At 34.6% G+C, this 57,671-nt stretch carries 56 protein-coding genes and 1 pseudogene (2 of these 57 cut by a window edge); 23 read left to right on the forward strand and 34 right to left on the reverse strand.

Annotation, left to right across the window (positions count from 1 at the left end; translation table 11 throughout):
• From hldE to ribH, 10 genes and pseudogenes are all read right to left on the reverse strand, one after another.
• Positions 1–499: the 5' portion of a bifunctional D-glycero-beta-D-manno-heptose-7-phosphate kinase/D-glycero-beta-D-manno-heptose 1-phosphate adenylyltransferase HldE gene (hldE, locus tag A9G07_RS07405; protein WP_065563591.1), read on the reverse strand. 926 nt of this gene lie to the left of the window's left edge; 499 of the gene's 1,425 nt are visible here — the first part of the coding sequence; its start codon is at positions 497–499; its stop codon lies beyond the left edge, outside the window.
• Positions 500–543: 44 nt separating this feature from the next.
• Positions 544–1,305 (reverse strand): twin-arginine translocase subunit TatC, encoded by a 762-nt coding sequence (gene tatC / locus A9G07_RS07410; protein WP_065563592.1) that lies wholly within the window; start codon positions 1,303–1,305, stop codon positions 544–546.
• 14 nt (positions 1,306–1,319) lie between these two features.
• Positions 1,320–1,643, reverse strand: a pseudogene (gene tatB, locus A9G07_RS07415) (Sec-independent protein translocase protein TatB); the annotation flags it as partial.
• Positions 1,644–1,646: 3 nt separating this feature from the next.
• Positions 1,647–1,859, reverse strand: a complete 213-nt coding sequence (gene tatA / locus A9G07_RS07420) for a twin-arginine translocase TatA/TatE family subunit (protein WP_065563594.1) — start codon at positions 1,857–1,859, stop codon at positions 1,647–1,649.
• 72 nt (positions 1,860–1,931) lie between these two features.
• A complete protein-coding gene (gene ubiB, locus A9G07_RS07425; protein ID WP_218060033.1) occupies positions 1,932–3,473 on the reverse strand; it encodes a ubiquinone biosynthesis regulatory protein kinase UbiB in 1,542 nt (513 codons plus the stop codon).
• A gap of 15 nt (positions 3,474–3,488) precedes the next feature.
• Positions 3,489–4,259: a bifunctional demethylmenaquinone methyltransferase/2-methoxy-6-polyprenyl-1,4-benzoquinol methylase UbiE gene (ubiE, locus tag A9G07_RS07430; protein WP_065563595.1), complete on the reverse strand. Its 771-nt coding sequence runs from the start codon at positions 4,257–4,259 to the stop codon at positions 3,489–3,491.
• Between the two features lie 62 nt (positions 4,260–4,321).
• Positions 4,322–5,257, reverse strand: coding sequence for a multifunctional transcriptional regulator/nicotinamide-nucleotide adenylyltransferase/ribosylnicotinamide kinase NadR (nadR, locus tag A9G07_RS07435; RefSeq protein ID WP_065734660.1), 936 nt, complete (start codon positions 5,255–5,257; stop codon positions 4,322–4,324).
• A gap of 144 nt (positions 5,258–5,401) precedes the next feature.
• Entirely contained in the window at positions 5,402–6,439 is a 1,038-nt protein-coding gene (locus A9G07_RS07440) for a TrmH family RNA methyltransferase (protein WP_065734661.1), read from the reverse strand.
• 21 nt (positions 6,440–6,460) lie between these two features.
• Positions 6,461–6,880, reverse strand: a complete 420-nt coding sequence (nusB, locus tag A9G07_RS07445; RefSeq protein WP_218060034.1) for a transcription antitermination factor NusB — start codon at positions 6,878–6,880, stop codon at positions 6,461–6,463.
• Positions 6,881–6,884: 4 nt separating this feature from the next.
• On the reverse strand, positions 6,885–7,355 hold the full coding sequence (gene ribH / locus A9G07_RS07450) for a 6,7-dimethyl-8-ribityllumazine synthase (protein WP_065734663.1): 471 nt from the start codon (positions 7,353–7,355) through the stop codon (positions 6,885–6,887).
• A 360-nt stretch (positions 7,356–7,715) separates the two neighbouring features.
• Between ribH and lpcA the strand changes: the two genes are divergently transcribed.
• A complete protein-coding gene (gene lpcA / locus A9G07_RS07455; RefSeq protein ID WP_065734664.1) occupies positions 7,716–8,291 on the forward strand; it encodes a D-sedoheptulose 7-phosphate isomerase in 576 nt (191 codons plus the stop codon).
• 1 nt (position 8,292) lies between these two features.
• A complete protein-coding gene (locus tag A9G07_RS07460) occupies positions 8,293–9,072 on the forward strand; it encodes a class II glutamine amidotransferase (RefSeq protein ID WP_065563601.1) in 780 nt (259 codons plus the stop codon).
• Here the strand turns inward: A9G07_RS07460 and mdtH are convergent.
• The 6 genes from mdtH to pncB form a co-directional block, all read right to left on the reverse strand.
• A complete protein-coding gene (gene mdtH, locus A9G07_RS07465; protein WP_065734665.1) occupies positions 9,050–10,261 on the reverse strand; it encodes a multidrug efflux MFS transporter MdtH in 1,212 nt (403 codons plus the stop codon). The genes A9G07_RS07460 and mdtH overlap by 23 nt on opposite strands.
• Entirely contained in the window at positions 10,262–10,720 is a 459-nt protein-coding gene (locus tag A9G07_RS07470) for a methylglyoxal synthase (protein WP_065734666.1), read from the reverse strand.
• 132 nt (positions 10,721–10,852) lie between these two features.
• On the reverse strand, positions 10,853–11,998 hold the full coding sequence (locus A9G07_RS07475; protein WP_065734667.1) for a porin: 1,146 nt from the start codon (positions 11,996–11,998) through the stop codon (positions 10,853–10,855).
• 309 nt (positions 11,999–12,307) lie between these two features.
• Positions 12,308–13,459: a porin gene (locus tag A9G07_RS07480; protein WP_065563605.1), complete on the reverse strand. Its 1,152-nt coding sequence runs from the start codon at positions 13,457–13,459 to the stop codon at positions 12,308–12,310.
• A gap of 306 nt (positions 13,460–13,765) precedes the next feature.
• On the reverse strand, positions 13,766–15,169 hold the full coding sequence (gene asnS / locus A9G07_RS07485) for an asparagine--tRNA ligase (RefSeq protein ID WP_065734668.1): 1,404 nt from the start codon (positions 15,167–15,169) through the stop codon (positions 13,766–13,768).
• A 160-nt stretch (positions 15,170–15,329) separates the two neighbouring features.
• A complete protein-coding gene (gene pncB / locus A9G07_RS07490) occupies positions 15,330–16,517 on the reverse strand; it encodes a nicotinate phosphoribosyltransferase (RefSeq protein WP_065734669.1) in 1,188 nt (395 codons plus the stop codon).
• 272 nt (positions 16,518–16,789) lie between these two features.
• Between pncB and pepN the strand changes: the two genes are divergently transcribed.
• Positions 16,790–19,417: an aminopeptidase N gene (pepN, locus tag A9G07_RS07495; protein WP_065734670.1), complete on the forward strand. Its 2,628-nt coding sequence runs from the start codon at positions 16,790–16,792 to the stop codon at positions 19,415–19,417.
• 60 nt (positions 19,418–19,477) lie between these two features.
• Here the strand turns inward: pepN and A9G07_RS07500 are convergent, their stop codons facing one another.
• From A9G07_RS07500 to A9G07_RS07530, 7 genes are all read right to left on the reverse strand, one after another.
• Positions 19,478–20,299 (reverse strand): 3-keto-5-aminohexanoate cleavage protein, encoded by an 822-nt coding sequence (locus tag A9G07_RS07500; protein ID WP_065734671.1) that lies wholly within the window; start codon positions 20,297–20,299, stop codon positions 19,478–19,480.
• 13 nt (positions 20,300–20,312) lie between these two features.
• A complete protein-coding gene (locus tag A9G07_RS07505; RefSeq protein ID WP_065734672.1) occupies positions 20,313–21,518 on the reverse strand; it encodes an MFS transporter in 1,206 nt (401 codons plus the stop codon).
• A 15-nt stretch (positions 21,519–21,533) separates the two neighbouring features.
• Complete coding sequence (locus tag A9G07_RS07510) at positions 21,534–22,301, reverse strand: cyclase family protein (protein WP_065734673.1); 768 nt, start codon at positions 22,299–22,301, stop codon at positions 21,534–21,536.
• A gap of 146 nt (positions 22,302–22,447) precedes the next feature.
• A complete protein-coding gene (locus A9G07_RS07515; protein ID WP_065734674.1) occupies positions 22,448–23,143 on the reverse strand; it encodes a TetR/AcrR family transcriptional regulator in 696 nt (231 codons plus the stop codon).
• A gap of 154 nt (positions 23,144–23,297) precedes the next feature.
• On the reverse strand, positions 23,298–23,936 hold the full coding sequence (locus A9G07_RS07520) for a 3-oxoacid CoA-transferase subunit B (RefSeq protein ID WP_065734736.1): 639 nt from the start codon (positions 23,934–23,936) through the stop codon (positions 23,298–23,300).
• A 2-nt stretch (positions 23,937–23,938) separates the two neighbouring features.
• Entirely contained in the window at positions 23,939–24,598 is a 660-nt protein-coding gene (locus tag A9G07_RS07525) for a CoA transferase subunit A (RefSeq protein ID WP_065734675.1), read from the reverse strand.
• 9 nt (positions 24,599–24,607) lie between these two features.
• On the reverse strand, positions 24,608–25,786 hold the full coding sequence (locus A9G07_RS07530; RefSeq protein ID WP_065734676.1) for an acetyl-CoA C-acetyltransferase: 1,179 nt from the start codon (positions 25,784–25,786) through the stop codon (positions 24,608–24,610).
• 139 nt (positions 25,787–25,925) lie between these two features.
• On the opposite strand from A9G07_RS07530, the gene A9G07_RS07535 reads away from it, so the two are divergent.
• Both A9G07_RS07535 and A9G07_RS07540 read left to right on the forward strand, forming a co-directional pair.
• Entirely contained in the window at positions 25,926–26,831 is a 906-nt protein-coding gene (locus tag A9G07_RS07535; protein ID WP_065734677.1) for a LysR family transcriptional regulator, read from the forward strand.
• A 153-nt stretch (positions 26,832–26,984) separates the two neighbouring features.
• Positions 26,985–27,314: a rhodanese-like domain-containing protein gene (locus tag A9G07_RS07540; RefSeq protein WP_065734678.1), complete on the forward strand. Its 330-nt coding sequence runs from the start codon at positions 26,985–26,987 to the stop codon at positions 27,312–27,314.
• Between the two features lie 31 nt (positions 27,315–27,345).
• Here the strand turns inward: A9G07_RS07540 and A9G07_RS07545 are convergent, their stop codons facing one another.
• Entirely contained in the window at positions 27,346–28,194 is an 849-nt protein-coding gene (locus tag A9G07_RS07545) for a MetQ/NlpA family ABC transporter substrate-binding protein (protein WP_218060035.1), read from the reverse strand.
• Between the two features lie 182 nt (positions 28,195–28,376).
• Between A9G07_RS07545 and A9G07_RS07550 the strand changes: the two genes are divergently transcribed.
• The 15 genes from A9G07_RS07550 to A9G07_RS12205 all read left to right on the forward strand — a co-directional run bounded on the left by A9G07_RS07550 (position 28,377) and on the right by A9G07_RS12205 (position 43,357).
• Positions 28,377–29,513, forward strand: a complete 1,137-nt coding sequence (locus A9G07_RS07550; RefSeq protein WP_065734679.1) for an amidohydrolase — start codon at positions 28,377–28,379, stop codon at positions 29,511–29,513.
• Between the two features lie 13 nt (positions 29,514–29,526).
• On the forward strand, positions 29,527–30,570 hold the full coding sequence (locus A9G07_RS07555; RefSeq protein WP_065563611.1) for a methionine ABC transporter ATP-binding protein: 1,044 nt from the start codon (positions 29,527–29,529) through the stop codon (positions 30,568–30,570).
• Positions 30,571–30,668: 98 nt separating this feature from the next.
• Positions 30,669–31,268, forward strand: coding sequence for a methionine ABC transporter permease (locus A9G07_RS07560; RefSeq protein ID WP_065563747.1), 600 nt, complete (start codon positions 30,669–30,671; stop codon positions 31,266–31,268).
• Between the two features lie 264 nt (positions 31,269–31,532).
• The gene (gene mlaF, locus A9G07_RS07565; RefSeq protein WP_081299570.1) at positions 31,533–32,351 is read left to right on the forward strand and encodes a phospholipid ABC transporter ATP-binding protein MlaF; all 819 of its coding nucleotides are present in this window, start codon (positions 31,533–31,535) and stop codon (positions 32,349–32,351) included.
• Positions 32,351–33,130, forward strand: a complete 780-nt coding sequence (mlaE, locus tag A9G07_RS07570; protein WP_065734680.1) for a lipid asymmetry maintenance ABC transporter permease subunit MlaE — start codon at positions 32,351–32,353, stop codon at positions 33,128–33,130. The genes mlaF and mlaE overlap by 1 nt, the downstream gene beginning before the upstream one ends.
• Positions 33,131–33,141: 11 nt before the next feature.
• A complete protein-coding gene (gene mlaD, locus A9G07_RS07575; protein WP_065563613.1) occupies positions 33,142–33,714 on the forward strand; it encodes an outer membrane lipid asymmetry maintenance protein MlaD in 573 nt (190 codons plus the stop codon).
• 2 nt (positions 33,715–33,716) lie between these two features.
• Positions 33,717–34,358 carry a phospholipid-binding protein MlaC gene (gene mlaC, locus A9G07_RS07580; protein WP_065563614.1) on the forward strand — a complete coding sequence of 214 codons (642 nt, stop codon included), beginning with the start codon at positions 33,717–33,719 and terminating at the stop codon, positions 34,356–34,358.
• A 6-nt stretch (positions 34,359–34,364) separates the two neighbouring features.
• Entirely contained in the window at positions 34,365–34,637 is a 273-nt protein-coding gene (locus A9G07_RS07585) for an STAS domain-containing protein (protein ID WP_065563615.1), read from the forward strand.
• A gap of 77 nt (positions 34,638–34,714) precedes the next feature.
• The gene (locus A9G07_RS07590) at positions 34,715–34,972 is read left to right on the forward strand and encodes a BolA family protein (RefSeq protein ID WP_065734681.1); all 258 of its coding nucleotides are present in this window, start codon (positions 34,715–34,717) and stop codon (positions 34,970–34,972) included.
• 89 nt (positions 34,973–35,061) lie between these two features.
• Positions 35,062–37,089, forward strand: coding sequence for an oligopeptidase A (prlC, locus tag A9G07_RS07595; protein WP_065734682.1), 2,028 nt, complete (start codon positions 35,062–35,064; stop codon positions 37,087–37,089).
• Positions 37,076–37,807, forward strand: a complete 732-nt coding sequence (locus A9G07_RS07600; protein ID WP_065734683.1) for a class I SAM-dependent methyltransferase — start codon at positions 37,076–37,078, stop codon at positions 37,805–37,807. The genes prlC and A9G07_RS07600 overlap by 14 nt, the downstream gene beginning before the upstream one ends.
• 15 nt (positions 37,808–37,822) lie before the next feature.
• On the forward strand, positions 37,823–38,512 hold the full coding sequence (gene rsuA / locus A9G07_RS07605) for a 16S rRNA pseudouridine(516) synthase RsuA (RefSeq protein WP_065734684.1): 690 nt from the start codon (positions 37,823–37,825) through the stop codon (positions 38,510–38,512).
• Between the two features lie 82 nt (positions 38,513–38,594).
• Positions 38,595–39,836, forward strand: coding sequence for a Bcr/CflA family multidrug efflux MFS transporter (locus tag A9G07_RS07610; protein WP_218060036.1), 1,242 nt, complete (start codon positions 38,595–38,597; stop codon positions 39,834–39,836).
• A gap of 2 nt (positions 39,837–39,838) precedes the next feature.
• Positions 39,839–40,360 (forward strand): gamma carbonic anhydrase family protein, encoded by a 522-nt coding sequence (locus A9G07_RS07615; protein ID WP_065734685.1) that lies wholly within the window; start codon positions 39,839–39,841, stop codon positions 40,358–40,360.
• 105 nt (positions 40,361–40,465) lie between these two features.
• Positions 40,466–43,357: a DNA translocase FtsK 4TM domain-containing protein gene (locus A9G07_RS12205; protein WP_065734686.1), complete on the forward strand. Its 2,892-nt coding sequence runs from the start codon at positions 40,466–40,468 to the stop codon at positions 43,355–43,357.
• Positions 43,358–43,425: 68 nt separating this feature from the next.
• On the opposite strand, the gene A9G07_RS07625 is transcribed toward A9G07_RS12205, so the two are convergent.
• Entirely contained in the window at positions 43,426–44,580 is a 1,155-nt protein-coding gene (locus tag A9G07_RS07625; protein ID WP_065734687.1) for an MFS transporter, read from the reverse strand.
• 255 nt (positions 44,581–44,835) lie between these two features.
• Between A9G07_RS07625 and A9G07_RS07630 the strand changes: the two genes are divergently transcribed.
• Together A9G07_RS07630 and A9G07_RS07635 are read left to right on the forward strand one after the other, a co-directional pair.
• Positions 44,836–46,680 carry a beta-glucoside-specific PTS transporter subunit IIABC gene (locus A9G07_RS07630; RefSeq protein WP_065734688.1) on the forward strand — a complete coding sequence of 615 codons (1,845 nt, stop codon included), beginning with the start codon at positions 44,836–44,838 and terminating at the stop codon, positions 46,678–46,680.
• 10 nt (positions 46,681–46,690) lie between these two features.
• Positions 46,691–48,094: a glycoside hydrolase family 1 protein gene (locus A9G07_RS07635; RefSeq protein ID WP_065734689.1), complete on the forward strand. Its 1,404-nt coding sequence runs from the start codon at positions 46,691–46,693 to the stop codon at positions 48,092–48,094.
• Between the two features lie 340 nt (positions 48,095–48,434).
• Here the strand turns inward: A9G07_RS07635 and metB are convergent, their stop codons facing one another.
• Positions 48,435–49,619: a cystathionine gamma-synthase gene (gene metB / locus A9G07_RS07640; RefSeq protein ID WP_065734690.1), complete on the reverse strand. Its 1,185-nt coding sequence runs from the start codon at positions 49,617–49,619 to the stop codon at positions 48,435–48,437.
• Positions 49,620–49,790: 171 nt separating this feature from the next.
• Here metB and metJ point away from each other — a divergent pair, with 171 nt between their 5' ends.
• Positions 49,791–50,108 (forward strand): met regulon transcriptional regulator MetJ, encoded by a 318-nt coding sequence (metJ, locus tag A9G07_RS07645; protein ID WP_065563626.1) that lies wholly within the window; start codon positions 49,791–49,793, stop codon positions 50,106–50,108.
• A 73-nt stretch (positions 50,109–50,181) separates the two neighbouring features.
• Here metJ and rpmE read toward each other — a convergent pair whose 3' ends face one another.
• From rpmE to A9G07_RS07685, 8 genes are all read right to left on the reverse strand, one after another.
• Positions 50,182–50,397, reverse strand: coding sequence for a 50S ribosomal protein L31 (rpmE, locus tag A9G07_RS07650; RefSeq protein ID WP_065563627.1), 216 nt, complete (start codon positions 50,395–50,397; stop codon positions 50,182–50,184).
• Between the two features lie 141 nt (positions 50,398–50,538).
• A complete protein-coding gene (gene degS, locus A9G07_RS07655; protein WP_065563628.1) occupies positions 50,539–51,591 on the reverse strand; it encodes an outer membrane-stress sensor serine endopeptidase DegS in 1,053 nt (350 codons plus the stop codon).
• 113 nt (positions 51,592–51,704) lie between these two features.
• Positions 51,705–53,078 (reverse strand): Do family serine endopeptidase, encoded by a 1,374-nt coding sequence (locus A9G07_RS07660; protein WP_065563750.1) that lies wholly within the window; start codon positions 53,076–53,078, stop codon positions 51,705–51,707.
• Positions 53,079–53,156: 78 nt separating this feature from the next.
• Positions 53,157–53,564, reverse strand: coding sequence for a YhcB family protein (locus tag A9G07_RS07665; RefSeq protein ID WP_065563629.1), 408 nt, complete (start codon positions 53,562–53,564; stop codon positions 53,157–53,159).
• A 48-nt stretch (positions 53,565–53,612) separates the two neighbouring features.
• Positions 53,613–54,074 carry a DUF721 domain-containing protein gene (locus A9G07_RS07670; protein ID WP_065734691.1) on the reverse strand — a complete coding sequence of 154 codons (462 nt, stop codon included), beginning with the start codon at positions 54,072–54,074 and terminating at the stop codon, positions 53,613–53,615.
• 265 nt (positions 54,075–54,339) lie between these two features.
• Positions 54,340–55,605: an MFS transporter gene (locus A9G07_RS07675; protein WP_065563631.1), complete on the reverse strand. Its 1,266-nt coding sequence runs from the start codon at positions 55,603–55,605 to the stop codon at positions 54,340–54,342.
• Between the two features lie 35 nt (positions 55,606–55,640).
• Complete coding sequence (gene uxaC / locus A9G07_RS07680; protein ID WP_065734692.1) at positions 55,641–57,047, reverse strand: glucuronate isomerase; 1,407 nt, start codon at positions 57,045–57,047, stop codon at positions 55,641–55,643.
• A gap of 16 nt (positions 57,048–57,063) precedes the next feature.
• Positions 57,064–57,671: the 3' portion of a mannitol dehydrogenase family protein gene (locus A9G07_RS07685; protein ID WP_065734693.1), read on the reverse strand. It continues 862 nt past the right edge of the window; the window shows 608 of its 1,470 coding nt (coding positions 863–1,470); its start codon lies beyond the right edge, outside the window — the gene reads right to left on this strand; its stop codon occupies positions 57,064–57,066.

Here is a 57,671-nt window from a genome sequence, read left to right on the forward strand (position 1 = left end):
CTTGTTTTATCATTTCTTGTACAGCAGTTAATGCACCTTTGGCATAATCCGATAGAACCATTACTTTAGAAGTTGTAAGTGCGGTATCAATACGCTCTAAAATAGGAGTATGATCCACATTATTAAAACCTTCCTCAAAATCAATCCTTATTAATTGTTGATTTCTTGATAACACTCTTAATTTAGTAATAGTTGGATGTGTTGAGACAGATACAAAATCGCAATGAACATGTCGATTAGTAAGTTGCTCATCAAGCACCTTAGCAGGTTCATCCATTCCTGTAAGACCAATTAAACGCGCTTTACCTCCTAGGGAGGTAATATTGAGTGCAACATTAGCTGCACCGCCAGGACGTTCTTCAAGAGAATCAATTTTAACAATTGGTACAGGCGCTTCTGGTGATATGCGATTGGTACCGCCATACCAATAGCGATCTAACATAATATCGCCAACAACAAGAACATTTGCCAGATTAAACTCAGGAAGAGATGTTTTCATTTAGTTATCCTTTACTCGTATTCATTGGATCAATTATCAATCTATTATTCATCGTCTATATTTTTATCATCATCTTGTATGATTTTTTTTCTTGGTTGATAAAACCGGGCAAAGAATGTCCCAACTTCAAATAATAAACAGATAGGTACAGCTAATAAAATTTGTGAAAATACGTCTGGTGGTGTAACAAACATAGCTACAGCAAATACTGCTACAATAATATAAGGTCTTTTTTTACGTAGATTTTTAGGGGTTGTTACTCCTGTCCAGCACAGCAATATTATTGCAACAGGGACTTCAAATGCAAAACCAAAGACTATAAATAATGTCATGACAAAATCAAGATATTTAGTTATATCGGTATTTATCGCAACATCAACTGGAGCAGTGTGAATAAAGAAGTAAAAAGCGAGAGGAAATACCGCAAAATAAGCAAACGCAATACCAATATAAAAAAGTACCGTACTTGAAATTATCAATGGCATAATTAGACGTTTTTCATGTTGATATAATGCAGGTGCAATAAATCCCCATACTTGATACAAAATATAAGGAATCGAAATAAATATCGAAACAACAGCAGTCAGTTTAATAGGAGTAAAAAATGGTGCCGCAATGTCAGTTGCAATCATGCTACTACCTTTTGGCAATTGACTAATAAGCGGATTAGCAACAATATGGTAAATATCATTCGAGAAATAGAGTAAACACGTTAATACAATTAATATACAGATGATACATCGTAAAAGCCGTGTTCTTAGTTCTACTAGATGACCAATAAGTGGTTGCGTTGCGTCGTCTGTCATAATTTATCTTTATCTGAATGAATTGTTGTATCTATTTGAGAGACAGAATCGATCTCTTTTTGTAGTGTTTCGGTTACGCGTTTTAATTCATCAATGGATTCTTGAATTTCCGGTGTTAGGGTATTTAGCCCACTTTGTTCTGCTTTTTTTAAACTATCTTGTAATTCTTGTAATTTTAGCTCTTTATTTAATTCTAACTGAACAGTTGCAGACATACGGCGGAGTACTTTTATCCAGCTTGCAACAGTTTTAATTGCAATAGGTAGACGCTCTGGTCCTAATACGACCAACCCGATAATTAAGACTAATAGTAGCTGACCAAAGCTAATATCAAACACAAGTTACTCTTTATTGGTGTGGTTATCATCAGATGAGTTAAGACGTTCCACTTTTTGTGAATCATCTGTCTCTTTTTGATCATCGTCGTCATTCATAGCTTTCTTAAAACCTTTAATTGAAGCCCCAAGATCAGAGCCCAATGAACGCAATTTTTTTGTTCCAAATAATAGAACAATAACCGCTACAAATATGAGTAATTTGGGCAAACTTGGCATATGATAAGTCTCCAATAGCTTAAAATAGTAAAATTATACACTTAAATGGTGAGATTCCAAAAAATAACTCGCTTAATGCCCGACAAGTAAAGCAATACATAAAAGACTAAGAATACTAATTGCAAACATTAATCTTTGTTGGTTTCTTTTACTACGTTGAAGTTGTTGATTAATCTGTTTTAACTGAACATGCATCAGCTTAGTCATCCGAGCCTGATCATTCAACTTTTCCGGTAGCTCAACAACAAGGTTTTTCCATTCTGGTAAGGAAGTCCAAACTTGATGTAATAACTTTTTAGCACTGTATTTATCTTCATACCAATTTTCTAAAAATGGTTTAGCCGTTTGCCACAAGTCAAGTTCTGGATAGAGTTGACGCCCTAACCCTTCTATATAAAATAACGTTTTTTCAAGTAAGGTTAATTGAGGTTGAATATCCATCTCAAATTGACGTGCAACTTGAAATAGTGATAATAAAATTTGCGAAAAGGAGAGCTCACCAAGTGGTTTAGCAAATGCAGGTTCGCAAACATTGCGCATAGCCATTTCTAATGCGGCAACATCCGTTGTTTCAGGAACCCAACCAGATTTGATATAAATTTGTGCAATTTTTCGATAATCTTGGTTAAAAAATGCAAGAAAATTTTCAGCCAAATAGCGTTGATCATCTTCAGTCAAAATACCTACAATTGCACAATCTATCCCAATGTAACGAGGATTTTGGGGTTCGCTTATATCCACAAAGATATTGCCCGGGTGCATATCTGCATGAAAAAAATTATCCCTAAATACTTGGGTAAAGAAAGCTTGAACACCACGCTCTGCTAATAACTTCATATTGACATTATTTCTTTTTAATTCATCAACATTAGCTATCGGAGTACCGTAAATTCGCTCTTCAACTAAAACATTTTTTCGGCACAAATCTTGGTACACATAGGGAATATAAAGGATCTCACTATTAATGAAATTGTCACGCAAACGAGCTGTGTTATAGGCTTCTTTCTGAAGATCCAATTCTTTTAGAAGCGTGTTTTCATAATCACTGACAATTTCTACAGCCCGTAACTTTTCACCAAATTTTATCCGTTTAGTAAATTGGTTAGCAATCCAATACATTAAGCGAATGTCAGATTTAATTATAGGTAAAATATTTGGTCGCAAAACTTTGATTACCACTTCAGCTTGGCTACTTTTTAAAGTTGCTGTATGAACTTGTGCGATGGATGCTGATGCTAATGGTTGATCATTAAAATCTGAAAAATAAAAATCTATAGGACACCCTAGAGCAGTTTCAATAATTTGTTTTGCAATTTTTCCATCGAAAGGGGGAACTTGGTCTTGTAATTTGGCTAGAGCATCGACAAGATGTTTTGGCAACACATCGCGTCTTGTTGAAACCATTTGCCCAAATTTTATCCATACCGGACCTAGCTCTTGTAAGGCTTGACGCAACCTTTCACCAATCTCTTGTTGATTTGATTTAGGTCTAACCCAAAACAAACAAAACAATAATACTCGTAACCACCTTGAGACACGGTGTTTTGGTAATAGCTCTTCTAATCGATAAGCTCGAAATATGGTTAATATTTTATAAAGTCGAAAAAATGTCATTATTTGTTTATCACATTAAAATTTAAAACCAGTATGTAAGGCTACAATACCGCCTGTCATATTGTGATATTTAACATCGACAAACCCAGCATCTTCCATCATTTTTTTCAGTGTTTTTTGATCTGGGTGCATTCTGATAGATTCAGCTAAATATCGATAACTATCTGAATCATTCGCTACGATTTTTCCCATTAATGGCAACATAGTAAATGAGTAAAGATCGTAGGCTTTATTTAAAATTTGGTATTGTGGTTTAGAGAATTCTAGAATCAATAAACGCCCTCCTGGCTTTAAAACTCGCCACATAGATTCTAGCGCTTTTTGCTTATCAGTCACATTTCGTAGACCAAATGAGATAGTGATACAATCAAAATAGTTATCTGCAAATGGTAACTCCTCTGCATTTGCTTGTACATATTCAATATTTTTAAATAAGCCTTTATCTCGTAGTTTGTCTCTACCAACCTTAAGCATTGACTCATTGATATCTGCTAATACAACTAAGCCATCATCTCCAACTATTTGTGAGAATTTAGCTGTTAAATCACCTGTACCACCAGCTAGATCAAGGACTTTTTGTCCTTTCCTAACACTACTATACTCAATAGTTATTTTTTTCCAGATTCGGTGAATACCAAATGACATTAGATCGTTCATGATATCGTATTTATCTGCAACAGAATGAAACACCTCTGCTACGCGTTTTACTTTATCTTGTTTTGGAACTTGGGTGTACCCAAAATCAATTTTATCCTGATTTTCATTTGGTTGAGAAGATTGAGACATAAAAATTCACCTATCACAAAAAGTTAGCTTATTTTAACATAAGCTAACCTAAATGTGATGAGCTAAATCAATAACGATTCAACCATTTTAGAAACAATTTCAAAATGCTGTAATGGAGTGGAATTCGCCGGTAATTCGTTTTCATGAATAATTAAATCAAATTGGTAACTACTTTTTAGTCCAATTAAGACTTCATTAGATTTGCCAAAAATTTGCTCGAAGTAGTTAGATAATGTCCCAAAATCGATCGAAGTAAAGAGAAGCTTATTAGCATTTTCTAATGATTTACTCATTCTCTCTACATGTAACATTGCAATTCTTAGATAATCATTTTCACTTAAGTAACGTTTATTTTCTAGAGTGGAAATTTCTCGTTGAATATAATTTATATACCCATTTGAAACATATTGTGTATTATAAATATTAGCTAATTTTACGGGCAATTCATTAAATTTATCATGTCCAATGATGGCGACTTTTTTAACAAAAAAAGGTCTAGCTGCTTGGGCAATGAAAGACCAATTTTGATAAGGATTTTCTCGAATTTTGGTCGCACTGATATTAACGAATTCACGATTAGCATCAATAACAACTACTGGGCAACCAAAATAGCGCTCATGCTCCGTTACATCTTGTGGTTCACTAGTAAATACAACAGATGGTTCAATTTTATTTTCTGATAATATATGTTTAATACTATCACTCCACTCTTTCCAACCATTAGGATAATAGTTAATTCCAGTTTCATCAGAAATATAAATATGAATATTATGTCTATCTTTGAAGGTATCTTTTAACCATGAAAAACGATCACTAACTTGTGGCTGTCTAGGTAAACGACTTTTCTCAAATAGTTGTTTATCGCGAGTTGCTTCACAACCAAGCATTACATGTAATTCATCAACTTGCGTTAACGCTTTTTCAATAAGATAAATGTGGCCACTGTGTAATGGATAGAACTTACCAAAAATTAAACCAACTCGATGTTTAGATGACATAATAATTACCAATACATTAAAAAACTCGATACCAATGTACAGAAAAAACAACCATTTTCTAACCAATTGATGCTATTTAATATAATGAGAAGATAAAAGTGTTAACTTCATCAAAATATTCAAAAATAACTAGAGCAATATCAATTAAGATTGATATTTAATAGTAGATAAAACAATCCCTGCTGCAACAGAAATATTTAATGCCGACATATTATCATTACCACTCAAATGCACAACATTATCAGCACAATTAATTAACTTTGTATTAATTTGTTGAAATATAATTAATACAACTTTCTTTTTAAATTCAAGTTGTGATAATTCGGTTGATTTAATGGATTTTGACTGACATGGTAATAAGGCAATTATTTGATAACCATTCTTTTTTAATATATCTATGGATACAATAAAATCATCACTTTTAATTGGTTCAATCGCTTCAATACCACCTTCAGCGACTCGCATTGCTGATCCACTATCAAGCAAATTAGTTTGACGCAAAATGATACCATTAACGCCAAAAAAAGCAGCGCTACGAACTAATCCACCTAAATTATGAGGGTTATTAACATCATCAATCGCAAGAATACAATCACGAACTCTATCATCATGTTCATATAAATAATCAAGTAAAGAGAGCGGTATCCGTTTTTTAACAATTAAACAGACTCCACCATGATGTAGGTTTTGAGTTATTTTAGTAATTTGTTCTGTTGATACAACGTCATAACCTAGTCGTTGTTTGACTAACCAATCAATTAAATCTTTAAACTGGTAAGTCATTTCTTGAGTAATAAATAATTTCACTATAGCAGAGCGTCGATGCTTAAATACAGCTCTACAACTGTTTTCACTATAAACTAAAGTCTCTTCTTTTTTTTGTCGATACTCATCGTAACCAAATGTTGGAGTTTGATCGTTATCTTTAACTTTTTTTTGCCAGGGAGAATCATGTTCATCTGATAAATTTAAGTTTACTTTAGATGACTTTATAGTTTTATTTAATGATTTTACTTTAAATGTTTCAATTCGATCATGTTTTGCTTTTGAATTAGACTGAAGACTATCATTTTTACGCTTACTTCGATGATCATTGCCTTTGTTTTTTACAGATTTCACACTTGATTGACTATTTTTGGCATAAAAAATTGAAGGCCTGCTTTTTTCGATCGTGTCGTTCATAAGATTCCCAATTTAAGACAGTTATCGTGTACGAATAGTTGGAGCAACTTTATCCAATACACCATTTATAAATTTGTGACTTTCTTCTGCGCCAAAAGTTTTCGCCAGATCAATTGCTTCATTGATAACCACTTTATAAGGGACATCATGTCTCTTCATTAATTCATAAGTTGCAATTCGTAGTACCGCTAATTCAATTTGTCCTAACTCATCAACAGTTCTTTCTGTTAGGTAAGGTGCCATTTTTTCATCTAATTCTGCTGTGTTTTTGGCAACACCATGAAGTAATTCTCTAAAATATTTACCATCAACACCTTTCATATCTTGTTCAGCTATAAAACTGCTCTCAACATCAGCAAGATCATTTTTAGAAATTTGCCAAGAGTAAATGGCTTGAACGGCACACTCTCTTGCTCGACGACGAGGATTAACTAACGCCACTAAATTACCCCTTAATTGTTCTGATAACATTTAACATTTCAAGTGCGGTTAATGCTGCTTCAGCACCTTTATTACCCGCTTTAGTTCCAGCTCGTTCGATCGCCTGCTCAATACTTTCAGTGGTTAAAATTCCAAAACCAACTGGTATTGAATACTCTAAACTAGCATTCAATAAACCTGAACTTGATTCTCCAGCAACGAAATCAAAATGAGCCGTACTGCCACGAATTACCGTACCTAATGCTACAATGGCATCATATTTTTTTGATTGTGCAGCAACTTTTGCTGCTAAAGGAATTTCGTAAGCGCCTGGTACCCAAATAACTGAAATGTTTTTATCTTCAACTTGACCAATACGAGTTAATGCATCTACTGCTCCATTAACTAAACTTTCGTTAATAAATTGGTTAAAACGTGCCACGATAATGGCTACTTTAGCTTTTGGTGCAGCAACTTTACCTTTAACTATTTGCATATTTATTCCTTATCGATAGATTCTAGATGCAATTTTATAATCACTTTTAGTGAAAAATTTATAAGCCAATTATAGCACAGATTAAAGGGTTATCCTATTAGCAAAAATGGGGAATTAACATGTTTATAACAAGCATAAGTAAGTATGATTATTTGAAAGTTATTGTTTGTAAATTTACTGTCTATAAAGTGTAATTTTTACATTTATAAATTATCATTCCTTCAACAAAGATTTATAAATTTTTAATAATTGCATCAAAGTTTTTTCTTACTATAAGAAATTTCATTTTTATTACTTGCAAGCTGTTATTAACGAATTACAATGGTAAGAAAAAAGCTTTCTACAAAAGAGGTAAAATTGATGTACATTAACACTATTCGAGATGAGCTAAATCAAGCAATTGACGTATTAGCTAATTTCATTTCAAATGATGAAAATCTTAAACAAATTCAACAAGCGGCAATTTTAATCGCTAACTCATTTAAACAAGGTGGTAAAGTACTTTCATGTGGTAATGGAGGTTCTCATTGTGACGCTATGCATTTTGCTGAAGAGTTAACTGGCCGTTTTCGAGATAATCGACCATCCTATCCTGCCATTGCAATTTCAGATGTAAGTCATATATCTTGCGTTGGTAATGATTATGGTTTCGATTCAATTTTTTCTCGCTATGTAGAAGGTGTTGGTCAAAAAGGTGATGTACTACTAGGTATTTCAACTTCAGGAAACTCAACTAATGTCATTAAAGCGATTGAAGCAGCAAAACAAAAAGGTATGAAAATTATCACTCTTACAGGTAAAGATGGTGGAAAAATGAATGGTTTGGCTGATGTAGACATTCGTGTGCCTCATTTTGGTTATGCTGATAGAGTTCAAGAAATCCATATAAAAGTGATTCATATTTTGATTTTACTCATTGAAAAAGAGATGGCTTAATATGTGCGAATTATTGGGTATGAGTGCCAATGTGCCGACTGATATCTGTTTTAGTTTTACCAGTTTAATCAAACGTGGTGGTGATAAAGGTCCACATAAAGATGGTTGGGGAATAACATTTTATGAAGGTAAAGGGTGTCGTACATTCAAAGATCCTGAACCTTGTAGTTTTTCACCTATAGCTAAATTAGTTCAACAATACCCAATAAAATCAACGGCAGTTATTGCTCATATTCGTCAAGCTAATCGAGGAGGGGTGGCCCTAGAAAATACCCATCCTTTTACTCGCGAATTATGGGGAAAAAATTGGACTTTTGCCCACAATGGGCAATTAACTGATTACGAAAAGCTGCATATGGGAATTTTTCAACCAGTTGGATTAACCGACAGTGAATATGCTTTTTGTTACTTAATTAATCAGTTACATAAAAAATATCCCAAACAACCTACCGATGATATTGAACTTTTTGATTATATTCGAGAGTGTGCGATTAAATTAACCGAACTTGGTATTTTTAATATGTTACTTTCAGATGGTGAATATGTATTTGCCTATTGCTCAACTAATCTTCATTGGATCACCCGAAAAGCGCCATTTGGTAAAGCAAAATTAATTGATGAAGATGTTGAAATCGATTTTCAAAAGCATACTACACCAAATGATATTGTCACTATTATTTCAACTATGCCGTTAACCTCAAATGAAACTTGGCATAAATTAAACACTGGTGAAGCAATTTTATTTAAATATGGTGAAATTAATCAATTTTTTTCATCTTGACTAAATTAAAAGGTGGTTCATCCTTAAATAAATATTGTAAATAACCTAACGTTAATAAACCAACTAAAGTTAAAATAATCCACGGCAAATGCGGAAAACCCATCTTGATTGCAATTTCATAAAGCCAACCGGCACCGGTATAACCAACAAACCCACCTAAAGCAAGCCCTAATCGACTAAATCCCATATAACTACCTTTGGCTTTTGGATTAGTTAACACGGTTGCTAAAGTTTCTCTAGCCGGCTCTGCAATAATTGCACCAAGGTAAAAAAGCGCAATCAAGGATAGCAAAATAGATAATTGGGATGTAAATCCGATTATTATAAAGGCAAACGACATCAAAAGTAATCCAAATTTAAGGCGTTGATCTAATCTAAAATATTTTTCACTAAACCGAGCAATAGGATAAAGCAGAGTTAGTGAGATAGTTGCTTCAATCACGTACATCCATTTCACATAGCTTGAACTTCCTGAAATATTGGTAATAGTTAGAGGTAGCATCAACATGACTTGTACCCCAAGCACATAATAACCAGTTAAAGTAAGCACATAATGAGTAAACTTTTTATCTTTCAAAACCATTTTCATACCATTAATAATTGAAGCTTTACCAATTGCAATATGATAAGAGGGTAAAAAAAACAGATTAAAAATACCACATAAGAAAAAGATAAAAGCACCACACCAACAAACTAATTGGAAATCATAATCTATTAAGATACCACCAATAAGAGCACCAATAACTGCACCGGCATTATCTTGTATCATTAATAATGATATAAATTTGCCTCGTTCGTGAGGTCTAGTAAATTTTATGGTTAATCCCATTCGAGGTGGATCAAATAACAGTCCACCCAATGCAGACAATAAGCAAGATACAAGTAATAACCAGTGTTCAGTTGCTAAAGCCATTGAAATAAAGCCAATCGACCGCAAAAACATACCTGTTATGATCATAGGTTTTGCACCAAATCGATCAGCTATAGCACCACCAATTAAGCCAAATCCTTGTTGAACAAATTGACGAAATCCTAAAGCAAAACCAACAAATAGTGCACTCCAACCTACTTGGCTAACAAAGTGCGTAGAAACGAGCGGAAATACGACATAAAATCCCAATACAATAAACAGATTATCAAATAATAATATGTATCTACCTGTTTTGCGAACTTGTGAAGGAATTGGCATCTATTTTACTCTTTCATTTAAATAGCCTTGATAATCAGGGATCTCTATCTCCACTTCTTGAGTAAATATTGAGGACTGTATTAATGCGTTAGCTGTTGCTTGATTAGTTGCAACAGGAATGTTCCAAACCGTTGATAAGCGTAACAGTGCTTTTACATCTGGATCATGAGGAACGGCATTTAGAGGATCCCAGAAAAAGATAAGAATATCAATTTTACCTTCTGCGATTAAAGCGCCGATTTGCTGATCGCCCCCCATTGGACCACTAAGCATTGGCGTAATATTTAATCCGGTTTCTTTCTTAATTAATGTACCTGTTGTACCTGTTCCACATAAATTATGATGAGAGAGTTCTTCGCGATTTGTTTTGCACCAATTTAATAATGCTTCTTTCAAATGATCATGTGCAACCAATGCAATGCTTTTCTTTGCAGGTAGCTTTCGAGTAATATAAAGCATCAAATAATCCTAATTCCTTATTATTTTTTGTATTTTTTAACAAACTATCTATTAAAGTGCAAGCAGTATTTGATCCAGAAAGACAAGAAAAAAGGCACCGAAGTGCCTTTATCAAATCAAAAGATAAAATAATTAGAATTGATAAATTAATCCTAATGCAACAGTATCCTTAGCTGTTGCTTTAATTTGAGATTTACTAAATGTACCGTCTTCATATAAAGCACGACGTGCGCCAATATCATTCTTATCTAACAAGTTGATTTTATAATCAACAATGGCTGATAAATTTTTATTGAAATCGTAAGTTAAGCCAACATCAACATATTTAACTAAATCATTACCTTTAAGGCCTGCATCACCACTTCTTGAAAAGCTTGAAGCATCTTGTACTTTATGTTGAATATATGCAACAGAAGGTGTTAAACGGCCAACTTCAAAGTCAATACCATATTGTGCAACTAATTCAAAACCTTTGGTTTTCAAATCATCAGTGTTACTTGTACTTGACGCTTTTTCCCAACCATATTTTTGTTTACCTTGAATATAAAGTGCAGCTAAATAAAGATTGTCGTTATTATATTTAGCACCTGCTGACCATGCTTTAGCATCTTTATGTCCACCAGTTTGCGCATAACCTGCACCAATAGATAAACCACTATCAAGCACATCCCAATCAATTACAGAACCCCATGCTTCTGCACTATCATGGTCAGTACGATCATGCTTATTTAGATATTGAGTTGAACTATTATCTCCGTTATCTGCATACTGTACCGCAAAACGTAAACCATTAACTAATCCAAAAAAGTTTGAATTACGGTAAGTCGCTACAGCTTTTGTTCTAGCCGTTAATGCATAAATATCATTATTTGAAGCATCACCACCAAATTCAGGTAGAACGTCAGTATAAGAAGTTAAAGTTTTTAATACACCGTCGTTACGACCGTAGTCAAATGAACCAAAATCACCGAAATTTAAACCAGCATATGCATAACGAGTTTCGTTATCAGCATCTGATCCAGTTTTTGCTTCATATTCCCAACGACCATAGCCACTCAAACTATCTGAAATTTGTGTTTCACCAGACATACCTAAACGAGCTGTCGTTTTGTCACCTTCACCAGTTTGATTATTTCGATCAGTAAGATAATTTAAAGCATAGACTCGACCATAAAAGTCAACTTTATTGCCATCTTTGTTCCACACTTCAATAGAAGCGCTAGCTGTTCCGGCAATTAATAGTGCAGGAATAGCAATTGCTAATAGATTACGTTTCATTTAATTACCCTCTTAGGTATTTTATTATTTAAAAAAGATACAAAAATATTTGTTCTTGGTTTAATAAATAGTTGCTTTCAAATAGCAACTAAATTATTACTGGGATATCTACTATTGAATACTAGATTTTTATTGAAACACTGTAGATTAACAATGTTTATCACATGTAATTCTGCGAATTAGGACTATTTTATGACTTAAAATTAATTTTTTTTAAGCATAAAATGTTTTTTTGTATGGTTTGACATTTAATAGACGAAAAAAAAGGCACATAAGTGCCTTTTTGAGATATTTAAGGATATTAAGAGATTAGAATTGGTAAATTAAACCAACACCTAACACGTCTTTAGTACCTGGTTTGTTCGCATGTTTACCACGTTGAGTTTTGGTATTTTCAGCAGCCCCAATGTCATCACGATCAAGAAGATTGAATTTATATTCAACAATCGCACTAAAGTTTTTATTTAGATCATAAGTTGCACCTAAAGATACATATTTAGCCATAGGTGAGCTGAACCCGCTACTGTGGTAACGAATATTATCTTCGACAAAATTCACTCCATCAGCTTTAACTTTATGTTGAACATAAGCTAAAGATGGAGTAATACGACCCACGTCTAAATCAATACCATATTGAGCGACTAATTCAAAACCTCTAACTTTAATATCAGCAGATTTATAAGTACCTCTATGCGTCGGTCCATATGATATTACATCTTTAAATTTAGATTGGAAGTAGTTAGCTGCTAAATATAGATTATAATTATCGTATTTAATACCACTAGCCCAAGTGCTTTGACGATTATCACTAGTTGAAGTTTGAGCGTAACCTGCACCAGCAGTTAAACCAGTGTCAAAAATATTCCATTGAACATTTGCACCCCAAGCTTCACGAGATTCACCTCTGATTGCATCTTGTTTGAATTTATTTGAGTTATCGCCATTATCAGCATATTGTAATGCAAAACTTAAATCGTCAGTTAAGCCAAAGAAGTTGTTGTTACGATAAGTTGCAACAGCTTTAGTACGAGCTGAAAGAACGTTCCAATCGTTGTTTGCTGCGTCACCACCAAATTGTGGTAATACGTCAGTATATGCAGTGATTGCTTTTAACACACCGTCATTACGACCATAATCGAATGAACCTAAATCACCGAAATTTAAACCAGCGAATGCATAACGCACTTCATTATCAGAATTTTTTCCTGCTTTAGCTTCATATTCCCAACGACCATAACCAGTGATGCCGTCAGTGATTTGTGTTTGACCAGACATACCTAAACGAGCTGAAGTATCATCACCTTCACCTACTTGTCCACGGTCAGTGATGTTGTTAGCAGCTTTTACTCGACCGTAAAAGTCTACTTTGTTACCATCTTTATTCCATACTTCGATAGAAGCATTTGCACCTGCTGCTACTAAAAGAGCAGGGATAGCGATTGCTAATAGATTACGTTTCATTTCTTACCCTCATGGTTATTTTTCTTAAAAGACACGTCTTTTGGGTTGTGTCAATTTTGTTACAATGATTATTCATCCAAAAATAATGTTTTTAACTAATGTTTATAACTATTATTTTTATCTCAATTTTCACAGTACTGTAAATTATGTATAAAAATTTATTAAAATCAAGTGAACTTTTCCTAAAACTTCGTGTCTAAGCTTAAAATTGCATCCGTTTGATTAATTTTTACACAATTTTTGTATTTTATTTATATTAATTTTTATATCAACTGACAAAAAGTCAGTTGATAATTTGAGCAAATTTTAGAAATTTGCATTACGAGGTGTTCTTGGGAATGGGATCACATCACGAACATTTTGTACACCAGTGACATACACAATCAATCGTTCAAAACCAAGTCCAAAACCTGAATGTGGTACAGTTCCATAACGACGCAAATCACGATACCACCAGTAGTCTTCTTTTTTAAGACCTAACTCATCCATACGTTTATCTAACATATCTAAGCGTTCTTCACGTTGCGAACCACCAATGATCTCGCCGATTCCTGGCGCTAATACATCCATTGCTGCAACAGTTTTACCATCATCATTCATACGCATATAGAATGCTTTGATATCCTTAGGATAATTTTTAACAACAACAGGCGCTTTAAAATGTTGTTCAGCCAAATACCGTTCATGTTCTGAGGCTAAATCAATTCCCCAACTGACAGGATTTTCAAATTTTGCATCACAGTTTTGTAAAATAGAAATGGCATCGGTGTAATCAACTTGAGCAAAATCAGCATAAATAAAGTTTTCTAAACGATTGATTGCTTCTTTATCAATATGCTGAGCAAAAAACTGCATATCATCAGCACGTTTCTCTAGTACCGTCTTGAAAACATATTTCAACATATCTTCGGCGAGTTTTGCATTATCGTTAAGATCGGCAAAAGCAACTTCCGGCTCCATCATCCAAAATTCGGCTAAATGGCGAGTAGTATTTGAATTTTCAGCCCTAAATGTTGGACCAAAAGTATAAACTTTAGAAAGTGCACAAGCATAAGTTTCTGCATTGAGTTGACCCGAAACAGTCAAAAAGGCTTCTTTACCAAAAAAATCTTTATCAAAGTCAATTTTACCATTATCTGTTTTAGGTAGATTTAACATATCAAGAGTTGAAACTCGAAACATTTCCCCTGCACCTTCAGTATCTGATGCAGTAATAATTGGTGTTGATAACCAGAAGAATCCACGTTCATCAAAAAATTGGTGAATAGCTTGGGCTAATGTATGTCGCACACGAGTGATTGCTCCAACAATATTAGTTCTAGCTCGTAAATGGGCAACCTCACGAAGATATTCAATTGAGTGACGTTTAGCGGCCATAGGATAAGTTTCAGGATCATCAACAAAACCATAAACTTCAACATTCGTTGCTTGCAACTCATATTTTTGACCTTGACCAGGCGATTCAACTACTTTTCCTGTTACTTTTACTGAACAGCCAGCAGTTAAACGTAAAATATCCTGTTCATAATTTGGTAGTTCTTTTTCAATAACAGCTTGAATAGGATCAAAGCATGAGCCATCATAAACAGCCAGAAATGAAATACCGGCTTTCGAATCACGGCGCGTTCGTACCCAGCCTTGAACAGAAATAGTGCTACCAACAGCAATTTTGCCTTGTAACACGTCAACAATAGGAGCAACTGAATTCATTTTAATTATCCATCTCTATTTTATTATCTATATAGTTAATATTATTAAAAGCAATATAATTTTAAAATGACTAACCATAAAAATTTTCTTTATGATTAATAATACCGGTTAATGATATATTACTTATTTAATTTTTAGCATTAATAATCTACTTTTATTATTAATGATTGACTTTGAACGTTCTTTTCAATTCGTCAATAAAGGCCAAATCTTTCGAAATCGTTTTACCAGGACTATCTGATAATTTAGCCACAGGTTGATTATTACATTCAGTGAGTTTTAACACAATGTTCAAGGACTTGGTATTAAACTCTGTAGACGGAATGTCACAAGCTAAAAAACCGCCTATGCCAAAAGATAATTTTACTCGGTTATTGAAGTATTGATAGATTTTAAGCGCTTTATCAAAGTTTAGGCTATCAGAAAAAACCAGTAATTTTGTTTTAGGATCAATTCCTAATTGCTGATAATGACGAATCGCTTTTTCGCCCCACTCTATCGGATCGCCTGAATCATGGCGTAATCCTTGATAATGAGAGGCTAAATAATAATCAAAATCCCGTAAAAATGCATCCATCGTAATACAATCAGTTAATGCAACACCCAAATCATGTGGATACTCATCTAACCAAACTTGTAGTGCCGTCTTCTGGCAGTCTTGTAAATTGGTACTTAAACGCTGATGAGCTTGAAACCATTCATGTGCTTGAGTACCAACCGGTGTCAATCCTAAACGATATGCCAATAAATAATTACTAGTACTATTAAAATTGGTAAAATGGTTTTGCAAATAACTAACAACGGCTTCTTGTACAGCAAAAGAGTAACGTCTTCGTGTGCCAAAATCCATCAAATTAAAACCAGATATATCAATATCATTAGTATCAAATATTGCTAATTTATCTTTAAGTCTTACTAGTGCTTGATCAACACCAATATTAGGAGAACGATCTTTATGAACAATCTCACTAATTACTGCAAGCAATGGTACTTCCCACAAAATCACATCAACCCATTTACCTTCAATTTGAATAACTAGCTGACCATCTTCATTTTTAATCGTTAACAATTGACTATTAAAATGCCAATTTTTTAGCCAATTTAAATAATCTGGTTTAAAAAAAGAAATATGCGACAAATAAGCGAACTCATCTTCAGTAAGAGCTAGAGACTCCATTAATTTAACTTGATGAGCAATTTGATCAGCATACTGACCAAGTAAATCATCACTACGACACCGGAACTGTGCATTCACAGTCACATCAGGATAATGATGAAAAACAGCTTGCTGCATATGCAATTTATAAGCATCAGTATCTAATATTGATGTAATTATTGCGGGTAACATGTCTATCTATTATCAGTTCTTTCAAGAAAATTCTGGAGATTATAGCAGAATAATAATTAAGATATAGATTAATTATCTAATAAGATTATTTTTAATACGCTATAATAGCAATAAAGATATTTTGATAAATTAATCCATATCTATTCCAAAATGATTAATATTGATAATTCATTTACTTTTATCTGATTAATAAATGAAAGTGAAAGTAATTAAGACCTATTTTGATGAATTCAAATACATGATCAGCGCATCACTTTAAAAGGCAAAGAAAAATGAGTACAACTGATATCCAACCAATTGCTAAATTCCGTCATGACTATAAAACACCCGACTTCACGATTACTGATATTGACCTCGATTTTGATTTAGCTGCAGAAACAACTACAGTTATCGCACGTAGTCATGTTATCAATAAAAATCCTCAAGCTAACGATTTAATTTTAGACGGTGAAGAACTTAAATTAGTCTCAATAAATATTGATGAGCAACCTTGGGGTGATTATCAAATCACAAAAACCGGATTAATCATCAAAAATGTCCCATCTGAATTTACTTTAACCATCGTCAACGAAATCAAACCAATTGATAATACCGCACTTGAAGGACTATATGTTTCAGGTGATGCACTTTGTACACAATGTGAAGCGGAAGGTTTCCGTCATATCACTTACTACCTTGATAGACCAGATGTATTAGCACGTTTTTCAACTCGAATTACTGCCAATAAAAAACAATATCCTGTTCTATTATCTAATGGTAATCGCATTTCACAAGGTGAGCTAGCTGACGGGAGACATTGGGTTCAATGGCAAGATCCATTTCCTAAACCAGCCTATTTATTCGCATTAGTAGCTGGTAACTTTGATATATTAAAAGATTACTTTATTACCCGCTCTAATCGAAAAATTGATTTAGAAATTTATGTAGATAAAGGTAATTTAGAGCGTTCACAATGGGCAATGACCAGTTTAAAAAATGCCATGCGCTGGGATGAAAATCGTTTCGATTTAGAATATGACTTAGATATTTTCATGATTGTGGCTGTTGATTTCTTCAATATGGGCGCAATGGAAAATAAAGGACTAAATATTTTCAATTCTAAATATGTCTTGGCTAAACCTGAAACCGCGACAGATGACGATTATATCGGAATTGAATCCGTAATTGGTCATGAATACTTTCATAATTGGACTGGTAATCGCGTTACTTGTCGAGACTGGTTCCAACTCAGTTTAAAAGAAGGGCTGACTGTATTTAGAGATCAAGAATTTACTTCTGACCAAGGACTTAGATCAGTAAAACGTATTAATGATGTCAAACTACTACGAACCGTACAATTTGCTGAAGATGCCAGCCCTATGTCTCATCCTATTCGCCCTGAACAAGTAATTGAAATGAATAATTTCTATACTGTTACCGTATATGAAAAAGGTGCAGAAGTTATACGTATGATGCACACATTATTAGGTGAAGAAAACTTTCAAGCAGGGATGAAACTCTATTTCAAACGACATGATGGAAGTGCTGCAACCTGTGATGATTTTGTTGCAGCTATGCAAGATGCATCAGGCATTGACTTAACACAATTCAAATTATGGTACAGCCAATCGGGCACACCAGTTTTAACAGTAACTGACAGTTACGATCCACAAAATCATCAATATACCCTAACTGTTGAGCAACATACGCCAGCAACGCAAGATCAAAGCCAAAAACAAGCACTACATATTCCATTAGATATTGAACTTTATCAACATGATGGCGAAGTGATTGAATTGCAATATCAAAACAAATCTATACATCATGTTTTAAATGTAACACAAGCAAAACAACAATTTGTATTTGATAATATTAATGAAAGACCAATTATATCTTTATTGCGTGATTTTTCAGCACCGGTAAAACTCAATTACGATTACCAAGATGGTGATCTTATATTCTTGATGCAACATGCTAGTAATGCTTTTAGTCGTTACGATGCTGCGCAAATGTTATTAGCAAAATACGTCCGTTTAAATGTCAGTAATTATCAACATAATTTACCTATGACTTTCTCTGAACTTGTTTTGGATGCTTTTAGAGGAATACTATTATCAGATTCTGTTGAGCCTGCACTTATTGCACAAATATTAACATTACCTTCAGAGAATGAATTAGCAAATCTGTTTGATGTTGTTGAGCCGATTGCTATTTATCAAGTACGCCAATTCTTATTAGGTGTGTTTGCTAATGAACTTTATGATGAGTTAACAGCGGTCTATCATCATAATCAAACAGCTAAATATCATATTGAACATTCAGATATCGGCAAACGTATGCTGAAAAACTGCTGTTTGTCATTATTGGCATATGCTAATGATAAACCACAAGTAGATGCCTTAGTCAAAAAACAATATGAACAAGCGAATAATATGACAGATTCATTAGCTGCACTTACCGCAGCGGTAAAAGCACAGCTTGATTGCCGTCATACTTTACTTGTCGATTTTGATAATAAATGGCATCAAGATGGTTTGGTTATGGATAAATGGTTAGCCTTGAATGCAACAAGCCCTGAGCAAAATGTATTATCAACAGTAAAAAAACTACTCAATCACCGCTCATTTTCACTGAATAATCCAAATCGGATTAGAAGCCTAATTGGTGCTTTTGTAAATAATAATCCTGTCGCTTTCCATGCAGAAGACGGTAGTGGTTATCATTTCTTAGTAGAAATATTAACAGAGTTAAACCAAAAAAATCCACAAGTGGCATCACGACTCATTGATCCACTTATCCGTCTAAAACATTATGATAAAGATCGTCAGAAAAAAATGAGAGCCGCTTTAGAAAGTTTATTGAAGTTGAATAATTTATCTAAAGATCTTTACGAAAAAATTAGTAAGGCTCTTTCAGCATAGAAGAGTATTAATACCCCATCACTAAATCTGGTGATAGGGTATTATATCTTTCAAGGCAAATTAAATAAGACCTAAAATTTTGCGTGCATCATCGGGCGTTGCTACTTCTTTATTAGCCTCTTTTACAAGACGAACTGCCCTTTCCACCAATTCTCTATTAGATTTAGCTAATCTATCTTTTGCATAGTAGATATTATCCTCTAACCCAACCCGAATATGCCCACCCATAGCAATAGCCGTAAGCATAATTGGTATGTGACCTTGTCCTATCCCTAATGCAGACCAAGTTGAACCTACAGGCAATTGACTCTTTAAATACACTAAATTTTCAACAGTTGCTGTCGATCCTCCCGGTGCCCCAAGAACAAATTGGTAATGAGTTGGTGCTTGCAATACACCTTTCTTTAGATAGTACTCTGAATTATAAATCATGCCTGCATCAAAAATTTCTATCTCTGGTTTGACATGATTTTCTAACATCACTTGACCGAGTTTTTCAAGAAATTGGGGATGGTTAACAAATAATGTTGAGTGTCCCCAATTCATTGTTCCACAATCATATGAAGCCATTTCTGGTTTCAACTCAATAAGATGTGCCATTCGAGTTTCATCGGTAGCGTTGAGATCGCCAGAAGTAGTCAGATTTAATACAATATCGCATTTTGCACGAATCAATTCTACAGTTTTTTTGAACCGGGCTTTATCCATAGTACCTTGTTCGTTGTCATCACGCATATGCAAATGAGCAATTGACGCACCCGCCAGCCAACAATCATAGACATCATTAGCGATCTCCTCTGGTGTCATAGGTATCGCAGGATTATGCTTTTTAGTCGGGAATGCACCCGTAGTTGCAACAGTAATAATCGTTTTATTTTTCATGATAAACTCCTTTTTATCCTTTATCTTTATTATGTGTACTTGGTAAAAATAACATCATGACTGCAGCAAGAAAAAAGAATATTGAGCAAATACCAATGCCAATAGCTAAACCAAATTTTGCTGACACCATACCCAAAACTACAGGAGAAAAAGCAGATAATCCTCGACCAACATTAAAACAAAATCCAGCACCTAGCGTTCTAACTCTTGTTGGATATAGCTCGCCAAAATATGAGCCAAATAAACCAGCAAATGAGATAAAAAATGCGTATACAGGACCAAGCCATAATAGGGCAGAGGTATTTTCTGTCATGACATAGATGGGTAATGTAATCGTTGTTCCTAAAAAGGATAATATAATGGCATTTTTGCGACCAATCATATCGGCTAAATACCCAAATAAATTATAACCAACAAACATACCGATATTTAAAATGAGGAAAAATAATGACATGGTTTCCATATCTAATCCTCTTTCTTTCATTAAAAATGTTGGAATCCAAGTTGTCGATCCCCAATAAGCAACAAGTGCAAAAGTTGCTGATAAAGTTGCAAAAAAAGTGATTTTAACCAGTTCTGGTGAAAATATTTCTTTTACAGAAACATTAACAGGCTCACCTTGTTGTTGGCGTGCAACTTTCTGTTGTTTCCATGTTTCAGATTCAGGAACAAAAAAATAGATGTATAAGGCTGCGAGAATTGAACCCGCTCCAGCAATAAATAGTCCTCTCCAACCATAAACAGGAATTACTATAGTGGCTAAAAAGGCAGATATACCAGCTCCAGCTGGGAATGAACTCAGTACAAAAGCGGCTGCCCGACCCCTTTGTCTAACGGGCCAAGTTTCAGCGATATAAGCAGCAATAATACCCCATACTCCACCTAATCCTAGGCCAGCAAGAAAACGTAAAATTAGCACTACATACCAATTAGGACTCAGTGAAATAGCTGCAGTCAAAATACCAAACAGTACCAAGCTCCATAACAAAGCCTTGCGTCGGCCATAGTTATCAGAATACCAACCAACTACAACGCTACTAATCCCAACCCCGACAAGTGTTGCTGTACCTAATAAACCTCCTTGCGCCATACTCATATCAAGATCTTTCATGATGAACGGAAGAGAAACAGCTAATAAAGTAATATCCATCGCATCAAACATGTAGCTAAAAAAACCGCCCGTGAGCACATGCCATTTATTAATAATTTGATTTTTCATTTTATCACCTGTTAATTAAGGAAAAATTGCAACTGTACGAGTCCAACCTGCGCTCGCTTTATGAACTTTGATCGGAAAACAGGCAACTTTAAAACCCGTGGGCGGTAACTTATCCAAGTTAGTCAGTTTTTCCAGGTGATAATACTCTTTCTCAATCCCAGCAAAATGTCCTTCCCAAATAATTGATGAGTCTCTGGTTTCTTTAAACTCCTTTGCAACTAAAGAAAGTGGTCTATCCCAACTCCATGCGTCAGTTCCAACAACTTTGATACCTTGATTTAAAAGGTACAGAGTTGCCTCTTTACCCATTCCACAACCTTTAATTAAATACTCTTTACTTCCCCAATATTTTTGGGCACCAGAACAAACTAAGACTATATCTAACGGCTTTAATTGATAATTAATGCGATTTAATTCATCCTTAATATCGTCTGCGGTGACTAGATATCCATCAGGTTTATTTGAAAAATCGAGTACCACACCATCAGAAAAACACCATTCCAGTGGCATATTGTCAATTGTTGTGGCGACTTCCCCATTATTCATTGTTGGGTGGTAATGCCAAGGTGCATCAAGATGAGTGCCACTATGTGTTGTTAATTTGACATACTCAATTGACCATCCTAGACCATTTGGTAAGTCATCATTAGTCGCTTCAGGAAAGAAAGTTTTAATATGTTCAGATCCTTTTGTGTGATCCCAATAATCAATTTCTGTTGGCATTGATGGTGGATCGCATGGCGTGTTGTGTTCAACACAAACACTCAAATCAACTATTTTCATTCATTTCTCCTTTTATTAGTTGAATTTCATCAATCTGACAATATTATTAATTGAACGATCAATCAATTATCAACTTATAAATATGAGATCTTAATCACAATTTATTGAACGAACGTTCAATAAATTGTTTATCTGAATAATTTGAGTTATTTCCGATTTTTTAAGAGGTTAAAGGATGGAGAAAAGCTGTGAGGTTCAGTTGATAGTACACCTTTTAATCCAATGGAAATATAATTAAATAGGTACTGACAACTTTCATCAGGTTTGTTAATAGAGCACATTCCACCTGATAAAAAATTAATTCTATCTACTTCGGCAAAAATATTACACATAGAACCGACTAAAAAATCAAATCCCCATTGAATTTGCTTTTCACTTGCATTAGGACTGTTACTACGCATAGCATCTAAAAAATAATTAGCACTAGGATCAAATTCCTGTTGCAGTATAGATAAAGAAAGTTCTGAACCAGAAGAGAGTAACCTTGCAACGATAATGGCATATTCACGCCAACCAGCCCCACCATACAAAGTATTAAAAAGATAAGGCGCCAAAAAAGCTTCAACTATTGATTCTAAGTTAATGGGTTTACCTGCATTTTTTTTATGGAAGTGGTTTAATAAGAAAAGGCGATCTTGACTTAATTTACCAATTCTCCGACGTATAATTGCACGATATAGCTCTTCTTTTGAGCCAAAATGATAATGAACAAGCGCCAATTTTACACCTGCTAACGAGGTGATATCTCTAATCGAAACCTCATTGTAGCTATATTCCGCAAACAACTGCTCTGCAGCATTTAATAGCTTATCAGCTGTGGTTATTTCTGATTGATTTTTCATGACTAACTCTTATTTAGATATTATTTTTTCATTCTACTAAAATTTATCTAAAATATATAGGTGTGTCAGTAGGTGCCATTTTTAAGATGGCATTAGACATAACGAAAATGTCATGGCAAATGATGACATTCTCGCTATAAATATAGAAATAATACTAAATGTTTACTGTTAAATCCGCTTCTGTAGAAGCCAAAATCTCATCTAAAGAGTATATGGGATTTATTTCAGTTAAAACAAGTCCTTGCTTGGTCACTTCTATAACGCCCATCTCAGTAATGATCATATCAACAGCATTAACAGCAGTTAATGGTAGAGAACACTCTCTTAGGATTTTAACCGCACCTTTCGAGGTATGTTCCATCGCGACAATAACTTTTTTAGCACCAGTAACAAGATCCATTGCTCCGCCCATACCAGGCACCATTTTACCTGGGATCATATAGTTAGCTATATTGCCTTTCTGATCAACTTGTAATGCCCCAAGAACAGATACATCAACATGACCACCACGTATAATACCAAACGAGGTAGCACTATCAAAAAAACACCCTCCAGGTAAAATAGTGACAGGTTGTCCGCCTGCATTGACTATCGAGTCATCAATTTGATTTTCATCAGGCGTTGGGCCAAGCCCAATAAAACCATTTTCTGATTGCAAAATAATATGTACATTATCTGGTAAAAAATTGGCAACTCTAGTTGGTAATCCAATACCTAAATTTACTACATTGCCATCTTTAAGCTCAAGTGCAACTCTCTTAGCGATATAGTTCTGGATTTGCTCTTTATCCATCATTAGCAATTTCTCCCATCAATAATATAATCAACAAACACACTTGGTGTCATAATATGATGCGGATCTAATTCACCAACTTCGACTAGCTCTTCAACTTCAACTACAGTAATATCCGCGGCAGATGCCATAATATTATTAAAATTATTCATTGAACCTTTATAAATTAAGTTACCTGATTTATCTGCTTTTGATGCAAAAAGTAATGCAACATCTGCTTTCAATGGTAACTCAAGTAAATAATCTTTGTTATCAACTTTAATTTTTGTTTTTCCTTCTTCTACCAACGTGCCAAGCCCAGTCGGTGTCAAAAAACCACCTAAGCCATAACCAGCACAGCGAATCCGCTCAACCAAGGTACCTTGCGGAACAAGTTCAACAATTGTCTCACCGGCACTCATTTGACGTCCTGTTTCTTTGTTTAAACCAACATGAGAAGCGATGATTTTCTTAAATTGTTTCTTCATGACCATTTTTCCAACACCTTTTGTTGGTAACCCAGTATCATTACAAATTAGTGTTAAATTTCTAACATCTTTAGCACATAAATAATCAACAAGTTTTTCTGGTGTGCCATTAGCCATAAATCCACCAACCATGATAACGGAACCATCTTGAATATCTTTTAATGCATCTTCAATACTATTCATTACTTTGTTCATATTAATACCCTAGGATTTACCGACAACCATTGCTAAACCTTGACCACCACCCACACAAAGCGTTGCCAATCCATTTTTTGCATCTCTTCGCTGCATTTCATGAATAAGTGAAACTAAAATTCTCGCTCCTGAAGCCCCGATTGGATGACCTAGTGCAATCGCACCCCCATTAACATTGATTTTACTGGTATCAAGATCTAATCCTTTAATTACACTAATTGCTTGAGCTGCAAAAGCTTCATTTGCTTCAATAAGATCAATATCTTCTACAGATAAGCCAATTTTATTTAACGCTTTTTGTGTCGCAGGTACCGGCCCATATCCCATTAATTGTGGGTCAACACCAGCGCTGGCCCAAGATCGAATGGTAACCAAGGGTTTTAATCCCAACTCAACTGCCTTTTCTTTACTCATTAAAACTAAAGCTGCTGCCCCGTCATTAATTCCTGATGCATTACCCGCCGTTACAACTCCATCTTTTTTAAATGCTGGTCGCAATTTATTTAAAGACTCAAATGTTGAACCATGTCTTGGATACTCATCTTGATTAACAACCTCAATTCCCTTTTTATTCTTTATCTCTACAGGAATGATCTCTTCATCAAATTTACCTGATTTTTGAGCCTGTTCCGCTTTTAATTGGCTTTGTAATGCAAATTCATCCAGCTCATTTCTAGTTAATTGGTATTTTTCAGCTAGATTTTCTGCGGTAATTCCCATATGAACATGAGAAAAAGCATCGGTTAAACCATCGTAAACAAGTGAGTCAATCAATTTTGAATCTCCCATTCTCATGCCAAATCGCATACCAAAAGAGACATAACCAGCATTACTCATACTTTCCGTACCGCCTGCAATGACGATTTCAGCATCTCCACACATAATGGCTTGACTTGCTAAAATGATAGATTTAAGACCCGAGCCACATACTTTACTTACATTAAAAGAAGGGACTTCATTGGGAATATTTGCTGCTATTGCTACTTGCCGCGCAACATTTTGACCTAAGCCAGCGCATAACACATTACCCAAAATAACTTCATCGACATTACATGGATCCAAATTTATCTTTTTAAGTGCTCCTGTAACTGCCCTTGCGCCTAGTTCAACTGCAGAGACATTTTTAAACACGCCACCTAAAGCACCAATAGGTGTTCTAACGGCCGAGACAATAACGACTTCCTTCATTCTGCATACCTCCATTTTTAAAATATGAATGAAAGGTTAGAGCATCTTTTTTTTGAAGTCTAAGTCTTGTTTTTAATAATATCTATAAGTTAAACTTATAGATATTTTATTAAAAAACATAAATGGTTCGATTCAGCTTATGGATATTCGACAATTGAAATATTTTATTGAAGTCGTTAAATCTAATTTTAATCTCTCTTTAGCATCTCAACGACTCTATATTTCACAATCAGCATTAAGTCAATTTATTAAATCATTTGAGGATGCTGAAAATGTTGAACTTTTTGAACGTTACAAAGGACGATTACAAAAACTTACCCCTGCAGGCGAAATATTTTACGACAATGCAAATAAAATTCTAAATCAATACAATGGTATGCTAAGTGAAATTCGAGAAGGATCAACACAACTTAAAGGGACGATAAAGATTGGAATTCCTCCCTTAATTTTAGGTGTAGTTTTTGCAGATTTAATTGCTCAGTTGATCATTAATAATCCGAGCGTCAAATTTGAAATAATAGAAAAAGGCGCTTATGAACTCAGTAAAATGTTTTTAGTAGATGAGCTGGACTTTGCAATATTACTTCAACCAACAAACATAGATCCCAATATTATAGATGAGCACTTGTTACAAAAAGATGAGCTAAGTGCTTTTATGAATGTTAATCATTCACTATCGGTTAAGGAAAAAATTGATTGGGGCGATCTTAACAATAAATTATTAGCCACATTAGATCCCTCTTTTATTATTCAGCATCAGTTACAAAGAAAATTTGATAAGTATGGTATTACCCCTAAAAAAACCACAATGTCTTCGTCGTGGGATTTTTTGATGTTAATTGTTAAAAACTCGGAATTTATTACCGTTCTACCTTCACCTGTATCTAATATCTATTTTGATAAAAATATCATTCAAAAACCGTTTAAAGATCCCATATCTTGGAATGTTCTACTCTGCCGTAGAAAAAAAGAACGTTATACAAAACTTCAACTTTTTGTTTTTGAATATATTATTGATTATTTTAATACACCTAAAAAAGGATAATATCTGCAATAAACTAAATAAAAAAATAAATATGCACGGCAGTTACAACCAATAAAACCTTACTGAATAAAGTAATATTGTAAAATTTTAATGATGAAACACTTGTGTGTCTCTATAATGTATTGTTAACAACCTAACTAAGCTTTGAATATAATGACAATAAAAGAAATAACACCAATAGATCTCGCTCAAAGAATAAAACAGCATGACAAACTATTTCTACTTGATGTACGCGAACCTAATGAAGTAGAAATATGTGCAATAGCGGGAGCAATACATATTCCTATGAATCTCATACCACTTTATTTAGATAAAATCCCAGATGAAATTGATATTATTATTTATTGCCATCATGGTGTAAGGAGTCTTAACGTTGCAAATTATTTGGTTGAAAATGGATTTGATTGTGATTTTCTCTACAATTTAACTGGTGGCATTGACGCTTGGGCTCGAACTGTTGATACCAGTATGCCTAAATATTAAAAAGCCCGCGTTTAAACGGGCTAAATGATCACTATTCTTGTGGCATAACCCAATAACCATTTTGATTATGTGTTTGCATGTAATCTTTAAATTGTTGTGATTGGTAAATACGCTTTATATCTTTTGCCCATTGACTATTTTCATTACCTTCATTAACTACAACCATAATTTCTAAATCAGGAATAATTGTTTCAGACAAAAGTGCTTTTTTCGAGTCAATATTAGCGGAATAAACGATACTGCCTGGAATGACGGCGAAATCTAACTCATTTAAAACTCTTGGAATATTGGCTGAATCCATTTCAACAATATCAACACCCGCAATATTTTCGGCAATATCATTTTTGCCGACAATAATTGGATTACTATTTGGTTTTAACTTAATCCAACCAGCTTTTTCCAACAAGTTGTAAGAACGTGCTGCATTTGATGCATCTTGCGGAATTCCAATTTTAGCACCCGGAAAAACATTTTTTATCGACGAATGCTTATTCGAAAATATTGCAGCTGGAACCGAAGGTACATGCACCACTGGTTTTAAATGAGCTTTGCGTTGACTATTAAACACATCCATATATGCAGTATGTTGAGCTACCGTTAAATCGATACTGCCTTCACTTAATGCCACATCTGATTCTAATAAATGTGGAAAATTAACTAACTTAACTTTATAGCCTTCTGATTCTAGTATTGGTTTAACCGCATCATTAAACAGATCATTGTACGGTCCTGGTGAAACGCCCATACTGATCTCTTTTTTAGTTTGATTATCGGTTTTCGATGATGAGTTATCACATGCTGTAATAAAAAAAAGAGAACTAAATAAAGCTAACACCACAACATTATTAACTAATTTTTGCTTGATGAACCTCATTTTCATTTGAACTATCCTCAGTGAAGTGTAAATTTTAAAACTACTCTAACACATAAAAAATAATTCATTTATTCCATGTAATTCTATCTTATAACTTTTTGGAATAAGTTATAAAAAACGATTATTAGAGCCAAAATATCAGCTGTGCTACTGTAAAAATATCAATATTTTTATAAATTGGACTTACCATGACAAAAGCTATTGCATCTATTATCGAGCAGCTTTTTCTCGACTTACATCAAAATCCAGAGCTTTCAAATCAGGAGTTTGAAACAACAAAAAAATTAAGGTATTACTTAGAAAAAGCGAATATTCGCATATTAGAGCTAGGCGCAAAAACTGGTGTTATTGCTGAAATTGGTTCAGGCTCACCAGTCTTAGCCTTAAGAGCCGATATTGACGCCCTACCCATTTTTGAACAATCAGATTGCCAATACCGTTCAACCCAAAAAGGGGTAATGCATGCTTGCGGTCATGATCTGCATACTTCTGTTTTAATGGGAGCAGCTTACTTATTGAAAGCCAATGAAGAGCATTTGAAAGGAACGGTTCGATTACTTTTTCAACCGGCTGAAGAAAATTTTAGTGGTGCATTACATTTCATAGAAATTGGTGCGCTTAATGGCGTTGATGTTATTTTAGGAATGCACAATAATCCTAATTTAACCATTAACCAAATGGCTTCACGAGCTGGCCCCTTTTCAGCAAACGTTGACCGAATTGAAATCACAATAAAAGGTGTTGGAGCCCATGCGGCAAGGCCTGAGTCAGGTATTGATCCAATTGTTATTGGTTCACAAATTATTAGTGCTATCCAAACAATATCAAGTCGTACAATAAGCGGTCTTGATGCTGTGGTTGTCAGCATTACAAAATTCTTAGGAGGGAACACATGGAATGTCATTCCTGAAATTGTTGAGATGGAAGGCACTGTAAGAACGCTAACTCCTGATATAAGGTTAAAAGTCAAACAACAATTAAAAAGCATTGTTGAAAATATTGCACTTAGCATGGGAGCCAAAGCAGAGTTGAGATGGTTTGATGGCCCGCCATCAATCATAAATGTTGCTAAGTGGGTCGATTTTTGTCAAAAGATTGCCAAACAACAAGGTTATGACGTTGTTGATTTTCAACCGCAACTTGGTGGTGAAGATTTTGCCCACTATTTGCATCATGTACCTGGCGCATTTATCAATCTTGGTTCACAAAGCCCTTACGCCCTACATCATCCAAAATTTTTAGTTAATACTGACATGATAATGCCAGCAGCCAACTATTTAGCCAATCTCGCTAAGCAAGGATTAATTGAAGTAGCACAACATTGATAGGTATCACATAATGATAAAATTTGAAAATGTATCGAAACAATACGAACGAAATGGAGTTACCACCCAAGCATTACAAAACATCAACTTAACTATCCAAAAAGGCGATATCTACGGCATTATTGGTTATAGTGGTGCAGGAAAAAGTACGCTAGTTCGTCTGATAAACTTTCTTGAAAAACCAACTCAAGGCAATGTTGTTATTCAAAACCAACCATTGAATCAGTTATCAAACTCTCAATTACGCCAAGTTCGCCGTAAAATAGGCATGATTTTTCAACATTTCAATTTACTTGAATCCAAAACCGTATATGAAAATGTGGCGATCCCTCTAGTCCTCATCAAAAAAGATAAACAAACGATTAAACAGAAAGTTCATGAACTGCTCGAATTTGTTGGATTAAGCGATAAAGCTAATAGCTACCCTAAAGAGCTATCAGGTGGACAAAAGCAACGTATTGGAATTGCTCGGGCCTTGGCGAACGATCCCGATATTTTGCTTTGTGATGAAGCCACATCGGCACTCGATCCACAAACTACTCAAGCTATTTTGGAATTAATAAAAAAAATTAATGATAAATATAAAATAACTGTCGTTCTAATTACCCATGAAATGCATGTAATACAGCAAATATGTCACAAAGTAGCAGTTATGGAAAAAGGTAAAATTATCGAACATGGCAATGTGCTTGATGTTTTTGGTCATCCAACGCATAAAACCACACAAAAATTTGTTAGTTCAGTTATTAATGACCAAATCCCTGAAGGTGTTGTTGAAAATCTGCTAAAAATTGAGGGTGATAAACATAATATTAAGTTGTTTAAGCTTGAATTTTTAGGTCGTTCGGCCTCAGAGCCGGTTATGAACGCATTGATCTTACAGCAGAAAGTAGTAGTGAATATTTTATTTGCCCATATGTCTGAAATCGAAAAAACGGTATTAGGCAGTATGTTTGTTCAATTAAAAGGAAGTGATAATAATATCGAACAATCAGTGCAATTTCTTCGCGAAAATGGGGTTAACGTTACAGAAATCAAACATTGGGAGAACAACTAATGGGAATAGTCAACGATTTTATCAATTATATAAATACTAATTTTCTAACCAGAGTGACCGTTGAGCAATATGCACAAGCATCATTAGACACATTATATATGGTTGTTTTTTCATTAATATTAGGCGCATTAATCGGTGTTCCATTAGCGATATGCTTAGTCACCACCCGACCATCCGGTTTACTCGAAAATAAACGGGTTTATCAGATTATTAACCCAATTATTAATTTTGTTCGCTCATTACCTTTTATTATTTTACTCTTTTCACTTCATTCATTTACTTACTTTATAGTTCGTACATCAATCGGTACGACAGCTGCAATTGTGCCCTTAACTTTTTATGTTGCTCCTTATATTGCTCGGCTTGTTGAAAACTCATTATTAGAGGTAAAAAGTGGTATTATTGAAGCAGCTGAATCGATGGGCGCAACGCCAGTACAAATTATTTGGCACTTTATGCTACCAGAAGCATTTAGTTCATTGATTTTAACTTTCACAACCGCCACAATTGGTTTGATTGGGGCAACAGCAATGGCAGGGGCTATTGGCGCAGGTGGTATTGGAGATGTCGCCTATTCGCAAGGTTATCAACGTTTTGATGATACCGTCATTTATATCTGTGTTGTGATCTTAGTTATTGCAATACAAATTGTACAAAGCATTGGTAATTATTTGGCACGCAAGGCAAGACACGAATGATCCCAACTAATTAAACCCTATTGCAACACTTTATACTGGCGTTTACTTCAAAACGCCACTATTTACCACAAAAAATCAATAAATATAATTCAATATTCTCAGATAGTTAAAATATTAAAAAAGTTTTAGCATAAAATGACGAACAAATAAATTCAGCATATTTTATGATTACCATCACTAAATCAGCTACTTGGTTAATACATTTATTTATTTGTAATAATCAAGTAAAATAACCGACATTTAATTATGGTAGTGTAGGAACTCATTGTGACCAACACATTACAACAAAATCTGGTCGAAATACACGATATGTCTTTTTATCGTGGGACTCGTCCAATTTATAAAAATATGAACTTGACGGTTCCCAAAGGCAAAGTTACCGCAATTATGGGGCCATCGGGAATAGGTAAAACTACACTATTAAGACTGATTGGCGGGCAACTTAAGCCACAATCAGGTCAAATCCTATTTGATGGTGAAGATATACCTAGTATGACTCGTTCAAGGTTATATGAAGTCCGTAAAAGAATGAGTATGTTATTCCAATCTGGGGCTCTATTTACTGATTTATCAGTATTTGATAATGTTGCTTATCCATTAAGAGAACATTTTAATTTACCAAAACCTATTTTACATAATTTGGTATTAATGAAATTACAATCAGTAGGACTTCGTGGTGCAGCTAACATGATGCCTTCAGAACTATCTGGTGGAATGGCACGGCGGGCAGCATTAGCCAGAGCAATAGCACTCGATCCTGATTTAATCATGTTTGATGAACCTTTTGCTGGGCAAGATCCTATATCCATGGGCGTAATTGTCAAACTTATATCTGAAATTAACCAATCACTTGGATTAACCTGTATTGTTGTTAGTCATGATGTTAGTGAAGTATTAAGTATTGCTGATTATGCTTATATTGTTGCTGAACAACATATTATTGCTGGCGGTACATCTGAAGAATTACGAAATAATGATGATTTACGAGTAAAACAATTCCTTGAAGGATTAGCCGATGGCCCAGTACCATTTCATTATCCTGCCGATGATTACAAATTAGACCTAAGTAGAGGTGCAAACTAATGTTAAACTTAATTGCAAAACTTGGGCGATCAATAATCAATATTATCGCGATGCTAGGTCGCTCAGGCGTAATGCTATTTGGTGCACTTATCGGTAAACCTCAATTTGGCAAACAATTCCCATTACTTGTTAAACAATTTTACTTTGTCGGTGTACAATCGCTATCAATTATTATTGTATCAGGTCTTTTCATAGGAATGGTACTAGCACTACAAGGTTACTTTATTTTAACCACCTTTGGTGCTGAAGCCAGTTTAGGAATGCTAGTCGCACTTGCGCTGTTGAGAGAACTTGGGCCTGTAGTAGCAGGATTACTATTTGCAGGCCGTGCCGGCTCAGCGTTAACCGCTGAAATTGGTCTAATGAAGGCCACCGAACAATTATCAAGCATGGAAATGATGGCGATCGACCCATTAAGACGAATTATCGCGCCAAGATTTTGGGCTGGATTTTTTTGTATGCCGTTTCTAACAGCAATTTTTGTCGCTGTTGGCATTTTAGGTGGTGTATTAGTAGGTGTTGATTGGAAAGGTATTGATGCAGGATTTTTTTGGTCATCCATTCAAAGTAATGTCGATTGGTGGCACGATTTAGGCAATTGTTTTATTAAAAGCTTTGCATTTGCAATCGCTAGTACTTGGATTGCTCTATTTAATGGCTATGATTGTGTGCCAACATCAGAAGGAATCAGTCGGGCAACAACGAACACCGTTGTCTATTCATCATTAGTTATTTTGGGGTTAGATTTTATTTTAACCGCATTAATGTTTAGTAATTGAGGTCATTAAACATGAGTCGTAAAGTTGAAATTACAGTAGGGTTATTTATGGTGCTGGTTATCTGCTCAGTGCTATTTTTATGTTTTAGGGTTACCGATCCAACGTCTTTCGCTCGTCATAACTCCTACCGTGTTTATGCTGTATTTGATAACATTGGTGGATTAAAAGTAAGATCACCAATTAAAATTGGCGGTGTAGTGATTGGTCGTGTAAGTAATATTAGTCTTAAATCAGAAAAAGGTGCAACGTATAAACCTTATGTCACTATGGATTTAGATGCTCAATACAATAGAATTCCAAGTTCTAGCTCACTTTCAATCAAAACTTCTGGCCTATTAGGTGAACAATTTATTGATATCAATTTTGGATTAGATCAAAGCATTGAACATGAACTTGATTCATTAGATTCTGATACCACTACAACAACGAGTAATAGTAATAATAAACCAGCTTATCTTATAGATGGTTATGTCATTAACAATACAAAACCAGCCATGGTGATCGAAGACTTGATTGGACAATTTTTATATAGCACTGGCGGATCATCAGATAAAAAACAAGATACCAATGATAGTAAGGAGTAACTATGTTAACCAAATTTAAACAAGCCCTTTTTTTAGTACTTGCATTAGTAATAAGTTCTTCAGCATTTGCAAACGATCCTTATAACGATATGCAAGTTGCTGCTGACAAAATATTTAGTACGATGAAAGCTCAATCAGCATCAATTAAGTCAAATCCAAATAAACTTAAAGATATTGTAAGAGCGGATTTATTGCCTTATGTCCAAGTTAAATATGCAGGCGCATTAATTTTAGGTGATGCTTATAAATCAGCAACTGACGCACAACGAACAGCTTATTTCAAAGCTTTTGAAAACTATTTAGTTCAAGCTTTTGCTCAAGCACTTTCTATGTACAACGGTCAAACTTACCAAGTTGAAGCACCAAAAGATTTAACTAACAAATCACTTATTTCAATTCGCGTGCTTTTAAATCAGCCAGATAAAAATCAACAACCTATTCGTATCGATTTCCAATGGCGAAAAAATACAGTAACAGGTGAATGGAAAGCTTATGACTTAACAGCTGAAGGAGTAAGCATGGTTACAACTAAACAAAACGAATGGGCAGCTATTCTTCGCCAAAATGGAATAGATGCATTAACCAAACAATTAAATGATCTATCCAATCGCAAAATTGATCCAAACGCTAAACAAAAAGGTTAGTTCATTATGTCGCGAATCCAAGCAGAAAAACAACAAAATGCACTTAATTTAATCGGTGAACTTGATTTTCACTCTTTAAATGATTTATGGATTGCTCAAGATACACTATTAAGCAATGTAAGCCATATTGATGTATCTAAAGTAACACGGGTTGACTCTTCTGGACTCGCGACGCTTGTCTATTTTTGTAATCAATATAATGTAAAATTGACTGGGATCAGCCCACAATTACAAACACTCATTGAGCTTTATGATTTGCAAACAGTGATTAATCATTAAAAATGATGCAATTTGAGAGCTCAAAAACCCCGTTCCTCAACTTTTTTTTATAAAATAGTTAATACTGAGTTTAAATAATGGATAAACAAGAAATTATAGCTAAATTAAAAAATTCACTTAACCTTGACGATGTTCATGTAATGACAAATGATGGCAGCCATTTTCAAGTTATTGCCGTTGGTGAAATGTTTGCTGAATTAAGTCGAGTAAAAAAACAACAAGCTATTTATGCACCATTAGCGGAATTTATTAATGATAATCGAATCCATGCATTATCAATCAAAACCTATACACCAACTGAATGGCAACGTGAGCGAAAATTAATGGGTTTATAATTAACCCCCATGAACATAGAAACTTGAATAAAGTTTTTTTAGCCACATGTTTTATAAATAAACATAATCATTGCATAAGGTATTCCAGAATGACTAACCCACTATTAAGTAATTCATCATTACCCCTATTTTCACAAATCAAACCTGAGCATGTTTTACCAGCGATTAAAGAGACATTAAACAATTGTCGTAAAACGATTGAATCTGTGCTTGAACAAAATAGTGAATATACTTGGGATAATCTTGTTCAACCCATTGATGAAATGGATGAAAAATTTAGCCGAGCATGGTCACCGGTTAGTCATCTTAATTCAGTGAAAAACAGCCCAGAACTACGTGAAGCATATGAAGCTTGCTTACCTTTGCTATCTCAATACAGTACTTGGGTAGGACAACATAAACCACTATATAATGCCTATAAACAACTTAAAGATAGCAAACACTTCGAAAATTTAAGCAAAGCACAAAAAAAAGTAATCAACAATGCATTGCGGGATTTTGAATTATCGGGTATTGGATTGGCAGATGATAAACAAAAACGTTATGGTGAAATTGTTGCCAAACTTTCAGAATTATCATCTCAATATAGTAATAATGTATTAGATGCCACTATGGGCTGGTCAAAATTAATCACGAATATTGAAGATTTATCCGGAATGCCTGAAAGTGCCTTAGCCGCAGCTAAAGAACAAGCTAAGGCAAAAGAGCAAGATGGTTGGTTATTAACGCTCGATATTCCAAGTTATTTACCGGTAATGACTTATTGCGATAATCGAGATTTACGATTTGAACTCTATCAAGCATACAATACTCGAGCGTCTGACCAAGGACCTAATGCCGGTAAGTGGGATAATACAGAAATCATTAAACAAATTATATCGCTTCGAGCTGAACTTGCTCAGTTACTTGGTTTTGACACATATGCCGATAAGTCATTAGCAACTAAAATGGCTGAAACTGTAACGCAAGTTACCGCATTTTTAACCGATTTAGCAACCAAAGCTAAACCTCAAGGTGAAAAAGAATTAGCCGAACTTAAAAGATATGCTTATGAATATTTTGGTGCAAGTGATATCAAACCATGGGATATCGCTTATTACAGCGAAAAACAAAAACAACATCTTTATACCATCAATGATGAAGAACTTCGTCCATATTTTCCAGAGGATCGAGTTATTAGTGGATTATTTGAAGTCGTTCGTCGTATTTTTGGCATTACTGCAAAACAGCGTCATGATGTTGAAGTTTGGGCACCTGAGGTAAAATTTTACGATTTATATAATGCCAATGGTGAATTAAAAGGTAGCTTTTATCTTGATTTATATGCTCGTGAACATAAACGAGGTGGTGCTTGGATGGATGATTGTATTGGTAAAATGCGTTTTGCTGATGGCCATATCCAAAAACCTGTTGCCTATTTAACTTGTAATTTCAATCGACCAATCGGTGATAAACCAGCATTATTTACTCATAATGAGGTAACCACATTATTCCATGAATTTGGTCATGGACTACATCATATGTTAACTGAAATTGATGTGTCATCAGTGGCTGGTATTAATGGTGTTCCATGGGATGCCGTTGAATTACCGAGTCAATTCTTAGAAAATTGGTGCTGGCAGCCTGAAGCTTTAGAATTTATTTCAGGTCATTATCAAACTGGCGAACCATTACCACAAGAAATGCTAGAAAAAATGCTTGATAGCAAAAACTTCCAAGCTGCATTATTTATTCTGCGTCAGTTAGAATTCGGTTTATTTGATTTTAAATTACATAGCGAAAAAACACCTGATATTTTAGAAACTTTAAAACAAGTCAGAGAACAAGTTGCAGTAGTACCAACCGTAGATTGGGGACGATTCCCTCACGCATTTAGTCATATTTTTGCAGGAGGTTATGCCGCAGGTTATTACAGTTATCTATGGGCTGAAGTTTTATCTGCTGATGCGTTTTCTCGCTTTGAAGAAGAAGGTATCTTCAATGCAAATACAGGTAATGCTTTCCTGGATAATATATTATCTCAAGGTGGCAGTGATGAACCAATGACATTATTCAAAAATTTCCGTGGTCGTGAACCGCAACTTGAGGCATTACTTCGTCACTATGGCATCCACTAAAGTTAACACTGCTCAGCTCAAAAAGTTAGCTGAGCAGTGGCTATTCAAGCATCCTGATCTTCCATTTACTCTCGTTAATCAAAACAATCAACTTGAGTTACAAAAAACTGATGAACCTAAATTAGGCGCAATCGCGGTTAATTTTGTGTCTGGTGCGATGGCTCATCGTCGTCAATTTGGTGGTGGTCGTGGTGAAGCGATAGCTAAAGCTGTTGGCGTTAAAGGTAATTATTTACCCACTATTATTGATGCAACAGCTGGATTAGGACGAGATGCATTCGTATTAGCTTCCATTGGTTGCCATGTTACTATGTTTGAGCGACATCCTGTAGTTGCTGCCTTGTTAGAAGATGGGCTTAATCGTGCTTATCAAGATCCAATCATTGGTCAGCAATTACAAAAGCTGTTACATTTAATTTATAATTCAAGTTTACTTGGGCTCAATTCACATCAAGAAAAACCTGACGTTGTTTATCTTGATCCGATGTTTCCGCATCGACAAAAAAGTGCATTAGTGAAAAAAGAGATGCGCATTTTTCAACAATTAGTTGGTAACGATCTCGATGCAGAAAGCCTACTTGAACCCGCAAGACGATTAGCTAAAAAACGCGTTGTGGTTAAACGACCTGATTATGCACCATTTTTAGCCAATCAAAAACCAGCGGCGGAAATTAAAACTAAAAATCATCGTTTTGATATTTACACACCATGTTTATAGGAATAGTATTTGAATATGCGACTGGATAAATTTCTAGCTCACCATCTAGGGGTAAGCCGAACAATAGTCAATAAAGAACTGAAAGCCCAAAAGGTAACTGTTAATGGAGCTGTTGTAAAATCAGGTGCTTACCATATCTCAGATGATCAAATTGTAGAATATGATGGTTTCGAAATTATACCTATTACCGAAAATCGTTACTTCATGCTCAATAAACCACAAGGTTATATTTGTTCTACTGATGATCCTGATCACCCAACTATCCTCTATTTTATTGATGAGCCTATGTCTGAAAAGCTGCATTCAGCAGGTCGACTAGATTTAGACACCACTGGGCTAGTTTTATTAACCGATGATGGTAAGTGGTCACATCGCATAACTTCTCCTAAACATCATTGTGAAAAAGTTTATCAAGTAACCGTTGAGCAACCTCTTAATAATGATCTTATTGAGATATTTAAACAAGGTATTCAGCTAAAAAGTGAAAAAACACTTACTCAACCAGCTAAATTAGTTATTCTTGATGATTACCATGCAGAACTTACAATAAGTGAAGGCCGATATCACCAAGTAAAACGAATGTTTGCAGCTGTAAATAACCATGTCACCCAGTTGCATCGTAAACAGATTGGCAATATTATTCTTGATATACCTGAGGGCGAATACCGCCCTCTTACTCAAGATGAGATCAATTCGTTTAATTAGCCGTTTGATTCTTAACTAATGTTTTCTTTTACTAGGTTTTATTGTTAAAACTTAGTAACTTTGTATCCAAAGGAATGACAACGTGCAAACACAAGAACCACAAGTAGAAATTAAAGTTTCTAAACAAGCACTTATCTTTATTCTTGGTTTCATTTCAATGTTAATGCCATTATCTATTGATATGTATTTACCAAGTATGCCAACTATTGCGAACAAATTTAATGTCGCCGATTCAACTGTGCAGTTGACAATCAGTTTCTATTTATTAGGATTTTCATTAGGTCAGCTTTTGTTTGGTCCACTCACCGATAGTTACGGACGAAGAAAAGTTTTAACTACTGGACTAATTATTTTTATAATTGCAGCATTATGTTGTGGTCTTGCTGCTAATATAAATCAGTTAATCACAGCCCGATTTTTTCATGGAATAGCAGCATCAGCAACCACTATTGTTATTAATGCATTAATGAAAGATATCTATCGCGATCGTGATGATTTTTCTAAAATGATGTCTTTTGTAACATTGATATCGAATGTTGCCCCATTACTCGCACCGATTATTGGTGGTTTTATTCTTTATTGGTTCGATTGGCAAGCTAACTTCTATGCACTTTGCTTAATGGCGATTATTTGTTTTGCATTAGTAACAATCAATATCCCTGAGACATTAGCCAAATCCAAACGTGATAAATTCAGTATAATTCGAATTTTAAGCAACTTCATTGCCCTATTTAGACATAGACAAGTGTTTACTTACATGATGATTGGTGCATTTTCCGGAGCCGGATTATTTTCATTTCTAAGTTTAGGACCATTTGTCTATATGAACTTACATGGTGTTGCATCAACCAATTTCGGCTATTACTTTGCTATTAATGTTATGGTCATGGTTTCAATGAATACACTCAATAGCCGTATTGTAAAACGGGTTGGTTCTATTAAGATGATTCAGTTAGGCTTACTCCTCCAATTTATTACAGCCATAGGTATGGCTACAGTGAGTATATTTGACTTAGGTTTTGTCTTTTTAGTGGCATGTATTGCTGGTTATATCGGTTGTATTTCAACCATAGGTGGTAATTGCATGGCTGTAATACTCGATTATTATTCTCATATAGCAGGCACAGCCTCCTCGCTTGCAGGCACCATCCGCTTTGCCGTCGCTGGCGCTATCGGAGTCTTACTTTCAACACTCGTTTCAACTCATAATACAGCAACTGTTACGAATAATTTAACAGAATGGCTAATGGTTGGCTCAATGGTTATCTGTAACTTTTTTGCGGCTGGATTGTTTTTGAGTGTCAAAAATATAAAAAGGAATTAACCATGATTTATCAATTAGAAAATCTAAAACCACAAATTAATTCTAAGTGTTTTATTGCTAAATCAGCAGACATCATTGGTGATGTTATTTTAGAAGAAGGCGTATCTATATGGTTTAACGCAGTTTTGCGAGGTGATATCGCAACGATTCATATTGGTAAAAATAGTAATGTTCAAGATAACAGTACTATTCATACAGAAACTGACATTCCCTGTATTGTTGGTGAGAATGTCACCGTTGGCCATAATGTTATTTTGCATAGTTGTAATATTGAGGATAATAGTTTAATTGGTATGGGAAGTACTATTTTAAACAATGCTAGAATTGCCAAAAACTGCCTAGTAGGTGCTAACTCACTAGTTACACATAGTCTGCCCTATGAGGAAGGTTGTTTGATTATGGGGTCTCCAGCTAAAATTATTCGTAAACTCACAGATGAAGAAATTCAAGCAAATATTAAAAATGCTCAACATTACGTGTTGAATGCAAAAAGATTTAATCAAACCTTAACGCTATCGAATTAATAGTTGCTAATAAATTAGTTTTTATACACCTTTCACGCTATGAGTAGGTTCAATTTATGATAAAATACTCAAAATTTTTAATTAAGATAGTTTTTAGGTACGTGTTTGAAAAAATCTAAAATTACAAGAAGACAGATTGTTGCACAATTAATTCTATTATCATTAATAGGCCTGTCTGTTTACTTATTTTTATCACTGTTTACTTACAACCCATCAGATCCTGGCTGGTCACGTACAGCTTGGCACTATCCTATTAGCAATTTAGGCGGTTATATTGGTGCATATATTTCTGATATCTTATTTCAGTTTTTTGGATTAATCGCCTATAGTTTACCGGTTATTATTATCTTTTTTTGTTTACAATTAATGGGTTACTTTTACCGTCATGCCAGTGATCCTATTAACTATTTTAGTGTTTCATTCCGAATTATCGGCATTTTAGCTTTTGTACTTAGTTGTTGTGGTTTTTTTGCCCTTAATATTCGCGATCCAGAACAATTCCAAGCAGGTGGTTATTTAGGTTCGATAGTAATTGAAAGCCTTCTACCTGTTATGAGTAGCTTAGCTACCTCTCTAGCTTTGCTTGCAACAACACTAGCGTGTATTACGCTTTTAACTGGTTTCTCTTGGCTTTATCTGTTTGAAAAAATTGGTGCGTTAGTTATGTTCATCTTGTCACCAATAAAATGGTTATTTACTCCGGATAAAGTTTCACAACCAGCTGATTCGAATCAAGAAGACAAATTAACAACAGAAAAACAGCCACAGTTTGATCTACCTATTGATGTTGATAGTAGTGATAATAGTGACTCAACCAAATCGGCGACAGAATCAAATATTAGTACAACTAAACCTATTTCATTAAAAGATGATGAAGTATTTATAAAAACCGCTGCTCAATTATTGCAATCTATTGAGGCAAATACATCTCCTAACGAAACCAACCAACCGACTAAAGATATATCTAAAAAAGAAATGGATCCTGACGCGATTTTAGCGCGAATGGAAACTATTTTGAAAAATATGAATGAAAGCACCACGAGTGATATGAGTTCAACAGAATCTGATGGAGAAATTAATAGTCGTGAGGCCTTAGAACCTTTTGAAGAAGATAAATACGCTATTGCCGATGCACCAAGTAAACCTTTATTCACTATGGAGCATAATGAGCCAAAAATTAATCTAAATCATATTGCATCTCAAGATTCAGTTGATCCAATTGTAATCGAACCTTTAGCGGAAACATCACCAAGTATTACACCTGAATATCATAATACTAATGATATTCCAGCCGAATTTGAGATACCCGAAGATGTTGATATATCACTTCTTAAAGAAGAAAACCCTCTCATTGATGACATATATCAAAATGAGGTAGTAAACGAATCAAATGAACAACAAACTAAAAATGAAATAAAAGAAGTTACGGACGAGGATGAGGATGAGGATGAGGAAGAAAGCCTTATTCATCCTTTGCTAAAACGCAATGATAAGCCTTTACCTAAACCAACAACACCGTTACCTTCGTTAAATTTATTAACGCCACCACCAACAACTCGAATTGAAGTTGACCACGCGGCATTAAATGCAATGTCAGAGCAAATCGAAAAAAGCCTCTCTGATTATCGAGTAAAAGCTAGAGTTGTCGATTATTTACCTGGCCCCGTTATTACTCGCTTCGAAATTGAACTTGCACCAGGCATAAAGGCAGCAAGAATTTCGACACTTGACCGAGATTTAGCACGCTCATTATCAATGCCTTCAGTACGGGTGGTCGAGGTTATTCCAGGTAAACCGTATGTCGGAATTGAATTACCAAATAAAAATCGACAAACTGTTTATTTCAGAGAAGTATTAGATAGTCCACAATTTAAAAATGCACAATCTCCTTTAACAATTGTATTAGGAAAAGATATCGCAGGACAATCAGTGGTTGCAGATTTAGCTAAAATGCCACATTTATTGGTTGCAGGAACGACCGGTTCAGGTAAATCAGTAGGTGTTAATGCCATGATATTAAGCATTTTATACAAATCACAACCTGAAGATGTTAGGTTTATAATGATTGATCCTAAAATGTTAGAACTATCTATCTATGAAGGGATTCCTCATCTATTGACTCAAGTAGTAACTGATATGAAAGATGCGGCTAATGCTCTTAACTGGTGTGTTAATGAAATGGAGCGTCGCTATCGATTGATGTCAGCATTGGGCGTTCGTAACATTGCTGGTTTTAACGAAAAAATCAAACTTGCCGAAGAAATGGGACGACCAATTCCAGATCCTCTTTGGAAACCCACTGATAGTATGGATCTTGAAATGCCAACGCTTGAAAAACTTCCATATATTGTGGTTATGGTGGATGAATTCGCCGACTTAATTATGGCCGTTGGAAAAAAAGTCGAAGAGCTCATTGCACGACTTGCACAAAAAGCTCGAGCGGCTGGCATCCACTTAGTGCTTGCAACCCAACGCCCATCAGTTGATGTGATTACTGGTTTAATTAAAGCCAATATACCAACTCGAATAGCATTTACTGTTTCAAGCAAGATTGATTCACGTACAATCTTAGATCAAATGGGGGCTGAATCACTTCTAGGTATGGGTGACATGCTCTATTTAGCACCAAATAGCTCAATTCCTATTCGTGTTCATGGCGCATTTGTACGTGATGAAGAGGTTCATGCAGTTGTGCAAGATTGGAAAGCGCGTGGCACACCTAAATATATCGAGAATGTAACAGTTTCAACTGATGATAATGAAGGTAATAGCTTCGATATGACCGACGAAGAACTCGATCCACTTTTCGATCAAGTAGTAGCATTTGTGGTTGAAACCCGTCGAGCATCAATATCTAGCGTCCAACGCAAATTTAGAATTGGTTACAATCGCGCTGCACGAATAGTAGAACAAATGGAAGTTGAAGGCATTATAAGTGCGCCAAGTCATAATGGTAATCGCGAAGTACTTGCACAAGCATCACCTAATGATTATTAGGCTAAATTTCAACAGTAAAACCATTTAACTAATAAGATAGTGTGTCACTATATAAAATTTTAAGAGGTCTACTTTCTAAATTTTAACCAGTAAATCATTGATAAAATTGCGCCTATTATTGCTATACCGGCTAAGGCAAAATAGGCGATTATCATCGACCATTTCAAACTAATTATTCCAACAATAATTGGAAATAGCGTCATACCTAGTGCATAAATAGCTTGAAATAATCCCATGGCAGCAGAACGGGCATACGATGGCACATCTATCATCGCTTCAAAATTTAAAAACGAAAATAGTATACCCGTCCCTATACCTGGGATAATTTGCAATAGAAGAATAATATAAACAGAAGAGACCTGAGGTACTAAAATACAATAAAGTGCTAGTAATAGAAAAGATAAAATTACCCAGCTTGAAATTCTCATCAGATTAATCCACTTAGTCGCCCCCAATTTAGCAAATAGAACTGAAGATAACATATAGACAATTGAAGAAATGCCAATTAAAAAGGCATTCCCCCCTAAATCACTCAATATCTGATTAGTAAAAGACATTGTGGTAGACATTTGAATGCCTTGCTGAATTAAAGCAAGAAATGAGAAAAACAGTAATTTTCGATTACATAATGCGCTAAACAAAAGATGATAGTTAAAATCATGATGGATCTTTTCCGGATATTTTAGCTTTATTGCTAAAATAAAAGCCAATAACCCGCTAAAGCAACTAAGCACACAAATTCCTACCATATGAATATAATCATACAATAATGTACTTGTTAAAAAGGCTAAAAACACACCTAGATTATTAACCATTATAATTAAACTAGTTGCATACCCTTTTTTAGATTTGGGATAAAAACCTAAAAAAAGCACCATAAAAGAGATCCACATTGCACTGGCGAAACCTGAAATTATATTACCAACGAGAAAACCAGTTCCATTCGGTTCAATAATACGAATCACCGATGCAATTCCAGCAAAAAAGGTGCCTAATACAATAAAAATTTTATGTTTCTCTTTTACATTGGCTAATAAACCAACCGGCAATCTTAAGAATAATTGCGAAAATCCATAAGCACTAACCACCATTCCGATCATAGTAGTCGATATATTTATCGCCGCAAGATAAGGGGTTTGATAAGGAATATAGATATATTGTGCATACCAGAAAAAAAACACAATACACAACAATAAATAAGACTTCTTCTTGGCTGACTTCATTTATCCACAATTTTAATACTGATAATTTTTGCTCTAAAAATATATCTAAATAAATTATTTAGCAATAATTATGACAAACTTGTCTAATTTTTTAAACTATGCTAGCTTGAAGTGAATTAAAAAGTGATAAAAATTGATCTTACTAAATTCATAATACAAACATCTTAACTTTATGATTTATATAATAATGATAATTTTTAGTGTATTAAGCTTTTTTATCAATGAATAACCATTCTTTAAGTAATGGAGAAAATAATGGACTATCAAAAAATTGCACAGCAAATACTCGAATTAGTCGGCGGTAAAGAGAATATTATCAACTTAACACACTGCTTTACTCGCTTACGGTTTCAATTAAATGACAGTAAAAAAGCTAATCGCGAAAAATTATTACAGACAGAAGGTGTGATTTCCGTTGTTGAAAGTAGTGGACAATACCAAGTAGTACTAGGCAATAAAGTCACCAAAATTTATGAGCAACTTCTCCCTCTAATTGGCGAGTTAGAACAAAGTAATCAAACGGAACCTAAAGTTTTATTAGGGGTAAAAATACTTAATGCTTTTGCAGCTATTTTTACACCAATCATCCCTGCTATTGCAGCATCAGGTATGTTAAAGGGAATTTTAGCTATAGCGGTTATGATAGGTAATTATTACTATCAAACTGATATCAAAACTTATAACACCTACACGATTTTACATGCTGCATCAGATGCAGTTTTCTACTTCATGCCAATAATACTTGGCTATACCGCTGCTAAAGTATTTAAAGCACATGAATTTATATCAATGATAATTGGTGCAACATTATGTTATCCATCAATTGTCAATTTAATGACAAGTAAAACTGAAGTCACTCTGTTTACCATTGAATTAACCAAAGCAAGTTACACGTCTAGCGTTATCCCAATTATATTAGCGGTATTTATTTTAAGTTATGTACAAAGATTTTTGGAATATATTATCCCTGAAGTATTAAAAATTATCATGGTGCCAACTTTTTCATTACTTATCATGATACCAGCTACTTTACTTATTTTCGGTCCTATTGGCATCTATATTGGCGAATTTATAAACTGGATCTATTACTACATTATGGGTGTTAGCCCTATTTTATTAGGTGCATTTATTGGTGGTATATGGTGTATTTTAGTTATCTTTGGCGCACATCGTGCTATTGTACCAATCGGCATTAATGACGTAGCTCAAACTGGACGCCAGAACTTACTTGCTTTCGCTGGAGCGGCGAACTTTTCACAAGCTGGAGCCGCATTAGGTGTATTTTTCAAAACCAAAAATAAAAATTTAAAAACCGTTGCCGCATCGGCAACAATCACAGCCTTGTTCGGCATTACCGAACCCGCGATTTATGGCGCTAACTTAAGATTGAAAAAACCAATGATTTGTGCAGTTGTGTGTGGTGCACTTGCTGGAGGATTAATGGGTTGGGGAGGATCTTATGGTACAGCCTTTGCCAACCAAGGGGTATTAACAATACCTGTTTATGCGGAAGCAGGTACAAAAGCGTTCTTATGCTATTTAATTGGTATAGGCTTTGCATTTTTTGGTTCATGCATTATGACGATGATTGTTGGATTCAATGACATACCAAACGAAGAAGAATCAAAGACAATTCGAACTCCATTAACCACTGATACAACTATTCTATCACCTGTTGAAGGCGAGGTAATCCCTTTAAATCAAGTCAAAGATGAAGTATTTGCTTCAGGAGCGATGGGCAAAGGGATAGCGGTTTATCCTAAGGTAGGAGAAATAGTTGCTCCAGCAGATTGTACAGTATCAGTACTCTACCCTACTTTACATGCTATTGGTCTAACATTAGATAATGGTATTGAACTGTTGATTCACATTGGAATTGATACCGTTAAATTACAAGGTAAATATTTTCAATCCTATGTACAAGCAGGTCAACACATTACAAAAGGAACCAAAATAGTTTCATTTGATATTGATAAAATAAAAGAATTCGATTTAACGACTTCGGTTATTGTCGCTAATTCGGATCAATATAAAAATATAGAATATTGTCAAGAAGATCACGTCAGTAAAAAAGACAATTTATTATTTATTCAAGTTTAGAGGTTAATATATGAAAGCTTTTGCTAAGGATTTTTGGTGGGGAGCATCATCTTCTGCCTTTCAAATTGAAGGTGGATGGGATGCTGATGGAAAAGGGATGACCGTTGCTGATTATAACTCATTTCAACGCTCTGCTATACAAGCCGATAGTAAAGTAGCAAGCGACTTTTATCATCATGTAGAAAGTGATATTGCTTTATTTAAAGAGTTAGGATTAAAGACTTATCGTTTTTCAATATCATGGGCACGTATTATTCCTGATGGGGACGGTGAAATAAATCAAGCTGGGATTGATTTTTATAATCGAGTAATTAACGAATTAATCAAAAATAATATCATTCCATTTATTACTCTTTATCACTTTGATTTACCATTTGCCTTAGTTGATAAATATAATGGTTGGCAAGACCGCCGTTGTGTCGATGCGTTTAGACGCTATGCTCAGGTCTGCTATAAAGCATTTGGTGATCGGGTAAAAAACTGGCAAATCAATAATGAACAAAATTTGATGATTCGTGTTAATGAACGAATGAACATGTACAAAGTCGCACCAGCCGACACAGAAAAAGTGAGAGCTCAAATGGATTATCACATGTTTGTTGCTCATGCGATGGCAACAAATGATTGTCATGAACTAATTACTGGAAGCAAAGTAGGACCAGCGGTATCATCCACCATGACCTATCCTGCAAATAATAAACCAATGGATGTTTGGGCAGCTAAAATGAATGATAATTTTAAAACTAATTATGCCCTAGATATGTACTGTTTTGGTGATTATCCGGGATACTACAAACATTATTTGCAACGTTGTGGTATCTACCCTATTACACAACCAGAAGATGCCGAAATATTAAAACAAGCTAAACCGGATTTTATTGCCGTAAATTACTATCGAACATTAGTCGCAAGCTATTTACCGGAAGATGATGCTCATCCATTTGGCACTAAAGAAAAAGATATTGATTTCGATCTATATGGTTATTTCAAAATTGAGAAAAACCCAAATTTAACCGCATCTACTTATGGCGCACAAATTGACCCGATGGGGTTAAGACTAGTATTAAATGAATATTATCGTCAATATCATTTACCATTAATTATTACTGAAAATGGATTAGGTACTCCAGATACATTAACTGCTGACAATAAAGTACATGATGATTATCGAATTGATTATATCAAATCGCACATATTAGCTTGTCATGATGCAATTGAAGATGGGGTTGAACTATTTGGATATTGTCCATGGTCAGTAATTGATTTACTAAGTTCTCATCAAGGTTTCAAAAAACGTTATGGCTTTGTTTATGTTGATCGAGATGATCATGACTTAAAAACACTTAATCGAATTAAAAAAGATAGTTTTTATTGGTATCAGCAAGTCATCAAAGATAATGGTATTAAAGATTAAAAACAGGGATGGGCTATAAAAAAGCCCATCATGATAGTTGTTGAAACAAACAGCTATACTGGAAATGATTGTTTGCCTAATCTTGTCATAACTTCAAATATGAACTACATCATTTTATTAGCCTGATAATAATTCAGTTTTAATGTAAATTAGATGATTTATAGATATGGAGTGATATTGAATTTTTGAGTTGAGGAACGGGGTTTTTGAGGCAAATATAAACACTAATTTAACCACTTTAGTTAGTCAAAAAGTAAAATAGTGCATTATTATGAAAGTAAAAGAAAATAGGATTGATAAAATCAATTATTTCTCAATCCTATTGATTAGCAGATAAAATTTAGATTTGAGCTAGTGCTTGTTCTAAATCATTAAGAAGATCACTGATATCTTCAAGACCAACCGAAATACGTAATAATTGATCGGATATACCTGCGGTTTTACGTGCTTCAGCACTAATTCCTGAATGAGTCATAGTTGCAGGATGACAGATTAAACTTTCCACACCACCAAGTGATTGGGCTAATGTAAATATATTGAGTGCATTTAAAAATTTCGGCATAACATTAGCATCACCTACTAATTCAAAACTTAGCAGTGAACCAAAACCTTTTTGTTGTCTTTTCGCAATATCATGTCCAAGATTTGAAGGTAATGATGGATGAAAAACTTTTGCAATTTTAGGGTGATTTGCTAAAAATTCTACCACTTTTTGCGCATTTTCTTGCTGTAATTTAACTCTTGCTGCTAGCGTTCTTAAACCACGTAATAACAAATAACTATCAAATGACGAGGTAGATGTTCCGATATTATTAGCCCACCATAGTACATCCGTTGCTAATTGTTGATCTTTAAACACCAATATTCCAGCGAGTAAATCTGAATGGCCATTTAAAAACTTAGTACAAGAATGGCTAACAATATCAGCACCAAGCTCTAATGGTTTTTGTAAAATTGGCGTCATAAAAGTGTTATCGACTAAAACCAAAGCACCAACCTCATGAGCTTGTCGAGTGATCGCTTCTATATCGACAACTCGTAACAAAGGGTTACTTGGTGATTCAATTAAGACTAATTTAGGTTTTAAGCTAAGTGCTTCTTTCAAAGCAACAGAATCAGATTGGTCAACAAATTTTGTTTTAAAATAGCCTTTTTGACTCAAGCTATTAAACAATCGATAACTACCGCCATAACAGTCATGAGGCGCAACAACAACATCATTTGGACTAAGTAAGGCAACGCTAATTAGATGTATTGCTGACATACCGCAATTAGTTAAAATAGCATCCGCCCCACCTTCTAATTTAGCAACGGTTTCTTCGACTAATCGTCTACTTGGATTGGATTTGCGACCATAATCAAACTTCCTCGGTGTTGCAAACTCTTCATAACGATAACATGTTGAAGGCGTAATAACAGGAACTACGCTACCAAATTGATCATCTGTATTAATTCCACCACGAACAGCTATCGTGCCTTGGCTAAAATTAGTACCTTGTCTTAGATTTTTAGAATCACTAGCCATAACAACCTTCCTACCAAGCATTTTATATATCTAATAATTGTATAAGAATAGCACAATAAAAAAAGACGTCAACATGTCTAGACGTCTAACTATCTTGGTGTATAGATTGCAGCTAAATAAAAAAAACGCTAAAATTACCCACATTATTTGTGATGTGATTTGGTGAAAAATATGATGGAATGGAACGGCGATTATATCAGCCCTTATGCTGAACATGGTAAAAAAAGTGAACAAGTAAAAAAAATTACAGTCTCAATTCCGTTGAAAGTACTTAAAATATTAACTGATGAGCGAACAAGGCGACAAGTCAATAACTTACGTCATGCAACGAATAGTGAATTATTATGTGAAGCCTTTTTACACGCTTATACTGGTCAACCACTGCCTTGTGATGAAGATCTTCAGAAAGATCGTGATGATGGCATTCCACAACAAGCACAAAAAATGATGAGAGATTTAGGCATCGATCCGGATTTAATCGACGAATGATTGAATTAAAATAGAATAGTAGATACAAAAAAGGCGCTTAAAGCGCCTTTTTGACAACGTTAGTTTAGTAAAACTATTTTTTACCGCCAACCATTGCAAAACGTTGTTTGAATTTATCAACACGTCCGCCAGTTGCAACATCACGTTGTTTACCAGTATAAAACGGGTGACATTCACCACATACGTCAAGATGAATATCATGACCAATAGTTGAATGAGTTTTAATTGTGTTACCACAAGAACAAGTTGCTGTAATTGCAGTGTATTCTGGATGGATACCTTCTTTCATAATAAACCTCTAAAGTTTGTTCGTATCGCTATATAAACGGCTTAATCGCAAAATCTATACACCATACGAGTGTTAAATAACATGATAAGGCTGCGAATTATACGTCCTATATGAAAGATAATCAAGTAATAATCGACCAATCTAAACCGGTAATTGCCCGATAGTTACTTGAAGTTCAATCTTTTCTCCATTTCGCAAAACTAATATGGGGACGATTGTTCCTGGTTTCAACTCTGCAATTTGATCCATAGTTTCTACTATGGATTTTACTGGTTTATTATCAACCATAATTAATATATCATTTGCTTCAACGCCAGCCTGTAATGAAGGTCCTTCAGCATTGGTAACTAATATACCTAATACCTTCGGTAAATCACTAGGATTTTGCGTTGGGGCGAATTCTAACCCATCAATGCCAATATAACCTCGAATTACTTTCCCATCTTGAATTAATTTATCCATTATTTTAACGGCTAATGCTGTTGGGATGGCAAAACCAATTCCTTCAGGAACATCATTACCTAGATTTTTAGCAAATGTTAATGTATTAATGCCTACCAACTCACCTTTAGTATTTACTAAAGCTCCACCTGAATTACCATGATTAATTGATGCATCAGTTTGAATAAAGTTTTGTCGACGATATGGGCTTAATCCGTCACGCCCTGTCGCACTAATAATACCTTGGGTAATCGTTTGACCGATGTTGTATGGATTACCAATAGCTAAAACAACATCACCAATTTTGGGGTCTCGTTTAGAATTAATAGGTATGACCGGGATATTAGTTGCCTCTATTTTAAGCACAGCAATATCAACCAACTTATCGGAACCTACAGGTAATGCTTCAAAAATTCGACCATCTTGCAAGGCAACAATAATTTGTTCAGCTCCATCAACAACATGATAATTGGTAATGATATAGCCATACTCACTCATAATTACACCAGAACCTAGCGGTGTAATTGGGCCATCTTGTGATTGTTTTGGAACAGAATTAATCGATCGACTGTAGATATTTACTACTGCTGGAGCAGCAATCTTAACCGCGTCAGAATAACTCATAGGTTCTTCATTAAAAATAGATCTGGAAAAATCTGATTGTGTTCCATTTCTTAAAGAAGGGAAAATAATGAGTAACACTATCGCTAACACACCACCAATTAATATTGGCCAAAGAAACTTTTTAAGCATAATTATTATTATAAAGATGAGAATAATTGATAGGATTCTATCATATCTAACTGATGGTTAAAATGAAGTTTTCGTCGATGCAAAGCATCGACGATTTTTAGCTATATAATTACTTAGCGTAAGATAAGATATAGACGGCTATCTCCTCGGACAATATTTAAAGCGATTGCAGAAGGATTGCTATCAATCACTTTACGTAGTTCAGAAATACTATTAACTCTAGACTTATTGACCCCTGTGATAAGATCACCTTCTTGTAAACTTAAACGTGAAGCAGGAGAGTTTTTAACAATACTCTCAATTAATACACCTTTTTGTCCTTTTATATCACCATTAACAAGTGTTGCACCTTCAAGTGCTGGATGTAAAGATTTTGCTTCGGTACTGGATGCATCACCGTTTTTCAATTTAACCTCAACAGAAATCTCTTTGCCATCTCGAATCAAACCTAATTTAACTGTACGACCAGCTCCAGTTGTCGCGATTTTTGCGCGTAACTCTGCAAAACTATCAACCGGTTTACCGTCCATAGAAATGATGACATCACCAGATTTAATTCCTGCCTCTTTTGCAGCAGAATCATCTATAACTTCACTAACAAAAGCACCTTTTTGTACTTCAAGGTCAAAAGCTTTAGCAATATCTGATGTTAATTCATTACCTTTTATACCTAAAACACCTCGTTTAACTTCACCATACTCAATAAGTTGAGACGTCAAACTTCTAACCATATTACTAGGTATAGCGAAACCAATTCCTACATTACCCCCACTTGGCGCAATAATAGCAGTGTTTATCCCAACTAGTTCACCATTTAAGTTAACTAAAGCACCACCGGAATTACCTTGGTTAATTGACGCGTCAGTTTGAATGAAATTTTCAAAGCCATCCATACTTAACCCACTACGAGCTAACGCAGAAATGATACCTGAAGTAACAGTTTGACCGATACCGAATGGATTACCAATCGCAACAACGTAATCACCAACTCGCGTTTTATCTGAGTCAGCAAGTTTGATTGAGGTTAATTTTTTTGCATTATCCACTTTTAATAAAGCAATATCACTTTGTGGATCTTTACCAATTAGTTTTGCTTGATATTCATGACCGTCATTTATTACTACCGTAATTTTATCGGCGCTATCAATTACATGATTATTGGTAACAATATAACCTTTTTCAGCATCAATAATGACACCAGAACCTAATCCCGAGAAAGGCCTAGATTGACTATCCGGATAGCCGAAAAATCGTCTAAATTCTTCCGGCATATTATTTTGCATTTGAGCAGTGCCTTCAACTTTAATACTTACTACCGAAGGTAAAACGGTTTCCAACATTGGTGCCAACGATGGTTGTTGTTGGTTATTATCCGTTGGTAAAAATGGAAATGCCGCATTGGCATTAGATAATGTAGCTAAACTTAAACCTAAACTTAATGCAATTATACTTAATAATTTTTTTGGTTTTCGTAAAGAATGACTCATCATAAAACTCTCTTATTTAAGAAATTTGATATTTAAAACATAAATAGCCTAATAAAACTAAGAAATGTTGAAAATTAATTAAGATTTCACTTCATCATTTTTGAATAATCCTGAAGGATTATCTGAATAGTCTTTAGGCTGCTTTTCAAGTGTTAATTCATTTTTGACACTGATATCATTATTGACGGCTTCTAAATCAATCATAGGCATATCATCAGAAGTTACAAATTGCCCAGAAGTTTCAGCAATATGTTGATATAAGCGACGAAAATCTTTGGCCATATTATCCAATATTTCAGCACTATGAGAAAAATGTTTAACCATCATCTGTTTTTGAGATGCTAATTCTTCTTGGGCTTGTTCCAATTCGCGTTTAACTTTGGCATATTTACGTCCTTTTTGAGAAACAAAATTGATGAAAATTATACCCACAATAAAACCAATTATTAGGCCGATGATAATATAGGTCATCATACTTTTATCCATATTTCACTCCTGTATCTTCTCATTTATTATTTCTAAATATTGTTTAGTTTATTTTGCATGGTTAGCAAGTTTTATCAATTGTTTTTTTAGTTTTTCAGGTGCTTGCTCAGCCAAAGCATTTAAATATATTGCTGTTTGAATCGTAATCACATTATTAATTTTAGCATTCTTATTTGAAAAATTAACTAATTGTGAGTTATTTGTCGCAATAGTGGGATTAATCTTATATTGAATAGAGGATAACGAAGGTAAGATTTTTTGACGTATACCTGAAATCAAATTACTTTGTTCGTATTTTATTCTTGTTAACCAGTTAGCTGAACTAACTTCAAGAATAAGAATACCTTGACGATAATTTGCGACTCTATATTGCTGATTCAACGGTGCTGGAAGCAATTCATCAATAACCTTCGTTAATTGACTCAGTGCTAATGTTCTTTCTTTTATTTGGGATAATAGAGCCCCTTGTGACAAAAGGCTGGTCAACATTTTTGGCTCATTATCACGCATGAATTAGGCTCATCCTTAGTTCTTGCTAAAATTAAAACAAATCTATTTATAATATAAATAACTCAATACTCAATAATTTACCTGATCTATTCAAAAAAGTCGTGTAAAAAAATAATATTTACACATTATTTGAACTATTAAAAATAAAATAAATAATAAGGCTAATTAAAATAATTAATCAATTTCAAAAAAATAGGTAGAATCAAAAATTTTGATCCTACCTATGTTAGTTATTATTAATTATTTGTTAGTTATCTAGTTATGATTAATTAGTGGTACTTTGATTAACTTGGTTCTCGCGAATAAATGTCCAAAGCACAATTGCACCGATTACATCAAAGAAAGCTAATGCAATAAAGAAAGGACCAAAACCAATTATGCCTACAAATGCACCAATGAAAAGGTTAAATATTAATTGACCTGTCCAAGCACAAGCACCGGCCATCCCAACTGCTGTAGCAACCTGATTTTTCTTAAATAAATCGCCGCCTAAAGTTGATGCAACAGTAGATAACAATTGATGTGAAAAACCACCAAGGCTGATTAAAAATACCGCTAAGTATGGGTTTTCAACAATACTAACAAAACCAATGGTCATCATTAACACAGCGCCGATGGTAAAGGTGATCAATCTTGAATTGATTAATGATATTCCACGGTCATTAAAAAACTTCGCAACAAAACCACTTGCTAAACAGCCTAGATCAGCCATCAAAAACGGTAGCCAAACAAACATAGCAATTTCTTTTAAACTAAAGTGTAATGTTTCAACGAAGAAAATTGGCACCCAAAAATTGATTGTCCCCCAAGCTGGATCTGCAAGAAAACGTGCAATACCAATACCCCAGAAATTACGCTGAGTAAGGATCGTTTTTAAAGATACTTTTTCTTTATCATTGTCTAAATATTTTTCTTGACCTGCTTCAATATATTCTCTTTCTTCAGGAGACAATATTTTTGAATCTTTAGGGTCACGATAAAAAATAAACCAAGCAAGAGCAGCAATTAATGCTAACGAACCAGAAACAACGAAAGCAAATTCCCAACCTTGGAATAAAATACACCAAGCGATTAGAGGGGGAGCTAACATAGCACCAAAAGATGTCCCCATATTAAACACACCTGATGCGATCCCTCTTTCTTTTGCAGGGAACCATATAGAGGCAGTTTTTATTCCTGCTGGGATAGCTGATGCTTCACTAAAGCCCATTACACCGCGCATGAAAGCTAAACCTTGCCATGTACCTGTCAATGCATGACCCATGGTTGCTAATCCCCAAATTACCGCACAGATAGCAAACCCAAGTCTTAGACCTATAGTATCAATAAAAAAGCCCATGATAGGTTGACCTATCGTATACGCTAACTGGAATGCGCTAACAATCCAAGAATATTGCTCTTTAGTAATACCTGTGGTTTCTAAAATTGTCGGCGCGGCAACTCCTAATGCCGTTCGATCAAGATAATTGATTATTGTAATAGCACAGACAAGTAAAATCATGTACCACCGAAATTTTGGAATTGTTCTCATTTTATTTCCTTCATCTTATTTATTGTTAATTCGTATTATTTAGAAAAATAATGATTTGCATTGTTAAAACAAATATTTCTAATCATGTTGCCAACTAATTCAAAATCTTCAGGAATTTCTCCATTTTCCATCCAATTCCCCACCATATTACAAAGAATTCGTCTAAAATATTCATGTCTTGTAAATGATAAAAAACTACGGGAATCAGTTAACATACCGACAAATTGACTTAATAATCCCATTTGAGAAAGTTGCATTATCTGACGTTCCATTCCATCTTTTTGGTCATTGAACCACCAGCCCGAACCAAATTGAATTTTTCCTGCAATATTTGAACCTTGAAAGTTACCAGCCATAGTCGCTAAGACCTCATTATCACGAGGGTTTAGACAATACAAAATAGTTTTAGGCAGTTCATCAGTTAAGTCCAAAATACCTAATAATGAAGAAAGTGGTTCAGCGATGGGTCTATCACCAATCGAGTCAAACCCAGCATCAGGACCAAGCATTTTAAACATTCGTTGATTATTATTACGCAAAGCTCCTAAATGTAATTGCATAACCCAATTACGTTTATGATATTGCTTACCTAACCAAACAAGTACTGCCGTACTAAATTGCGCAATTTCCAGTTCAGAAAGGGACTGATTAGCAAGACGTTTTGCTATTATTTGATCAAGCTGTTTTTCCGAAGGAATATCAGCATAACGGAGAATTTCGATGCCATGATCTGCAGCTTCACAACCATGTTGTTCAAAATGATCTAATCGTTTGGTTAACGCACAAAGTAATTTTTCAAAACTATTAATTTCAATATCAGTTACTTTTCCTAATTCAACAATGTAATCAACAAAGCCTGTTAGTTCTATTTTAAAAACTCTGTCTGGTCGCCAACTTGGTCTTACTTTAGTTTTAAATGAAGCATCTAAAGCGATTTGTTTGTGATATTCAAGTGAATCAATAGGGTCATCAGTTGTTCCTACTGCTTTGACATTCATTTGTGTCAAAATACCTCTGGTTGAGAATTCAGCAGTCGCTAATTTATCATTAGCCTCAGACCAAATTTTATCAGCTGTTTTTTCGTTAAGAAGAATATTTTTTATACCAAATGGTCTTTTTAACTCCAGATGAGTCCAATGGTAAATCGGGTTTCCAAGCGTTAAAGGAACAACTTTTGCCCAAGTAAGATATTTTTCATAGTCAGATGCATCACCTGTGATATATTTTTCATCAATTCCAGCTGTCCGTAACACTCGCCATTTGTAATGATCACCTGCTAACCAAATTTCAGCTAAATTACGGAAATTTTTATTTTCAGCAATATCTTTTGGTGGTAAATGGCAATGATAATCGTATATGGGTTGATCTTCAGCGTAATCAAAATAAAGCTTTTGTGCCGCATCAGTTTGTAACAAAAAGTTATCATCTAAGAATTTTTTCATTGTTTTTCTTTCCAATTTATAAAGCTAAATCCTTAATAGTCTGTTTAGCACCTTTTTTCATTAAAGAAAGATAATGTTCTGTTATTTTTTCTCTGAATAATGAATTGGCGGGTAAATCTGATCCAAAAACAGCTTCTAAACTTAATAACGAGTTAACTCTTTCTACCCCTTCATCACTCTCAGCAACAAGTTTTTTCAACTCATCAACCATTGGATCACGAATATCGATTACTTGTTTATGGTCATCAATACCACCAACATATCGCATCCAACCAGCTACCCCTAAAGCTAGTAATGAAAAATCAGAATTATGTTTAATATGCCAACGGATAGAATCAAGTATGCGTTGCGGTAGTTTTTGTGTACCATCCATAGCGATTTGCCATGTTCTATGTTTTAGTGATGGGTTACTAAATCTTTCAATAAGTTTTTCAGCATATTGTTGTAAATTAACGTGCGGTGGAACATTTAAGGTTGGTGCTTGCTGTTGCATCATTAACGATAAAGTCGCTTTTTTATAATTTGCATCATTCATACAATCATTGATATGCTCATAACCAGCTAAATAACCTAAATAAGCTAAGAATGAATGACTACCATTTAGCATTCGAAGTTTCATTTCTT

Source organism: Gilliamella sp. wkB72, assembly GCF_001693745.1.
In the GTDB taxonomy this organism is placed as follows: Bacteria; Pseudomonadota; Gammaproteobacteria; order Enterobacterales; family Orbaceae; genus Gilliamella; species Gilliamella apicola_E.

Coding starts and splice junctions, on each gene's coding strand:
- tatC (WP_065563592.1), bottom strand. CDS start 1,305: ATGACAGACGACGCAACGCAACCACTTATTGGTCATCTAGTAGAACTA.
- tatA (WP_065563594.1), bottom strand. CDS start 1,859: ATGCCAAGTTTGCCCAAATTACTCATATTTGTAGCGGTTATTGTTCTA.
- ubiB (WP_218060033.1), bottom strand. CDS start 3,473: ATGACATTTTTTCGACTTTATAAAATATTAACCATATTTCGAGCTTAT.
- ubiE (WP_065563595.1), bottom strand. CDS start 4,259: ATGTCTCAATCTTCTCAACCAAATGAAAATCAGGATAAAATTGATTTT.
- nadR (WP_065734660.1), bottom strand. CDS start 5,257: ATGTCATCTAAACATCGAGTTGGTTTAATTTTTGGTAAGTTCTATCCA.
- A9G07_RS07440 (WP_065734661.1), bottom strand. CDS start 6,439: ATGAACGACACGATCGAAAAAAGCAGGCCTTCAATTTTTTATGCCAAA.
- ribH (WP_065734663.1), bottom strand. CDS start 7,355: ATGCAAATAGTTAAAGGTAAAGTTGCTGCACCAAAAGCTAAAGTAGCC.
- lpcA (WP_065734664.1), top strand. CDS start 7,716: ATGTACATTAACACTATTCGAGATGAGCTAAATCAAGCAATTGACGTA.
- A9G07_RS07460 (WP_065563601.1), top strand. CDS start 8,293: ATGTGCGAATTATTGGGTATGAGTGCCAATGTGCCGACTGATATCTGT.
- mdtH (WP_065734665.1), bottom strand. CDS start 10,261: ATGCCAATTCCTTCACAAGTTCGCAAAACAGGTAGATACATATTATTA.
- A9G07_RS07470 (WP_065734666.1), bottom strand. CDS start 10,720: ATGCTTTATATTACTCGAAAGCTACCTGCAAAGAAAAGCATTGCATTG.
- A9G07_RS07475 (WP_065734667.1), bottom strand. CDS start 11,998: ATGAAACGTAATCTATTAGCAATTGCTATTCCTGCACTATTAATTGCC.
- A9G07_RS07480 (WP_065563605.1), bottom strand. CDS start 13,459: ATGAAACGTAATCTATTAGCAATCGCTATCCCTGCTCTTTTAGTAGCA.
- asnS (WP_065734668.1), bottom strand. CDS start 15,169: ATGAATTCAGTTGCTCCTATTGTTGACGTGTTACAAGGCAAAATTGCT.
- pncB (WP_065734669.1), bottom strand. CDS start 16,517: ATGTTACCCGCAATAATTACATCAATATTAGATACTGATGCTTATAAA.
- pepN (WP_065734670.1), top strand. CDS start 16,790: ATGAGTACAACTGATATCCAACCAATTGCTAAATTCCGTCATGACTAT.
- A9G07_RS07500 (WP_065734671.1), bottom strand. CDS start 20,299: ATGAAAAATAAAACGATTATTACTGTTGCAACTACGGGTGCATTCCCG.
- A9G07_RS07505 (WP_065734672.1), bottom strand. CDS start 21,518: ATGAAAAATCAAATTATTAATAAATGGCATGTGCTCACGGGCGGTTTT.
- A9G07_RS07510 (WP_065734673.1), bottom strand. CDS start 22,301: ATGAAAATAGTTGATTTGAGTGTTTGTGTTGAACACAACACGCCATGC.
- A9G07_RS07515 (WP_065734674.1), bottom strand. CDS start 23,143: ATGAAAAATCAATCAGAAATAACCACAGCTGATAAGCTATTAAATGCT.
- A9G07_RS07520 (WP_065734736.1), bottom strand. CDS start 23,936: ATGGATAAAGAGCAAATCCAGAACTATATCGCTAAGAGAGTTGCACTT.
- A9G07_RS07525 (WP_065734675.1), bottom strand. CDS start 24,598: ATGAACAAAGTAATGAATAGTATTGAAGATGCATTAAAAGATATTCAA.
- A9G07_RS07530 (WP_065734676.1), bottom strand. CDS start 25,786: ATGAAGGAAGTCGTTATTGTCTCGGCCGTTAGAACACCTATTGGTGCT.
- A9G07_RS07535 (WP_065734677.1), top strand. CDS start 25,926: ATGGATATTCGACAATTGAAATATTTTATTGAAGTCGTTAAATCTAAT.
- A9G07_RS07540 (WP_065734678.1), top strand. CDS start 26,985: ATGACAATAAAAGAAATAACACCAATAGATCTCGCTCAAAGAATAAAA.
- A9G07_RS07545 (WP_218060035.1), bottom strand. CDS start 28,194: ATGAAAATGAGGTTCATCAAGCAAAAATTAGTTAATAATGTTGTGGTG.
- A9G07_RS07550 (WP_065734679.1), top strand. CDS start 28,377: ATGACAAAAGCTATTGCATCTATTATCGAGCAGCTTTTTCTCGACTTA.
- A9G07_RS07555 (WP_065563611.1), top strand. CDS start 29,527: ATGATAAAATTTGAAAATGTATCGAAACAATACGAACGAAATGGAGTT.
- A9G07_RS07560 (WP_065563747.1), top strand. CDS start 30,669: ATGGTTGTTTTTTCATTAATATTAGGCGCATTAATCGGTGTTCCATTA.
- mlaE (WP_065734680.1), top strand. CDS start 32,351: ATGTTAAACTTAATTGCAAAACTTGGGCGATCAATAATCAATATTATC.
- mlaD (WP_065563613.1), top strand. CDS start 33,142: ATGAGTCGTAAAGTTGAAATTACAGTAGGGTTATTTATGGTGCTGGTT.
- mlaC (WP_065563614.1), top strand. CDS start 33,717: ATGTTAACCAAATTTAAACAAGCCCTTTTTTTAGTACTTGCATTAGTA.
- A9G07_RS07585 (WP_065563615.1), top strand. CDS start 34,365: ATGTCGCGAATCCAAGCAGAAAAACAACAAAATGCACTTAATTTAATC.
- A9G07_RS07590 (WP_065734681.1), top strand. CDS start 34,715: ATGGATAAACAAGAAATTATAGCTAAATTAAAAAATTCACTTAACCTT.
- prlC (WP_065734682.1), top strand. CDS start 35,062: ATGACTAACCCACTATTAAGTAATTCATCATTACCCCTATTTTCACAA.
- A9G07_RS07600 (WP_065734683.1), top strand. CDS start 37,076: ATGGCATCCACTAAAGTTAACACTGCTCAGCTCAAAAAGTTAGCTGAG.
- rsuA (WP_065734684.1), top strand. CDS start 37,823: ATGCGACTGGATAAATTTCTAGCTCACCATCTAGGGGTAAGCCGAACA.
- A9G07_RS07615 (WP_065734685.1), top strand. CDS start 39,839: ATGATTTATCAATTAGAAAATCTAAAACCACAAATTAATTCTAAGTGT.
- A9G07_RS07625 (WP_065734687.1), bottom strand. CDS start 44,580: ATGAAGTCAGCCAAGAAGAAGTCTTATTTATTGTTGTGTATTGTGTTT.
- A9G07_RS07630 (WP_065734688.1), top strand. CDS start 44,836: ATGGACTATCAAAAAATTGCACAGCAAATACTCGAATTAGTCGGCGGT.
- A9G07_RS07635 (WP_065734689.1), top strand. CDS start 46,691: ATGAAAGCTTTTGCTAAGGATTTTTGGTGGGGAGCATCATCTTCTGCC.
- metB (WP_065734690.1), bottom strand. CDS start 49,619: ATGGCTAGTGATTCTAAAAATCTAAGACAAGGTACTAATTTTAGCCAA.
- metJ (WP_065563626.1), top strand. CDS start 49,791: ATGATGGAATGGAACGGCGATTATATCAGCCCTTATGCTGAACATGGT.
- rpmE (WP_065563627.1), bottom strand. CDS start 50,397: ATGAAAGAAGGTATCCATCCAGAATACACTGCAATTACAGCAACTTGT.
- degS (WP_065563628.1), bottom strand. CDS start 51,591: ATGCTTAAAAAGTTTCTTTGGCCAATATTAATTGGTGGTGTGTTAGCG.
- A9G07_RS07660 (WP_065563750.1), bottom strand. CDS start 53,078: ATGAGTCATTCTTTACGAAAACCAAAAAAATTATTAAGTATAATTGCA.
- A9G07_RS07665 (WP_065563629.1), bottom strand. CDS start 53,564: ATGGATAAAAGTATGATGACCTATATTATCATCGGCCTAATAATTGGT.
- A9G07_RS07670 (WP_065734691.1), bottom strand. CDS start 54,074: ATGCGTGATAATGAGCCAAAAATGTTGACCAGCCTTTTGTCACAAGGG.
- A9G07_RS07675 (WP_065563631.1), bottom strand. CDS start 55,605: ATGAGAACAATTCCAAAATTTCGGTGGTACATGATTTTACTTGTCTGT.
- uxaC (WP_065734692.1), bottom strand. CDS start 57,047: ATGAAAAAATTCTTAGATGATAACTTTTTGTTACAAACTGATGCGGCA.